Raw genomic sequence first — 54,514 nt, forward strand, 5'->3', positions numbered from 1 at the left:
TCACCGGCCGAGCACTTTGGATTTTATCCAAATGTTTTGCGACGACTGGGTTGAGTTGCATGGTGACCGTCGTGGTAGCGACGACCAGGCGTTGGTTGGTGGTGTGGGCCGTATTGGTAAACGCTCTGTGCTGCTGATCGGACATCAAAAGGGCAGGGATACAAAAGAAAATGTGGCTAGAAACTTTGGGATGGCTACGCCTGGTGGTTACCGCAAGGCTCTTCGTCTGATGGATCATGCCGATCGTTTTCGTTTACCCATCCTCACTTTCATCGATACGCCGGGTGCATATGCAGGCCTGCTTGCCGAGGAGCAGGGGCAAGGTGAAGCCATTGCAGTCAACTTGCGTGAAATGTTCCGTTTGCGCGTGCCTGTGATTGCCACGGTGATTGGTGAAGGAGGCTCGGGTGGCGCTCTTGGAATTGGCGTAGCTGATCGTTTGCTCATGTTTGAGCACAGCGTCTACACCGTGGCCAGTCCGGAAGCCTGTGCTTCGATTCTTTGGAGAGATGCCGCCAAAGCTCCTGAGGCAGCTGCTGCTTTGAAGATCACTGGTCCAGACCTCCTTAACTTAGGAGTGGTGGATGAAGTGCTGCCAGAACCAGCTGGAGGCAACAACTGGGCCCCTCTTCAGGCGGGAGAGGTGCTCAGAGAGGCTATCGAGCGGCACCTCGATGAGCTTCTTGGTTTAAAGGTTAATCAGCTTCGCGAAGCGCGGTATCGAAAATTCCGGGCTATGGGTCGTGTTCTCGATCTAAGCTCGTCGGAAACCGGCTTGCCTGCCTAGGGTTATTGGGGTTGCATTCGCTCCTTGCCTACTGCCCTGATCACTGGAGCGTCCCGCGGTATCGGAGAAGCAGCTGCGAGGTTGTTTGCCAATTCCGGTTGGGATTTGATGTTGGTAGCCCGCAGCCAAGATGCACTTCAGGCACTTTCCCAAGAGCTAAAAAGTACAGGCCAGAATGTTCTTTTTAAATCAATCGATTTGGCTGATCCAGAAGCCATCGCTCCTGGTATCGAGGATTTGCTTGGACGGGGACATTCCCCATCAGTGTTGATCAACAATGCTGGGGCGGCTTGGACAGGGGATCTTCTATCCATGCCTTTGAAGCGTTGGCAATGGTTGCTTCAGATGAATCTCACTAGTGTCTTCCAGTTGTGTTCTGTTGTGGTGCCTGCGATGCGTGCTAGCGGTGGATTGGTGATCAATGTGAGCAGTCATGCCTCTCGCAATGCTTTCCCACAGTGGGGTGCATACTGCACCACCAAGGCAGCATTGGCTACTTTTACTAGTTGCTTGGCGGCGGAGGAGCGCAATCATGGGATACGTGCTTGCACCCTTACGCTTGGTTCGGTCAATACCCCTCTTTGGGATACTGAAACCGTGCAAAGTAGCTTCGACCGTGACGCCATGCTTTCTGTTGAGCAGGCTGCCACTGCCCTTCTTCACTTGGCCCAACAGCCACCATCACAGGTGATTGAAGATCTAACTCTGATGCCAGCCACTGGCGCCTTTTGAACCAGCCTTTAATGACTTCTCTCATCCCAGCATCATCTAAAGACCTAGGTCAGCAACGCAATAGCTTGCCTGGGAATGGTCAGTCAAAAAATGAAAACAAGATCTCTGAACGTATACGTGCCCGCCTTGTTGCAGAAGATGTTTCCTTCCTCGCTAACGACAATATTGCAGAACATATTCAACCTGGAGAGTTGAAGGAACTTGAAGTAGAAGTTGCCGATCGCGTGCGAGAACTGCTCCAAAGCCTAGTGATTGATATTGATAATGACCACAACACACAAGAGACTGCCGAGCGGGTTGCTCGCATGTATTTAAATGAAGTATTTAAAGGCCGATTCTATAAGCAGCCAGATGTTACTAGCTTTCCAAATACAAAAGATTTAGATGAAATTTATACTGTTGGCCCCATAACTGTTCGTTCTGCTTGCTCTCATCATTTGGTTCCTATTCTTGGTAACTGTTGGATTGGCATTAAGCCAGGCAGTCGTGTAATTGGGCTCTCAAAATTTGCAAGAGTGGCTGACTGGGTCTTCTCGCGGCCACATATTCAAGAAGAGGCTGTGATGATTCTTGCTGATGAAATAGAGCGTTTATGTGAGCCTAAGGGTTTAGGAATAATAGTAAAAGCGCAGCACTATTGTATGAAATGGCGAGGAGTGAAAGAGCCAAGTACCAGCATGGTCAATTCTGTTGTTAGAGGCGTTTTTCGTCATGATCCTAGTCTTAAGCAGGAATTCTTCGAGCTTGTTCGTCAGCAGGAGTCCACGCTAGCAACTTAAAAGTTTTTCCTAGGTCTTTTAGAGGTATAAGGCTTAACGATGGCCATGTCTGATTAACATGTGTGTATCGACTTCGCTTGTTGCTAGCCAAGTCGATGAAGCTCTGCCAAGCTAATTCTTGTATTTACAATTTAGAGGTCAATGCCTTCACCTTTGCTTGCAATGGCTCTTAATCTGAGCCCATTAGCGATTGGAGTGATTGTAGTTGCAACTGTCTTGGTGTTAGGCGCGAATGTTTTTTTTGGAATTCAACAAAGACAGGAACAGCTTAACGATCAAGCTAAAAAATAATTAGCAGCAACCTTCAGTTGGGGTCTTGCTCGTCTCATTGGCCAAAGTTTTGGCTAGGCATACTTTATTGATTTGATTGAAATTCTTATTGTCTATTCGCTCTTTATTATTGAAATTCAATTTCAACCCATTGAAAAAATCTGCTGCAGCTCAAATTGTTTAAGAGCTTTGATTGCATCATTGAATCTATTTTTGCTGCTGACGTACCGCTTCAACCAGGGCCTCAACCAGTTTTAGATCCTTGATCCCTGGCGAAATCTCGAGACGGCTTGAGGCGTCCAAGCCCCATGGATTCACCTGGCTCAAAAGTTCTGGAATCCACTCTGCGGAGACACCACCCGCTAACCACCAGGGCAGTTCAAAAGAGGCTTGATGCAGCCAGTTCAGGGGAAGTCGATGGCCTGTGCCACCAAGTTGTCCAGGCCTCCATGCATCGAGAAGGAGTGCGTCGACCTGGCCTGTATAGGTATGAGCAAGGGAGAGATCCTCATGGCTACGGATGCGCAGGGCTTTCCACCACTGCGTGTTCGGGTGTTGGATGCGCAGGTTTGCGCAGTGTTCTGGAGTTTCTTGGCCGTGAAGCTGGATTGCCGAAGGTGCACCTTCTCCTTGCAGGGCTTCGGATAGGTCGGTGTCATCTGGATCAGCGACCACCCAGACTCGTTGGAGTTCTGGCTTGAAGCTGTTGAGTTGAGCGAAAAGGTCTCGTCGTGGCTGTTCTGCAACAAAGCGGGGTGAGTTTGCTACGCCGATTACGCCAATTGCTTCGACACCCAGCGCTGCAATCGATTTGGCTTGGTCAATGTTGGTAAGACCGCAGATCTTCACTGCGGTGGATGTGGGAGATCCCATAGGCAAGACCATTGGCTCGAGACTTTTCTAAGATTGATTTGCTACTGGCCGCTGATCCGGCTCGATGGAGATGAAAGGGTGGGCGAAGGCTGGGAGCTGATGAAGATTCGGGGAATCCCTTTAAGGGTTCATCCCAGCTGGTTTGTGATCCTGTTGCTTTTTACTTGGATTTCACAAAACCAGGTGTCCGCTGCAGCTGAATCTTCGCTTCCAGCTTGGATCAGCTGGGGTCTGGGGTTGATCACGGCCCTGCTGTTGTTTTTGTCTGTTCTCCTGCATGAGTTAGGCCACTCTTTGGTTGCACTGCGTGAGGGGGTCAAGGTTCGCAGCATCACCCTTTTTTTCCTGGGAGGTGTTGCCAGCGTTGAGAGGGAGTGCTCGACACCGATGGCCTCTTTAAGGGTTGCTGCAGCGGGACCATTGGTCAGCTTGGTCTTGGCTGTTGCCTTGCTGACGGGAGGGGTGTATGCAGCTGATCACGTCAATCCGCTGCTTGCCAATCTCGTTGGTCAGTTGGGTGGACTCAATTTGTTGCTAGCCCTTTTTAATTTGCTGCCTGGGTTGCCTCTTGATGGAGGCTTGATCCTTAAGGCTTTGGTCTGGCAGTGGACTGGCAGTCAGAGGAAGGGTGTCCAGGTCGCCACCGCAACTGGCCGTGCCCTTTCTCTCTCGGCAATGGTGTTGGGGGGTTGGTTGCTCTTCTTTAAAGGTGGTGGGATTGGTGGGCTTTGGCTGTTGATGCTCGGTTGGTTTGGTCTCGGTGCATCTCGCTCTCAAACCCAGCTACTTGCCTTGCAGAAGGTCTTGCGTGAGCTCAACGTAGGCCAGGCGGCTGGGCGCAACTTCCGTGTGCTTGAAGATGACCAGTCGCTGCGCAGGCTTAGTCAGTTGCGTTTGTCTGGCAGCGAGGAGCAGTCTCCTCAGGAGTGGGTTTTGGTTTGTCGCTCTGGTCGATGGGTTGGTTACATGACGGACCAACCCTTAAAAGAATTGCCTGTGCAGCAATGGGATAGGCAATGCCTGGCGGATCACATGAAGCCGATATCTGAGTTGCCTTCCATTGGCGAGAAAGCCCCGTTATGGCAGGCGGTGATGGCACTAGAACAGGCTGAGGAGGGCAGGCTTCTTGTTTTTAATGTTGCTGGTCTTCCTTGCGGAACATTAGATCGAATTGACCTCTCCGAAGCTGTGCTTAAGCGTCTTGGTGTAAGGCTTCCTGCTCAGTTTCTCGAAGCTGCTCGCCGTCAGAACACCTATCCCCTGGGAATGGCACTGCCTAAAGTTGTGGAGTCGATGGTCTCGGGCGGATTGGTTGAGCAGCCTGAGGCATCCAGCAGTACTTCATAGTTCGGTGCTTTGTTGGCAACTGAGCTCCATTCATCGTTAGTGATAGGGCTCTCTTGCCAGTTCACCTCTGGCCAACAGGAGCAAAACGTTATTTGCAGGAGATGGCTCAGCTCTTGCCTGGGGATTGATGCTGGTGCGTCGCTAGGTGGTTCGCAATCGAAGACATCTCGCCAGAGTCTTTGAGGGGGATTCAGGATGATTTCGCCATGTTGAAGGAGATGACCCTGACGCCAGAATTGTGCACTGCCGATGCGTTTGTGACCCTGAGAATCCACAAGATCAGCGGCTGTGGCTGTGGCGAAGCAGTTACTCTCGTTGGCCCCCCTGGCTGGGTGATCGCCAAATTGCAAAGGTAATCCGAGCTTTTTAAAGCCCCTTATGAGCCATTGACAAGCTTGTTTATAGGCTTGTTGTCTCTGGCGGGGAGGAGAGGGCCAGATCAGTGCATAAGTGAGCCCTCCTGCATGCAGGACTGCACTACCGCCACTGGGTCGCCGAACCAGCTGTAGATCTCCTCGTTTGGCCAGGGCATTCCAGTGCTCTGGCCAGTGGCGTTGGTTGCGACCAAGGGAAAGCCATGGACCGTTCCATTGATAGAAGCGCAGTGTTGGTAGTGGTTTCACATCTGCTTGGTAAGCCTCGAGCAGCACCTCATCGAGGGCCATCTGTTCTGGGCCAGACAATTGCAAAGGGGAGATCAAGCGGCCGCGACCTGGCGAGATGGGTAGGCAGGATGCGGCTGTCGGCATAGAGCAGTGATGGTGTTGTGGGACTGGGTGGTGTTTGTGCCTTTGGGGCTGTTGGCTGGTGGTCTGGCTGGTCTGCTGGGCATTGGCGGTGGTCTGATCTTTGCGCCCCTCCTGTTGTGGATGGGGCTTAGCCCTCACCAGGCTTTAGCAACCAGTACTTTCGCCATTGTTCCTACTGCGTTGAGTGGCTCGCTGACCCACCTTTTCGCTGGAGGATTTCAGCTTCAGGCTGGATTGAGCATCGCAGTGGCCGCATTTTTGTCTTCACTGCTGTTCAGCAAGATTGGTTTAGATGTTTCTGGCTGGCTTTTGCTGACCCTTCAGGTGGGGCTCTATCTCGTGGTGGCTGCCACGATTCGTTCAGAGCCTCAGCAAGCAGGTCAGCAGCTCAAATCCACTCTTTTTTTGCCGGGTCTTGCGCTCGTTGGCGGTGTCGCAGGGTTTTCAGCAGGCTTGCTTGGTTTGGGGGGTGGTTTGTTGATGGTGCCTTTGATGGTGAATGGTTTGGCTGTTCATATTCACTTGGCGATCCGTTTAAGCACCCTGGCTGTGACATGTTCAGCGACTGCGGCCTCTTTACAGTTTCTTAGCGAGGGTCGGGGCTCTGTAGGGATTGGGCTGTTGCTCGGTGGCGTGGCGGCTCTGGCCGCTTATTGGTCAGCGTCTCGACTTCAACGGGTTTCTGGCAATCGTCTGGCATGGATGTTGAGAACACTTGTGCTGTTGCTTGCTTTTGGCACTGGCCGTCAGGCCCTGACCCTTGCGATGGGGCATTAACTATTCCTCGTGCAAGTTTCAGTGCTAAGCCTCGAGTTTCAAGAGCTCATGTTTTTTGCTGCAAGGCGTTATTGATGAGTTGATCTCAGGAACACTTTTTCTCCGAGAAAGTCGCTGCGAGAGCTTGCTCTCAAGGGGCTTTGAGAGGCGTCTTTCTGGTCAGTGGATGGTGGGGAGATTGATCGATCAATGCCATTCGACGGAGGAGTTGCCATTGATAGGTGTGACAGGCCTTTGCGAAGACTGGTCTTAGGTGCCGTTTTGCGAGGAGAATATGGATGCTTCTAGCGTTCCCCTTTCATCATGGGCATCACTGATATTGCAAATGTCGACTTGGCCGGTTTGTGCCTCGTGGTTGTTTTTCATTGCGGTGTGCTAGCTCTTCGCCTTGGCGTAACCCTTCATGAGGCTTGATTGAGGCCCTAAAACTAATTGGGTCTAGCCCCTTGGCAGTTGAGGTTTGCTGCGCTACAAGAGCTCAACCGTTGAATAAACTTGGGCTCCTCCCTGGCTAGACCCAGGTCAAAACAGAACAGCACAGCTCGGCGACGCCGTAAGCAGATGCATCCTGAGGTGATGGATGCAGTCACTATGGCGTCTACTTTGCAGCTGCAAGAGCAGCGCAGAGAGATTAATTTCAGCCTTTTGGCATTGACAATGAAGCTGGGACTGGTTTCCCTTTGTGTTGTGACTCTGGTCAAGCTCTCAATCGCTTATCAGGAACGTCTTGATCGTCATGGTGAACTTGTCGCCGTGTTGAACCTTGAATCTGCTCAGCTGAATACCCTTCAGCAACGTTTTGATCGCTTGTTCACCCTTGGAGGCGGCATTCGTCTGATGGACGAGCATGATCAGTGGATCGCCCCGAATCGCTTGAGGGTCATCTGGCGCTGAGTTTTGTTTTGCTTGCGTCGAGAGTGAAGCTCAGCGCTTAGTTTTATATCTATACCAACCTGCTGCTCTCAAGGCTGCGTCGATGGCTTCTTCTCAAGCTTCTCCAGGCACCGTCTTAATCACGGGCACGACCTCTGGCGTCGGGTTGTATGCCTGCAAGGCACTCGTCTATCGAGGCTGGCAGGTGATCACTGCAAATCGACATCCATTGCGAGCTGTTGCCGCTGCCGAGAGGGTTGGTATTCCAGCCGCTCAACTTACTCATCTAAGGATGGATTTGAGTGATCTCCAGAGCGTTCGCGATGGAGTCGAGACCCTTCTCGGCTCGCTTGAGCAGCCGCTGGATGCGCTTGTTTGTAATGCCGCGGTCTATCAGCCCAGGCTGCGCAGGCCGAAACGCTCAGCTCAGGGCTATGAGCTTTCGATGGCAACCAATCATTTCGGCCATTTCTTGCTGATTCAACTTTTGCTTGAGAACCTCGGCAAAGCAAAAGTCTTTCAATCAGCGCGTGGCTCTTATTTGTCTGCTGCCCGAGTGGTCATTCTTGGCACAGTTACTGCAAATTATAAGGAGCTTGGCGGCAAGATCCCGATTCCTGCACCGGCTGATCTGGGTAATCTTTCAGGTTTTGAACAAGGCTTTCATGCGCCTATCAGTATGGCGAGTGGCAAAAGCTTCAAGCCTGGCAAGGCATATAAAGACAGCAAGCTCTGCAACATGATCACCACGCAGGAGCTTCACCGGCGTCTACATGAACAATCAGGGATTTTATTTACCTCTCTTTATCCTGGTTGTGTTGCTGATACACCGTTATTCCGCTACACACCAAAAATCTTCCGGTTTTTGTTTCCTATATTCCAGAGGCTGATTACTGGTGGATATGTCACCCAGGCCAAGGCTGGGCAGCGGGTTGCACAGGTTGTAACTAATCCAGAGTTTGGTGTATCAGGTGTGCATTGGAGTTGGGGCAATCGTCAGAAGAAGAACCGCGAAAGTTTCCGACAGGAACTATCGGAAAGGGCGACAGATCCCATCACCGCAAAACGGGTCTGGGAATTGTCGATGAAATTGGTTGGTTTGACTTAAATAATCAAGGGCTTTGCTCCTTTTAGAGGTTAGTCAAAGCCAAGTAGGTCAAAAATTTCACGATCTTTGAGAGGTTCCGCTTCAAGAGGCTCAACATTATCGAGCATTTTTTGTGCTAGTGAAAGATATTCATTTTGACATTCCATTACCCCCTCGTCTGATGAGTCCATCTCGAAAATTGTGCATTTCTTAAGTCTTGATCTTCGTATTGCATCAACGTTTTTAAAATGAGCCATAGTTTTTAGCCCTGTCTGTTGATTGAATTTTTCTATTTGATCTAATTCGGCAGAACGATTTGCAATGACTCCGCCAAGGCGAACTTTGTAGTTCTTAGCTTTGGCGTTAATTGCAGCGACAATGCGATTCATCGCAAAAATCGAATCAAAGTCGTTAGCGGTGACGATTAAGCAGTAGTTGGCATGTTGCAAGGGTGCAGCGAAGCCGCCACAGACCACGTCTCCAAGGACATCGAAGATCACCACATCGGTGTCTTCCAGCAGGTGATGCTCTTTAAGCAGCTTTACGGTCTGCCCAGTCACGTAACCACCGCAACCGGTGCCGGCTGGAGGTCCACCACTCTCGACACACTTGACTCCATTGAAGCCTTCAAACATGAAGTCATCTGGTCGCAACTCTTCGCTATGGAAATCAACCTCTTCAAGGATGTCGATCACCGTAGGCACCATGCGATGCGTAAGCGTGAAAGTACTGTCGTGCTTGGGATCACAACCAATTTGCAGCACTCGCTTGCCGAGTTTGGAGAATGCGGCTGAAAGATTGGAGGAGGTGGTGGATTTACCAATTCCGCCTTTCCCATAGACCGCGATTACCAGGGCTCCTTCCTGAATGCGAACAGAAGCATCCTGTTGAACTTGCACACTGCCTTCACCATCGGCTGGTCGTGTCAGGGTCGTGGTCATTGAGTGATCTTGCTCAAGTTCTTATTGTTATTCAAGGCCAATGGATCTATCTCTGCTGGTTCCTAACAAATTCGATACAACTGCTCCCATGGTTTGCTTGCTTTTCGAGACAAAGGTATTCACTATTGGGCAAAGGGAATGAGTGTTTGCACTCATTCCCTTTGCCCCTTGTAATGACTAGAAGATTCTTTATTTTTTCTGATAGTCAAGCCCGGAAGTGGACTTTTGCGTCGTAAACGGTTTCGCTGTCGATACATCTGCAACCAGCCTGGCGCGCATACTTTTCCGTATTGCGGCGAACCTTTCCGCGTACAAAGAAGGGGATCTTTGCGAGCTCTGCTTCTCCCTCTGGGGTCCAGAGAGGTGATTCCTCAGATGAGGAATCTGCATTTGATTGCGTTGATGGATTGGTTGCTGCTTGGCTTTGTTGCTGTTCCGTTTGGCTCTGATGTCCGCCTAGGTGCCCTAGGTGGCTTTGATGGCCATCCACAAATTCAAAGTCATGGCGGAACATACCGATTAGATGCTCCTCAAGGCCCATCATCAATGGATGCACCCAGCTATCGAAAATGACGTTTGCACCTTCCCATCCCATTTGTGGGCTGTATCTGGCAGGGACGTCTTGCACGTGCATCGGTGTGCTGATGACTGCACAGGGAATACCCAGTCGTTTGGCACTGTGCCGCTCCATCTGTGTGCCAAGCACAAGTTCGGGAGCTGCCTCTGCCATGGCAGCTTCCACGGCAAGGTAGTCATCGCTGATGAGTGCTTCAAGTCCTAGTTCTTTGGCTGCAGCTCGCACCGGTCTGGCCATTTCGCGGCTGTAGGTGCCAAGACCCACCACTTTGAAACCGAGCTCTTGATCAGCAATCCTTGCTGCGGCAAGGGCATGAGTGCCATCGCCAAAAATGAACACGCGCTTGCCGGTGAGGTAGTTGGAATCCACAGACTGTGAATACCAAGGCAGTCTCGATTGCTCTGCACCTTCGCCTGGATTGGGTGCAGGCATCTCTAACAATTGATGGAGTTCCTCTAAAAAGTCTTTGGTAGCACCCACTCCGATCGGCACTGTTTTGGAGAACGGCATGCCGTAATTGCGCTCAAGCCAGAGACAAGTTGCTTCTGCGATTTCAGGGTAAAGACAGACATTCAGATCAGCATTGGGCAGCCGCATTAGATCGGCTGGTCTTGCTTCAAGTGGAGCCACAACATGTACATCAATGCCGTGTTCGTTAAGAAGTTTTTCCAATTCGAGAATGTCGTCTCTACAGCGGAAGCCGAGCAGGGTTGGGCCCAAGAGATTCACTCTGGGCCGGCGTCCTTCGCTTTTCCATGCAGCAGGGCTATGACTGACGCCAGATTGCTCAGAAGGCTGCTTGCTGAGGATGCCTCGCACGAGTTGATAGAACGTTTCTGAGGCTCCCCAATTTTCTTTCTTGCTGTAGGCCGGTAGTTCTATACCCACAACAGGCATGTTGAAACCCATGCCTGAAGCAAGTGAGCCGGGTTGGTCTTGAATGAGTTCAGCGGTGCAACTTTCACCCACTAAGAGTGCTTCGGGGTTAAAGCGCTCCACGGCTTCACGCAGATGACCTTTGACCAATTCAGCCGTATCTCCTCCTAGATCCCTGGCTTGAAAGGTGGTGTAGGTCACGGGCGGCCTGCGCCCGCGCCGCTCGATCATCGTGAACAGCAGATCCGCGTAAGTGTCTCCTTGCGGGGCATGCAACACATAATGCACTCCTTCCATCGAGGAAGCGATACGCATGGCTCCTACGTGAGGAGGCCCTTCATAGGTCCAGAGAGTGAGTTCCATTGGTTTTTTAGACGCTTACGAGGAGTTGGTTGTTGAGAAGGTTGCGGCGATGCAGTGGCCTTGCAAACAGTTCGGCGAGGTCTGCGGCTTGATCAATGCCGTGGATGGGGCTAAAGATCAATTCGATTGACCATTTCGTAGCAATCTCTTCCGCTTCAAGGGGATTTGCCAAACCCATACCGCAGACAACTAGATCGGGCCGCTGCTCCCTAACCCTGTCGAGCTGCTTCTCGACATGTTGTCCTTCCATTACTGGAGTGTTGTGCGGCAGCAGTTCCAATTCAGACTGCATCATCTCTCGATTGAGATAAGGAACTCCAACTTCTACAAGTTCCATTCCACATTCTCTGTGAAGGAAACGCGCTAGTGGAATTTCCAACTGGGATTCAGGCATCAGGAAAATTCGCTTTCCAACCAGTTGCTCTTTGTAGGGCGATAAAGCCTTTTGGGCGCGCACCATCAAAGGTTCAAGGATGGTTGCAACGTGACTGCCATTGATACCAAAAGCGTGGGCTGCCGCTTCCATCCAGAGTCGGCTTCCCTCAGCTCCCAGAGGGAAAGGCGCTTGAAGGATCTCGGCGCCTCTGTCTTTGAGTTCCCTAGCCGTGTCAGTTAAGTAGGGCTGGGTTAGCAGAACACGGGTGCCAGGCCCTACGGATGGCAGATCAGTCGACTGCCTGGGCGGCAAGCTGGACACTGAGGGGATGCCGAGGCGCTCGAAGAGATGCTTGAGACGATCTTCAACTGCGTTGGCCATGGTGCCAACAAGCAGAAGCTGGGCTTCGTTGCTATTAGGCATCAACGGCACCATGGCTTTGAGCGCACCGTCCTCACCTTGGGTAAAGGTGGTTTCAATGCCGCTGCCTGAGTAATTCAGCACGCGAACGCCGCCTTGAAGCTGTCCATTGAGTCGCTCGGCAACTCTTGCTAGATCTAACTTGATCACTTCGCTGGGGCAGGAACCCACCAGAAAGAGGGTGCGAATTTCAGGACGTCTCGCCAACAAGTCGTTGATCACCCGATCAAGCTCTTCATGGGCGTCTGCGAGTCCAGCGAGGTCTCGCTCTTCCAGGATGGCAGTGCCAAAACGCGGCTCGGCAAAGATCATCACGCCTGCGGCGCTTTGGATCAGATGGGCGCAGGTGCGTGAGCCCACCACGAGGAAGAAGGCATCGGGCATCCGTCGATGCAGCCAAACAATTGACGTCAAGCCACAGAAAACCTCCCGAGGTCCGCTTTCCTTTAGCAGCGTCGTGCTGCCCATGGGCTGCTCCAAAATCGCTATAACAATTTGCTTGATGAATGAACAGATTTGCGGGAGTTAATAAACTCTTTGGGATCAGGAAAAGCTTTTTGTTGTAGAGGCCGGACAAATTGCTTCTCTTGCCATAGAGGAGGGGCCCACAGCCAGATATTGTTTTGTTCGAGTCAAGTGGGAAGGAGCACTACGTTTTGGCATTGATCCATGGATTTCATCTGCGCAATGTTCGCGGAGATCTATTAGGCGGATTGACCGCTGCGGTGGTGGCGCTGCCTTTAGCCCTCGCATTTGGCAATGCTGCCCTTGGCGATGGAGGCGCGATCTACGGCCTCTACGGAGCGGTGATTGTTGGCTTCTTCGCAGCGCTGTTTGGAGGCACTCCGTCTCAGGTCAGCGGCCCCACTGGTCCGATGAGCGTCACCGTGGCAGGAGTGGTCGCCGCTCTTGCTGCTGTTGGTATCTCCACAGCGTTGCCAACGGTTGATGGTCCAGGCGAGCTTTTGCCCCTGGTGATGGCCGCAGTTGTTGTGGGAGGTCTATTCCAAATTCTTTTTGGGGTCTTACGACTGGGGCGTTACATCACGCTTGTGCCCTATTCAGTGGTGTCTGGCTTCATGTCTGGGATTGGGGTGATCATCCTCATTCTTCAGATTGGACCTCTCTTTGGCATCTCAACCAAGGGCGGTGTGATTGCTTGCCTTACGCAGTTATCGGCAAACTTTCAACCCAACTGGGGCGCGGTAGCAGTGGCTGTGATGACCTTGGCCATTGTCTTTTTGGCACCTCGGCGACTCACCGAGGTGGTGCCTTCACCGCTGTTGGCTTTGTTGATCGTTACGCCTCTTTCGGTTGTGCTGTTCAATGACGCGAACCTTTCAGCGCGAGGCATCGATGAGCTGCCGCGTATCGGCACGATCCCTGAAGGTGGCCTGGGCTTTTCTTTGCCCAGCTGGGACCCAGCATTTCTTCCTTTGATTATCAAATCAGGCTTAGTGCTTGCGGTGTTGGGAGCAATCGATTCGCTGTTGACATCCCTTGTTGCAGACAACATTACCCAGACTCGTCATAACTCTGACCGAGAGCTGATTGGCCAAGGAATTGGCAACTCTCTTGCTGGGCTGTTTAACGGATTGCCTGGCGCCGGTGCAACGATGCGGACTGTGATCAATGTCAAATCTGGAGGCAGCACGCCACTCTCTGGAATGGTGCATTCCATCGTGCTGTTGATTGTTTTGTATGGAGCAGGTCAGTTCGCGGCTTTAATTCCAACTGCCTTGCTTGCAGGAATATTGGTCAAGGTAGGTCTCGACATCATTGATTGGAGCTTCTTACTTAGAGCTCATCGCCTCTCGATTAAGACAGCTGTTGTCATGTATGGCGTCTTGCTGATGACAGTTTTCTGGGATTTAATCTCAGCAGTTTTGGTTGGGGTGTTTGTTGCAAACCTATTAACAATTGATTCGTTGACACAAGCACAATTGGAAGGAATGGATGCCGATAATCGTTTGATGGATGGTGATTTTGACAACAAATCAACTGATGCTTCTGCTAATACTGAAGAGCCATCTTTGCCCCCTTCAGAACAAGCATTGCTTGATCGTTGTGGCGGGCAGGTGATGTTATTTCGCCTGCGCGGACCATTGAGCTTTGGAGCTGCTTCGGGGATCACAGAACGAATGGCTTTGGTACGTAATTACAAGGTTTTGATTCTTGACATTACTGAAGTTCCTCGCCTTGGCATTACTGCAACTTTGGCCATTGAACAGATGGTTCAAGAGGCAAAAAACCATTCAAGGAAAGCTTATGTTGTGGCTGCAAACGACAGGGTCCGCAACAGACTTGAGAAGTTTGATGTGCAAGGGTTGATGACTAATCGAACTCAAGCCCTTGAAGCCGCCCTGGCTGACTTATAAGAGCAAGTGAGAACTTATTAGAGATCCCAGCTTCATGAGACCACCTTCATGGGATTGGGATCTTTGATAAAAATAATGATACAATCTTCCTTGTAAAATCTTCAGATTTGAATGGTCTGAAAAATTTCTACTCTTCTTTTAGTCACATCTTGCCAAGTCATTATCTAAAACTGACCAGATTTCCCTGCAACTTCTTTATATGATCACAGCAACCGCAACAGCACTTGACGCAGGGCTCGTACTGGCCAATGTTTTATCACCAAAGGTTTTATTTTTTTTCTTGGGTGCGATTGCGGTTTTATTGAATGCTGACCTTGAGATTCCTGCGCCGCTGCCGAAATTATTTTCACTTTATCTGTTGATGGCCGTTGGCTTTAGGGGTGGCATGGCTTTGGCGAAAGATGGTCTCGGTGGCCAAGTCATCACAACTATTGCTGTTTCTGTGTTAATGGCGGCGGTCATCCCGCTGATTTGCTTCTGTATTTTGCGATTGAGGTTTGATGTCTTTAATGCAGCAGCAATATCAGCTACATACGGCTCAATTAGCGCAGTGACCTTTATCGCTGCTGAGAGTTTTCTTCAGGCTCAAAATATTTCTTATGACGGATTTATGGTGGCCCCACTGGCGTTAATGGAATCACCGGCAATCATCGTTGGCTTGGTCCTAGTTCGGCTTGGTTCCCGTCAGGCACGTCCTGGTTCTGATGGAATGAATTGGCGCAAGGTTCTGCATGAATCGATGCTGAATGGCTATGTCTATTTGATTGCAGGTAGCCTTGTAATTGGTTTCATTGCTTCTATCTATAGCCCTGCTGGTGTAGAGAAGATGGAACCATTCGTTTATAAGTTTTTCTATGGAGTCTTGTGCTTCTTCTTGCTGGACATGGGAATCGTTGCGGCGCAGCGTTTTAAAGACCTCAAAAAAGCAGGAGCGTTTCTTATCTTTTTTGCCATTCTGATGCCAATGTTCAATGCGTTAATCGGAGGCCTTGTTGCTAGGGCACTTGGTTTAGGCTATGGCAATGCACTCTTGTTTATTATTTTGTGCTCTAGTGCCTCATATATTGCCGTCCCTACGGCAATGCGAATGACAGTTCCAGAGGCCAACCCAAGGTATTACATTTCTAGCGCCTTGGGATTAACTTTCCCTTTTAATCATACGATTGGGATTCCACTATATATGGGTTTGGTTTACAAGTTAATCCCTGCATCAATTTAAAATCATGAAGCGACTAGATTTAATTGTAAGTGAGAGAGAGCTTGAGTCAGTGATTAAAGCTCTTGATCAAGCTGGGGCACCTGGCTATTCAGTCATTAGGCCTGTAACTGGTAGAGGGCCTGATACTTATGTGACAGAGGGCATGGATTTTAGTGGCCTTGGTGCAAATGCTCATGTGATTGTCTTTTGCGAGATAGAAGTTCTTGAGAAGTTGCGTGTATCGATAAACCCCATACTTAATTATTATGGTGGTGTAGCTTATGTCGCGGAGGCTTCTCCACTCTGACAATCTTTTGAAAATATAAATAATAACGATATGGGTTTTGTGCGGCTTAGTAGTAGCCGCAACTGATGCCGCCTTAAAGGTTTAAGTTTTTTCCCTCACGCTAGAGGGGTAACTTTTTCTTTGAAGTTAGCTTGATTGATGTGAGAGTACCTATTCTCTTTCTGGTAACCAAGTCATGGCTGAATGCAATGATTCCAACTGGCAAGGAAAGAAATAATTAAAATATCGCATGTGAATCTAAATATAAGCTTCTAAAATAAAGTGGTTTTTTCAATGACTTCTCCCCTCTCTACCATTAGAACAGTATTAGTGGTGTTATTTGGATGTTGTCAAGAGATACTCGCCTGCGTTTGCAAGAGATTCTTGCTCGAGTCGCAAGCGATCAGCCCGTTAGCTTAAGTGAACGGATTTATATTCATAAGTTTGCTGACCGAAACCAGACTGTTGCAACCTGGTTGCATAGAGCGAGGAGAGAACAACAGAAATTGCAACCTCGAGATGGTATTGATCAGTTGCTCGATGCTCTTCAACTTGGCTCGTCCGAACCAGATGATCACTACTGCTCGGAGGATGACGACCTTGGCGAATGGTTTGGTGGAGCTCCGTCCTGGTTAGGTAGGAGCTGAACTTCGATCGTAGGTTTTTCTATCACAATGCAATCTGTCTGCACTTAGATTTTTTTAATTGCAGACGAAACATGACTAAATTTACGAGAATCGATTTTTTGGATTGATGGCTGCAGTTCGCTTTTTACCGTCTGTTTTGGCTTGATCTCTCACTCTTGCTTCTTGCGAGTCATCTAGCCAGAAAGTAACCAATGATGAAATCCAATTGGCTGATTGTGCTGAGCTGGTGTTCTCTGCTCGAAATCAAGTTGATCAGGCTGTAGCGGTGGTCAATGTGCTGACTCCTTAACCCACGATTGCCCAGGCTGAATTCAGTGAGTATCGTGACCAGGTGAAGATCTTCTGCGACGCTGTCGAGGAGATACGTGAGTAGAAGGATCTGACTTTTGCTGAAGCTGCTGATCAGCAAAAGGGCAAAGTGACTACTGTGATTGCGGCCAGAGAACAATTGATGGCAACACGGTCTGCATCGATGTTGAACAGTCGGCTAAAAGAGAGTCAGACGATGAAGACGAGTCAGAAGATGAATGATTAAAGACAATCTCTTCTGGAGATTGATCAGTTTGATGATTAATTTTTAAGGGATTCAAAGGCGGCGACGGAATCCATCGCCGCTAAATCCATCAACATTGCGCTCTGGAGTTTTGTCGGAACTGCTGAGCTTCCAAACGTTTCTGCTGACTCGCCTTGCGATCAGCCCTCCTCGTCTGACTTCCTTTGAGCCGGGTCTAGCGCCAAGAAGTTTTGCCACCTCGGCTGTGCTCAGTGGAGCACCAGTTTGAATGGCCAAAGATGTGAGCTCGAGGCGTTGTCGCAGAGCTAAAAGATCGGCTTGTCCGCCAGTCTCAGCTTGAGACCATGTCCATTCACTTGCACCTTCCCGCATTTTTTGCATCAGGCCCAAACCAATTAAACCCAAGGCTTGCTCTGCTTTTAGGTCTGTTGGAAGGTTTGTAGATTCAGATTTTTTTTCTTGCATGGTGGCCATAGTCCATCCCAATCATTGATTTGGACGGTATCGGCTCTAAGGCCACTTGCAAGAGCAGTGCATTTGAAAGATATGTTCAATCACAAGGTATTATCCCCGCCATGCAGCGATTTGCGGGCTTAGAAATTCGGGAGCGGCGTCAAGGTGGAAGCTCGCTGGTGACAGGAACTGAGGTTTTGCCTCAGGCCTCAGGGGCAAGCTGCGTCATTACGACTGATTCGGAGACAGCAAGGGTTGGCCGTCAAAATAGTCATGTGCAGCAAATTGAATTGCGCACGTATGTTTTCCTCGATTCACTTCAGCCTCAGCTAGCTGCCTACATGGGCACGGTGAGTCAAGGCTTTTTACCGATTCCTGGTGATGCTTGCCTGTGGATGGAGGTCTCACCAGGCATGGCTGTCCATCGAGTGACTGATATTGCCCTTAAGGCCAGCAATGTGCGACTAGGCCAGATGGTCGTTGAAAGGGCTTTTGGTTCTTTGGCCCTATACCACCGTGATCAGAGCACTGTGCTCCATTCCGGTGATGTTGTTTTGGATGCCATTGGCAGCACTGTTAGCCAGAGAAGTTCTTGTGATGTGAGCTGGACCGAGGTGATCCGTGCGATAACCCCAGATCACGCTGTTTTGATTAATCGCCAAAATCGTCGTGGTTCGATGATTGAAGCTGGAATGAGCATGTTCATTCTTGAAACCGAACCGGCTGGTTATGTATTAATTGCTGCCAATGAAGCTGAGAAGGCATCCAATATCACCATCGTTGACGTGAAAGGCGTGGGAGCCTTTGGCAGGCTCACATTGGCGGGGAAAGAAGGTGATGTAGAGGAGGCTGCTGCTGCTGCAATGCGAGCCATCGATCAAATCAATCGCTAGCTAAACAATCTGATCAAGTCCTAGTTGTTCTCGCAGGCAAGGGGCTAGTGCTCTAGCCGCTTTTCCTCGACTACCAAGCCTTGAAAGCTGTTGATTATTGAGTTCTCCGTAGGTGCAGTTCGCTTCGCGAACCCAAAACAGCGATTCGAACTCGCCTCCTTCATAGGCAGGCGATCTAAGTAGTTCTCCCCAGCAAATCCCCTCTGCTGCTTTAAGAAGCTTCCCCTTGGAATTGCATAGAACCATCACACTGCGGAAGCGAGCACTCCGATATGGGTTGTTTTCAAGGGCCGCAAGGATTTTCTTGATTTTTTCTTGATTGCTGGCAGCAAAGCGGGCCGAATAAAGCCCCGGGGCTCCATCCAGGGCATCAACTTCTAATCCGGAGTCGTCAGCAATGGTCCAGTTTCCAACTCGTTTTGCGACTGCTCGAGCTTTGAGTAGGGCATTGTCTAGATAAGTGGAGCCCGTTTCCTCGACATCTAGATCTTGCGGTTGCCTCTGCACATCGATTGGGAGTGGACCAAGCATTGCTTCGATCTCGGCGACCTTGCGAGGGTTTCCACTCGCAATGGTTAGCAGTGGTTTAGCCAAAATCAAAAAAACTATCGCTCTTATTCTGCTTTAGGGGGTGGAAGTTCTCTCTTGGGAAGATCTGAGGCAGGATTTTTGATTGTTTCTGCTCCCCTTGGACAAGCGATAGAAGCTCCTGGAGTCGATCAATTGAGACTTTCGCGCGGCTTGGCAACCAAATGTGGCCAAGAGCTGACAGAAAAACGAACAGTCGTTTAAAACAGTCGTAGCAAGGGTGATTAGCCGAGCTTATGGAAAGGGCTACGGATGGTGATCTCCGTTTCGGCTGAATTTGCTTGACGGAAGTTGCCTGCGCAGAGCATTCTCCTTCCCGAACATTCAATCTCCTACTACAGGTAAGCAATGGCTAGCGAAACCATGGGCATCGCCCTAGGCATGATCGAAACCCGCGGCCTCGTGCCAGCAATTGAAGCTGCTGACGCCATGACCAAGGCAGCTGAAGTGCGCCTGATTGGTCGCGAGTTTGTCGGTGGTGGATATGTCACCGTGCTCGTGCGTGGTGAGACAGGTGCTGTGAACGCCGCCGTTCGTGCTGGCGCTGATGCTTGTGAGCGTGTTGGTGACGGCCTTGTCGCAGCGCACATCATTGCTCGCCCTCATCGTGAAGTTGAGCCTGCGCTAGGCAACGGCAATTTCTTAGGTCAGAAGGACTGAGGCCTTCTGCGATGGCTCTAAGAGCTTCGCCATCTCAACCTTCTATACCGACTTAAAAGGAGCTATTCCATGAGCAAGAAGTATGACGCAGGGGTTAAGGAGTACAGAGACACCTACTGGACTCCCGATTATGTACCCCTAGACACTGACTTACTGGCCTGTTTTAAATGCACTGGCCAGGAAGGAGTACCCAGAGAGGAAGTTGCTGCGGCTGTAGCGGCTGAATCTTCAACCGGTACTTGGTCCACAGTTTGGTCAGAGCTATTAACTGATCTTGAATTTTACAAGGGCCGTTGCTATCGCATCGAGGATGTCCCTGGAGACAAGGAGTCCTTTTACGCTTTTATTGCTTACCCTCTAGACCTTTTTGAAGAAGGTTCAATCACTAACGTTCTGACCTCTTTGGTCGGTAATGTTTTTGGCTTCAAAGCATTACGCCATCTGCGTTTAGAAGATATCCGCTTCCCGATGGCCTTCATCAAGACATGCGGTGGTCCTCCTAATGGCATTGTCGTAGAACGTGACCGTTTGAATAAGTACGGTCGCCCCTTACTTGGTTGCACCATTAAGCCAAAGCTTGGCCTTTCTGGTAAAAACTATGGACGGGTTGTTTATGAGTGTCTGCGTGGTGGTCTTGACTTAACCAAAGACGACGAAAACATCAACTCTCAGCCTTTCCAGCGTTGGCGCGAGCGCTTTGAGTTTGTTGCTGAGGCTGTCAAGCTTGCACAGCAAGAAACTGGAGAAGTCAAAGGTCATTATCTCAATTGCACTGCGACAACTCCTGAGGAGATGTATGAGCGTGCTGAGTTCGCTAAAGAACTCGACATGCCAATCATCATGCATGACTACATCACTGGTGGATTTACCGCCAACACAGGTTTGGCGAATTGGTGCCGTAAAAACGGCATGCTGTTGCATATCCACCGTGCCATGCATGCGGTGATTGACCGTCATCCCAAGCATGGAATTCACTTCCGTGTGCTTGCCAAGTGCCTGCGTCTTTCCGGTGGAGATCAACTCCATACAGGAACTGTGGTTGGCAAGCTGGAAGGTGATCGTCAGACCACCCTTGGTTATATCGACAACCTGCGTGAGTCTTTTGTTCCAGAAGATCGCAGTCGCGGTAACTTCTTTGACCAAGACTGGGGTTCCATGCCTGGTGTTTTTGCTGTGGCCTCTGGTGGTATCCACGTTTGGCATATGCCAGCATTGTTAGCAATTTTTGGAGACGACTCCTGTCTACAGTTTGGTGGTGGTACTCATGGTCATCCATGGGGGTCTGCTGCTGGTGCCGCGGCTAACCGAGTGGCACTTGAAGCTTGTGTGAAAGCACGCAATGCCGGTCGTGAGATCGAGAAGGAAAGTCGCGACATCCTTATGGAAGCGGCGAAGCATAGCCCTGAGCTGGCCATCGCACTTGAGACTTGGAAAGAAATCAAGTTCGAGTTCGATACTGTCGACAAGCTCGACGTTCAGTAGAAAGTTTCATCAGAGGAGGCATCTGTCTCCTCAAAATCTTTCTTCAGATTTATTAGGCCAACACTTAGTCGTATTGGCCCTTAAACATCCACAATCCAAGGTTCACCATGCCTTTCCAGAGCACAGTTGGTGACTATCAAACAGTCGCCACCCTGGAAACCTTCGGCTTCTTACCGCCGATGACCCAGGACGAAATTTACGATCAAATTGCTTACATCATTGCTCAGGGATGGAGCCCTGTCATTGAGCACGTCCATCCAAGTGGTTCCATGCAGACCTATTGGTCTTACTGGAAGTTACCTTTCTTTGGCGAGAAGGATCTGAACATGGTTGTAAGTGAGCTAGAAGCTTGCCATCGTGCATATCCAGACCACCATGTGCGCATGGTTGGTTATGACGCATACACCCAAAGTCAAGGAACCGCATTCGTGGTATTTGAAGGCCGTTGATTTAGTTTCGGTGTCTATCTCTTAATAGCCTCGATTTATTTTCGGGGCTATTAATCAACTCTCAGAGGCGACAAGCTTCTTCTTCCCTTACGACGTTTTTATTGGTTGGACATGGCAAAACAATCCAGTCGAGAGCTAGCGCTTGAACGCCGTAAGGCCCTGAGTAATTCAGGTAAGAAATCAACCACATTAAATGGATCAAGTCCTAATCGCATCCGTACTGCCTCTGATGCACGTCTAACCAGGACTGATCAATCTTTCGTTAAGGCTGGGAAAGAATCTTTGCAGCTAACCGCTCCTAAGAGAGAGCAACTAGATACGTCTTTTGTTGCTTCTAGAGAATCATCCGGAGCTTCGCGCCGTCAAGTCAAAACGATCCGAAATTCAAGCAGAGAATTGGTTTTGGCCCGTCGTGATGAGCTTTCTCGCCGCGGTCAGCCAGCGGCAAAAAGTAAAGATAGAACTCGTGCAGAAGTTGAGAAAATCTCTTCAAAGGTTAGCCAGCAGGATGCTGCAAAAAAGCAGGTTAAGGATTTAGCCTCTGATCAGAAAGGTGTTGATGAATCTTCTTCAAGGTCTTTGAAGAGTTTGGACACTGTCTCAAGATTAAGTTCAAGGAATTCAACTAGTCGTCCTTCTGCTAAACGTAGATCGATACAAAATCCAAGTCGTGCTTTGGTCCTTGCACGCCGTGAAGCACAATCGAAGCACGGTAAAACGGCAGCCAATCAACCGACCTCTGCAGCATCAGTCGCTCGCCAGGGAGACCCTGACCTTTCAAGTCGAGAGATTTCACAGAGAGTGCGTGAATTGCGTAGTAAAAGTGGTGCTACTGGCAAAAAACGTTCTGGTGCTTGTCGTCCCTGTGGTCCCAATCGCAATGGCTCCAAGCAGGCTGTCGCAGCAGATGCTCATTGGAAAGTTGGTTTAAGTGAAACCAGTACAGGTCAGGTTGTGACTGGTACTCAAGCAAACCGCTCATCTAAAACTACTGGCAACGAAGCGAGTACTTGTCGTTCAATTACAGGTACTCAATATTTAGGTTCAGAGGTGTTTGATGCCTTTTGTCAGTCGGCTCCTCAACCAGGTCAACCTTTAAAAGTTGCAGTTACAAATACAAGCCACGGAAATCGGGTGACCGGTAATGAAGTTGGTCGCTCAGAGAAAGTCACTGGTGATGAACCTGGGACTTGTAAGACTTTGACCGGCACTGAATATATTTCAGCTAATCAGGCCAATCAATATTGTGGAGTTAGCCAACCTTCTCCAAGAAAAGTTGGTCAGAGTGTTACAGAAGATGGTCGCAAGGTTAGTGGTGTAATGGTTGGACGCTCCGAGAAGGTTACAGGCGACGAGGCTGGTTCTAATCGTCAATTGACTGGTGATCAATACCTTGGAGTTGATCCACTTCCTGAAGGGAGGTCTGCAGAGAAAGTAGGTTCATTTAATACACTTCGTGGTGCAGGAGTTACTGGTACAAATGTTGCCCGCTCTGAGTACGTTACAGGCAATGAACCAGGTAGTTGTAAAAGAGTGACTGGTGACGAATATGTGGGCCCTCAGCAATACAAAACTTTTTGTGGCGGCAAGCCAAACCCTGAGGCTGCCAAGGTCGGTTTAAGTCTTACAAATAAGTCGCAAACTGTTAGTGGAACTCTTACAGGTCGCTCGGAGCTTGTAACAGGCGATGAACCTGGAACTTGTAAAGCGGTAACTGGAACTCCCTATAGCGGTGTTGAACAGGCTTCAGGTTGGTGTGATACAAATTCTGTAAGAGAAATTCAGGATCGAACTCCAAAATTGTTGGGTACACCTGGCGCTGTGATGACAGGTCTTCAGCCTGGAGTAGGTGGAGTGATGACAGGAGCAGAGAAAGGTGCTTGTGAACCTTTAACTGGCACCCCATATGTAGGTGGAGATCAACTTGTTCAAGCATGTGGAAGTGATGCTCCCGCTGGTAGTAATGATCACCAGGGTTCATCAGAATCATCTCCTTGGACTCACTTTAGTGTTCAGTCTCCTGCGAGAGCGATGCAGCTAAAGCGTGATCCTCGCTCTGGTGTAACAGGAACAAGTTATGAGCAGGGCTCTCAGATTACGGGTCCTTTTAATATGGCGATTGATAAAATTACTGGCACTGAGCAGTTCCGTTTTGACCGCAAACAACGTCATTTCAAGTCAGTTCGTGTTGAAGCAACCCCCAATGATGTAAGTCAAACACGCCCAGAATCTCGAGTTACAGGAGAAGGCCAATCTGCCGGCCTCAATATTACTGGTGATGATTGGGATCGCAGTGAAAGGGTAACTGGTACCGAAGGAGCTTCTGCTCGTCGCCGTAATCCAACTCGGCCAGGCCCGATGTCTGCGATGCCGGCTGCTGATTTAAAGCGTAATGAGGAACTTTCTCAACCAATGAGTCGAGTAACAGGGTCAAGTGGTAACACTGATCAAGGCTCCTTGATCACAGTCTCTGGCGGCGCAAGGGGTTGATTGATTGATGGCCTATCGCAATCGCAATTTGGCCTCTCAAACGCAAAGACCCTTGGCGCCGACTGCTCCAAGGAGGAGGCCTGTGGTAACACCTCAGATCTCTGATCGCTCAAGGCTAAGAGGGTTTGCCAATGTTGGTTCAGGACCTTGCCACCCTCTCACAGACAGAGCTGCAAATCAGCATCTGCAGACTTATGAAGCCAATGTCAAAGGCTCTTTTGAGCTGATTGTTCCTTTGCTTAAAAGGATCTCAGCACTTCAGCATGATCAGGATTTTGTCTCAAAGTCCCAAAGTCTTGCTCGCTCTGAACTTGGTTTTGATTTGCCTAGCCACCTTTTGGAACAGGCTTGGGTACGAGCATTAGATATGAGGGCCTTATTTGCTTGGTGTGTGTTTCAGTCTCATCAGCATGTGAGTGACCACTTTTTTCAAGAAGACCCTCTGCAAGGGGGAGAAGGCAGCATTCAAGCAAAGCATTTTCAATCATTCCTTGTTGATTGTGGTTTTCATCTCCTTGATGTCTCTCCCTGCGCTGATGGACGCTTGGCACATACGATTGCTTATGCATTACGGATTCCATTTAGTTCAGTAAGACGTCGCTCCCATGCAGGTGCTCTGTTTGATGTTGAGAAAACTGTCAACCGTTGGATTAAGACAGAACACAGACGTTATCGAGAAGGTGTTCCAAATTCAGCCGACTCTCCAACGCGTTATCTCAAGGTTGTTACCTATCATTTTAGTTCCCTTGATCCATCTCATCAAGGATGTGCGGCTCATGGGAGTGATGATGCCTTGGCAGCTTCTGCTGGTCAACAGCGCCTGCTTGATTTTCGTGAATCCGTCGAAAATAGTTTCTGTTGTGGTGCATCAGTAGACCTTCTTTTGATCGGGCTTGATACCGATACTGATGCTATTCGCGTCCATGTTCCTGCGGCAGATGGTTCAATTGTTTTAGATGAGTGGCTTTCCGCGGAAGATCTCTATCACGAGACGCTTTCTCTAACTTCAGATGAGGCGATGCAACATATTGCAGAACGTGTTGAAGCCATTGCGCCTAAGAAACCCGACGAGGGGATGGTGGCATTCATTGTGAAATTGATTGCAAACAACTTTTCTCAGATTGACTACGTGAAGCAATCACATGCTGGACCCTACCCAGATGCTGGGCATGCAGAGCGTTTTATTGGAGTTGGAATAGGTTTTAAGGAAGTGCATCTTCGCAACCTAACTTATTTCGCCCATTTGGATACTGTCGAAGTAGGTGCCCCAGATTTAGATGTAGGAGTGAAAATTTTTAAAGGGTTGAATGTTTCTCGAGATCTGCCAATTCCTGTTGTTGTTCGTTTTGATTATTCTGGCCGAGTCCCAGGGGCAAGGGATCGGGCTGTAACTGATTGCTATCGAGTAAATCAAGCCATTGCTGAGCGTTATTCTGAACTTTTCGATCAGGGTCTTCTTCATACATTCTTGACCATTCGTGATCGTGATAAAAAAGATACTTCAGAGGTAGTCGGTTCCTCCTTGGAGCCTGTTCATCAGGAGGCACACTGACATGTTGATCTGCAAGGTTCTTAAGCCGCTTGTTTCCACCAATCGAATCCCTGGATTCGAACACAAACACCTTCAAGTTGTTCTTGATGGAAGTTCCAAGAAGGTTGCAGTCGATGCTGTGGGTTGTAAGCCAGATGACTGGGTAATTTGTGTTGGCAGCTCAGCAGCGAGAGAGGCTGCAGGAAGTAAATCCTATCCTAGTGATCTTACGATTGTAGGCATTATTGACCATTGGGATCCAGGCGCCCCGAAGCCAGTTTCAGGGGGCTCAGCTTGATGGAAATCATGCAGGTGATGGGCCGTTTGGTTTGTACGCAAAGGGTTGACGGTCTTGGTCATATGCATCTGCGTATCCTGCGTAATAACGCTGGCAAGCAGTTGGTGGCTGTTGATCCTGTTGGAGCTCGAGAGGGCAATTGGGTGTTCACCTCCAGTGGATCAGCTGCACGTTTTGCATGTCCAGATCCCAACACTCAAACAGATCTGACAATTGGAGGAATTATTGATTACTGGCTGCCTGATGGATAGCTAATAAATGATTCGGATTCGATCCATTTATTCTCTTCTTCTTAAACCTTTTATCCATGCCAAAACCTTCTTCCTCTAGTTCTTCAGACAGCCCCTCGTTGACGACAGCGAAACCTGCTGGCTCTGAAGTTGCCAAAAAAGTTCTTCCTGCCAAGGCAACACAAACTGTTGATGTTTCTGCTTCAACATCGTCCTCATCAAGTTCAAAGTCGACTACGAGCAGAAGCGCTGCCACAGGGCGTAGATCCGCCAGCCGAGCAACGGCTTCGACGCCTGCATCAAGGGGCGGTAAGAGTGCTGCGGGTTCCAGTGGCAGTGGTTCTGCGTCTGGTGGTGCTATCAAGCCACCCGCCTCTTCCTCCGTGCCTTCTTTTGTTCAGGGGATTGCACTCGGAATGATTGAAACTCGTGGCATGGTTCCTGCCATTGAAGCGGCTGATGCAATGACAAAAGCTGCTGAGGTTAATCTCATCTCTAGGGAATATGTTGGTGGTGGTTATGTCACTGTGATGGTGCGTGGCGAAACAGGAGCTGTGAATGCAGCCGTTCGTGCTGGTGCAGATGCCTGTGAACGGGTTGGTGATGGCCTTGTTGCAGCCCATATTATTGCTCGTCCTCATCAGGAAGTTGAGCCAGCATTAAGACCCACTCATGCAAAGCGCCGCAGCTAAGTTGGGTACACCCTAATTTTTAGCTTTCTAATTTGCGGGTTTCTTCTGTGGCGAAGTTATTCGGAAATCTGGTTTGATCAACTTTGATGACAAGCATTAAGGTTATTCTTTAACTTCGAACAATCCATCTCCCAACTGTTGTGATGAATCAATGGCAGAAGCGCTCTCGTCCAATACGACTCGAACGGCGATTTGAATTCGAAACCTATGCTGAAACCAGGGATTTTTTAGACCGTCTTGGCGAGCACACTGAAGCCGCAAAGCGCTTCCCTGATATAAGTTTTGGACGTACCTATGTCAATATTACTTTGCGGCCGGAGGATGAAGAAGAAGAGGTTGAGTTAAATGATGATGATTATAAATTTGCAGCTGAGATAGATGGACTCCTCAATTGATCTCTCTTTGGCTTATGCCGATTCCGGAGTTGGAGAGGTACTAGATCAGTTGGATTGCGAGCTGATTGGCTTGAGGCCGGTGAAGACGAGGATTCGAGAAATTGCCGCTTTGTTGTTAGTTGATCGGGCCAGGAAAGATCTCGATCTTGCTAGCACGATGCCAAGCCTTCATATGTCTTTTACTGGACGACCTGGCACTGGAAAGACAACTGTTGCAATCAGAATTTCTCAGATTCTTCATCGCCTTGGATACCTCCGCAAAGGACATGTTGTAACTGTCACCCGTGACGACTTAGTTGGTCAGTACGTTGGCCACACGGCACCAAAAACTCGGGAGATGATTAAACGTGCGCAGGGAGGTGTGTTGTTTATAGATGAGGCATATTACCTTTATAAACCAGGTAATGAAAGAGATTATGGAGCAGAAGCAATCGAAATATTGCTACAGGATATGGAGAGCCGGCGAGGTGATTTTGTTGTTATTTTTGCTGGTTATAAAGATAAGATGGATGCTTTCTATCAATCTAATCCGGGCCTTTCTTCGAGGGTTGCTCACCATATTGATTTCCCGGATTACAGCAACCGGGAGTTGTTGGCTATCGCTCAGTTATTCCTGGTCCAGCAGAACTATTACTTTGGCGACGAAGCTGAGGGCATTTTCGAGGATTACATCGAACGTCGCCGTCAGCTTCCTTTCTTTGCTAATGCCCGCTCAATTCGCAATGCTCTGGACCGTACCCGTTTGAGGCAGGCGAACCGATTGTTTGCACGCATGGGAGAACCGCTCAGTCGTGATGAACTGATGACGATCGAACCTGCTGATATCTTGGCGAGTCGTGTATTCCAAGGCGAGGTGGAAGGCCGGCATCCGACTCAACCCCTGATGGAATCGTCTGAATGAGGATTGAAGATGGCTGTTTGGATGAAAACCTTTCTCTACTTTGGTTGTTCCAGATCCCGTCTGATCAGCACAAGCAAATAAGACGGTGCCTTGTAACGGCTGGGGAGGCAACGATTGAGGGTTTCAAGATGGCTCCAACAAACTGTGCGCTCTATCTCTTGGGTGCTACGACCTTCCTGCAGCAGTCGCCTTAGGGCCTTGCAGTAAAGGGGATAACCCGCCTCGAGTTCGCCAATGGTCAACTTGGCTTCGGCCATGGTTTCTCGCAGTACGCCTCTAAACCTATGCAATCTTCAGACTACTCAGCGGACTGTCCGTCATGGCGGATTCGGCTTTTGCTTTCTGGTTCGGCCAATCATTTTTGATCCTTTCAACGTTAGGGAAAGTCACAGGAGTTAGCAGTAACCCCTCTTCAGCCGTAAATCAAAATGATTAGGGATGATCGGATCTCAGAACTCCTGCTAGCTCAGGGACAAGATTTTTTTCTTGAGTCGCTACACGCTTTATCAAAGCGCTTCACGTTTCCACTGGTTGTTTTCAGCCGAGCCAAGCAACGCAATCGATTTCCACTCGCCCACCTTTTGGAAGGGCGGCTACTTGAACACATGCTCTTGCTGGGCTGATGCCATCCCCGAAGATCTCGCCATAGAGAGCGTTAACCCTTTGAAAGTCCGCCAGATCCGTGAGGTAAACCGTGGTACGAATCACTTGCCTTGGCTCAGCACCGGCTGCTGTGAGCACAGCCATCAGATTGCTAAGGACTTGGCGGGTTTCAGCTTCCACATCACCTTGCCCAACCATCACCCCGTTGGTTGGATCAAGGGCAATTTGACCAGAGCAGTACAGCCATCCTCCTGCTAGTACAGCCTGGTTATAGGGCCCGACTGGTGCTGGAGCTGATGCTGTGGTGATTGCTTGCACAGAAGGGGCGTTCATGGTCTGCTCTGAGCATGAATGTTGCATCATCGCTGTCAGCTTTTGTTTCTGTTGAAAATTCTCTGGGTGTGAGGCCGCTTCGTTCATGTTCCAGCGGCCTTGATCTCAATGGATTGCAATCTCACTAGCTGTTGGTCCTGTTCCATTGCAACAGGACTGCCTTGTTGCTGAGTCAGATATTTGTGCTTAGTTTCGCCATTGATCCTTGTGGTGGCGAAGTTCTGCTAGCTCTTTGCTGTTCTGAGCACGCACGAAGAGGTTGGTACGTTGTTCTTCTGAAATGTTGCTAGGCAGGCTCAGGGCACCCCTCTGGCGGCGACTTGAAACGTCTGCCAGTCGTTCGCTGATAGCAACATCTTCTGGATGCAGGGCGGAGGCCCAGCGCAGATTTGCTTCGGTGTATTCGTGAGCGCAATACACACGGGTCTTCGCTGGCAGGCAACTGAGACGTTGAAGAGCCTTGAACATGTCTTCGGCAGTTCCTTCAAACAGTCGGCCACATCCAGCTCCGAAAAGGGTGTCACCACAGAACACTGCTGGATCTTCAAGATCTTCCTTGTTTGTGGGCAGGTAATAAGCAATGTGTGCTCTGGTATGACCCGCAACAGCGAGCACTTCAACACTGCTGTTGAGAAGAGAAATCTTGTCTCTATCACGAACGGAGATCGTCTGGAAGGGAATGCGATCACGGTCTTCAGCGGCTGCTACCACGGCTGCGTTAGGCCAGTCGCTAAGCAGCTCAAGGGTGCCACCAATGTGATCAGCATGGTGATGGGTTTGAAGTACTGCTGCGAGTGAGAGCTTTCGATTTCGCAGCCATGTCTTGACTGGTTCTGCGATTGCTGGATCCACAACGACAGCCTGGTTGCCTTTAATCCAGATCCAGATGATGTTGTCCTGAAGAACAGGAAGGGCATGGATCGATGAACGTTGTTTATCGCTAGTCGCAGCTGTTGAGGTTGCCTCCATCGTTAAAGTCCAGTTCGACGCATCGCTCCATGATCACTGTCGCGCTTGCAAAAGGAGCTTTGCTGAATGATTCGGTTGCTCGTTTTCAATCTGCTGGGTTGGATTTTTCAGCTGTACTTGATCCAGGCAACCGTCAGTTAATGGTGCCTTCCCATTGTGGCCGGGCCCGGGCACTGTTGGTGCGCAACGGGGATGTGCCCGTCTATGTTGCCTATGGTCAGGCCCAGTTGGGAGTTGTTGGTTACGACGTGCTGCGGGAGCATCAGATGCCCGTTGCTCAGTTGGTTGATCTTGGCTTCGGGGGCTGCCGTATGGCTGTGGCAGTGAAGGCCAGCAGTGGCTATCAGCACGCAGCTGATCTGCCTCCCCATTGTCGAGTTGCTAGCAAGTTTACCCATTGTGCTCGAGAATTTTTCGATGCTCTCGATCTGCCTGTAGAGCTTGTTCACCTGACCGGTTCGGTGGAACTTGGCCCTTTAACAGGCATTGCTGAAGCAATTGTCGATTTGGTCGCGACAGGCCGTACCCTTCGCGACAATGGCTTAGTGGCCATTGAGGAGCTATTTCAGTCTTCGGCTCGCTTGATCGGTCATCCATTGGCCTTGAGGTTGGACCGTGGAGACCTTCAGTTGATTGTGGAGGCTATGCGCATTCAGGAATCATTACCTAAAAATCCAGCTTGATGTCTGTTACTGATTTTCAGCGGGTTCGGCGTCTGGGGCGCTATCTCCGTGAGGACCACCGGCGTCTATGGATGGTGCTTGTCCTCTTGGTGCCGGTAGCTCTTGCTGGTGCGATTCAACCCTTCTTGGTTGGCCAGGCAATCAGTGTTTTGAAGCAAGAGTCAACCTTCCCTTGGCTCAGTCATCTGCCAGTGAGCTCAGCAATAAGAGTTTTGGTGGGGATTCTGCTGATTTCTGTGCTTCTGCGCTTGGGTCTGCAGGGCTTTCAGTCTTTCAATATCGAGGCCTTAGGGCAACGGCTAACGGCGCGTATTCGTAACGATCTCTTTGGCCACGCCATGGCCCTTTCGCTGCGCTTTCACGATCGAATGCCTGTGGGCAAGTTGTTGACTCGGCTGACCAGTGATGTGAATGCACTATCGGAGGTTTTTGGCAGTGGGGCAGTAGGAGTTTTGGGGGATCTCGTCAGCCTTGTGGTGATTGCAGTCACCATGATTTTGATTGATTGGCGCCTGGGGGGGTTGCTGCTGGTGACGCAGGTACCAGTCACCTTGGTGATCCTTTGGTTGCAACGCCGATACCGGAAAGCCAATTACCGCGTGAGGGAGGAACTCTCTCAGCTCAATGCCGATTTTCAGGAAAACCTTCAGGGGCTTGAGGTTGTCCAGATGTTTCGTCGAGAAACGTTTAATGGGCAGCTATTTGATCGCACTGGCTCGGCCTACAGGCAAGCCGTGAATGGAACGATCTTTTATGACAGCAGCATTTCAGCTTTTATCGAATGGGTGGCCCTGGCAGCCGTGGCTGTGGTGTTGGCGCTTGGGGGATGGATGGTAACTGCCGAGACAATGGGCCTTGGCACCTTGACAACATTCATCCTTTATTCCCAGCGTTTGTTTGATCCCCTGCGTCAACTTGCTGATCGCTTCACTCAGATTCAGGGGGGCCTGACTGCTGTTGAAAGGATTGGCGAGTTGCTGGAGCAGCCACTGGACATTGTCGATGCAAAGCCTGTTAAAGACGAACCCAGCGTTGTTAGGCCCTCGGCTTCTGCTGCTTGCGGTGAGGTGGTGTTTGAGGGGGTGAGCTTCGCCTATCGGCCAGACGAGCCGATTCTCCAGGACCTTAGTTTTCGCATTTCTGCTGGTGAACATGTTGCCCTGGTAGGACCAACCGGTTCAGGCAAGACGACCCTGATCCGCTTGCTTTGTCGTCTTTACGAGCCTCAAGTCGGGCGGATCATGCTTGATGGTGTTGACATCAAAACAATCCCTCTTTGGCAGCTACGCAAACAACTGGGGGTTGTGCTTCAGGACACCTTTCTATTTAGCGGCAATGTTGCAGATAACCTCCGATTGGATTCCTCGATTGAGGATGACCGTTTGCGGGCGATCTGTAGAGATCTTGGCCTTGATCCTTTGCTCAATCGGCTACCCAACGGCTTGGAGACTGAGCTCAGGGAGCGTGGCGGCAATTTGTCATCGGGAGAGAGACAGCTCTTAGCAGTTGCAAGGGTGGCCATTCGCAACCCCACTGTGCTGGTTATGGATGAGGCGACCGCTTTCATGGACCCTTCTACGGAAGCGACATTGCAAAGGGATCTAGATCGCTTGCTTGAACGTCGCACCGCGGTTGTTATTGCCCATCGCTTGGCCACTGTGGAAGCAGCCGATCGAATCATGGTGCTTCGGCGGGGCAAGCTGATTGAGCAGGGAACCCACCTTGAGCTTCGTGCCAAGGGAGGCCTTTATTCTCAGTTAGCGGAACTACAGGAAAGGGGACTGGCGAAACTTTGAATTTAGTTTTTGCTTTCAGCGATTGGATCTTGATTTCAGCTTCACGCTTAATGGCTATGGGCCTTGGTGAAGCAGGATCAAGACAGTTGAGCACTGCCGTGTGATCAGCTCCTGTTCGCTAACGCCGGAGGTTCTTGAGCAGGCCTATGGGCATGGAGCAAGAGAGTGCCCGTCTTCGAATGAGCAGATCAAGCTTGTCTTCAGTCAAGACCGTTCATTCGATCTTGTTGAGCTTGAACAATTGCTGGAGGCTGTGGGTTGGAGTCGCCGGCCGATGCGTCGAGTGCGTCTTGCACTTGATCACACTCTCTTGAAAGTGGGCCTTTGGCGCCATGATCCCCTGTTGCCCCGTTTGGTTGGTTTTGCTCGCTGTACAGGTGATGGAGTTCTTGAAGCCACAGTGTGGGATGTGGCGATTCACCCCATTTATCAGGGGGTGGGATTGGGTAAGCATCTAATGGATTACACCCTTGAATCTCTTAAGGAGATGGGTGTTAAACGAGTCACGCTCTTTGCTGATCCAGGTGTTGTCGATTTCTATGAGCGACAGGGTTGGACGCTGGAGCCTGATGGCCACAAATGTGCTTTTTGGTATGCCTAAGGATTATCGGTAATAGTCTTTTGACAGCTGCTTGGCTGCCTCTCCTCTGCGCCAGCGTCTACGCAATTGGGCGTTTTGCCAGGCTTGATTCAGTAGACCTAGCCGTTGCAAACGGCGGCCATCGGTGTAAAGGGGTAATCCCAGGCTTAGCAACCTGACTTGGCAAGAGAGTCGCTGCACCAAATCGAGATCTTCCATCAAAGGGATGGGTTTGTATCCCCCGATGTGTTGGTAGAGCCTTTTGCTGATGAGCAAGCCTTGATCGCCATAGGGCCTTTGCAGCCAATGACTGCGAAGGGCCACAGCTAGTTCCAATAGACGCAGTTTTGTTCCCTTCCCTTGGATTTTGTAGTCGAAGAACCAAGCCTTCAGCTCTCCTGCTGACTGAGTAATCACTGCTTCAACGACAGCGGGCCAATGGGGGGGGAGTCGGCTGTCGGCATGCAGGAACATCAACCAAGTTCCTTTTGCATAGCAGGCCCCATGACTGAGCTGAGCACCCCGATTGGGATTGGCTACTCGCAGTACTTGAGCTCCTGAGAGTTGGGCAGCGAGTTCTGTGTCATCACAGCTGCCAGCATCAACGATCCAAATATCCAGGGGTGTAGGCCAGCGTTGGAGATCGGCCAACAGCAGTGGTAGACGGCTGGCTTCATTGAGGCTCGGTACGATGACGCTGAGGCTGGGCACTTCGCTGATGTTTGATGTGATAGAAACTTGCCTGCTTTGATTACATAGACCCCTGTAAACAGGGTTGAGTTGCTGGTTGGTTAAGCAACTGTATGGCAAGATCTCACAAGCTGTATTGGTGGAACTCTTCTTAAGGAAATTGCTTTTGCACTACTTACAGAGTACATCTGCTTGAGCTAAAGAGTGGCTAGGGTGCTTAAATCAATGGATTAGCCAGCAGGCTTCGGCTCATTAAATACTGAAGAGGATAAACAGTTTTATCTTGGCCATTATCATGGAATGCCATGAAACTTTGTTACGCAGAAATTGACACAGAGGGAGCCTTCTTCGCTTAGGCTTTGGAGCTGTATTATTGTGAAATTTCAGTAAAATGTAGATTGGTCTTTTGCCTGCATGTGTTGCCATTGGGATTCGGCTTGACAGTCTTTGATTTTCACCTAATAAAAGAGATTCGATCTGTAACCTGTGGGTTAAGTAAGCCTATAAAGTGCTATCTGTGTCTAGAAGGATTTTGGATTTTGAGCATGTTCTAATGATCGTTCCATTCATACTTTTACCCTAGTAATCGACTCTCTCATTTAAGGGGAAGGCTCACTTTCTGTATCTCCTGCAGGTGATGCGTTTTGAAGCTCATTGTTCTGGGATGCTTTTAAGATGTTCCCCATGGATCAACACGCTCTTTCCCAATTGTTCGACCGAAGTGATGATTTACCGCATTTTGTCTTTTGATGTAGGGCGAAGATGATAAGTCTTGAGTGGCAATGCTTCCCTTTTGAAAGGGCCATCTTGTTGTTTCTCGACGCGTTTCTCTAGCTTTAAACGAGTTATTCCCTGGCTCATACCCTTGTCATATCAATCATTTTTTGCATGCTAGCCATGGCGCAAGATCTTCAAGGCAATCGAGATCGTTTTGATGCCTGAGTAAGCAAGGCATCACGCCTGCATCCGCTGCTTTCTGCAGTGTGACTTGCTTCACTTGATTGCTCCCCCAAGGAATGCCGCAGAAGGGCCAGCGTGTCACGGGCTGTACCAATCGCCCTGAGAGTCCAAGTAACCAGTAGCCCCCATCAGTAGCGGGTCCAAGTACGAACTCATGCTCTTGCAAAGCCTCTAGGGCCTGAAGCAGATCCCGATCACAGAGATTTGGCAGGTCCGTGCCGATCAGCAGTGTGGTGCGGCCCATTGTGATTTGTGGATGGTGTCGTTGCTGCACTCGCAAAACCTGTCGACGCATCCGTTCACCCAGGCTTCCCTTGCCTTGAAGCTCCACTGTGCTAACACCATGATCGTGTGCCCAGCGCTTGGCTGCCTTGGGAGCGAGGCCAGTGATCGCGAATTGCAGCTCGACCAGGCCTCTATTGGCCAGATGATTGGCCACGCTCAGAGTGTGTTTGGTAAGCCTGGCCTGGATTGATGCTGCACGCACTATTCCAAGAGTGTCGGCCAGTCTTCGTTTGCATCTGCCTGCTGCCGGCCAGCGGGCCATCACCACCAGTGCAGGTTTTGCCATTTCAATTCACCCCTGCCGGGGTAGCTCTGCTGGTTTCACGATTAATTCGATCGTCTTGTTGTTTCGTTCAAGGGTGAGCGGCATGGGCTTGCCAACCTCCCCACGATCAACGGCAAGTTGTACTTGTGAAGGGTCGCGGACGACCTCACCATTGACTTCACGAATTAAGTCGCATTGGCGCACGCCGGCTTTGTCTGCAGGGCTGCGAGACATCACTTCAACAACGAGAACAGCATTAACTTCAGGCACTTGACATGCCCCTCCTGTTGCGTTGATTTCTTTAGCTAGCTGGGGGGTAAGGCTCTGCAGCCTTACCCCGATATAGGGATGAGAAGCTTGCCCTCTCCCCACGATTTGTTGGGCAATTCGTTTGGCCAGGTTGATCGGTACTGCAAAACTCAGCCCGCCTCCCGGCGCAACTTTGATGGCAGTATTAATTCCGATCACCTGTCCTGAGGCATTGATGAGTGGTCCTCCGCTATTGCCAGGGTTTACGGCGGCGTCCGTTTGGATGTAAGGAACTCGTTGCCCCCCCCCTAAGGCGTTGGTGCGGTCGACGGAGCTGATGATGCCTGCAGTAACGGTGTTGTTGAGTCCAAGAGGATTGCCGATCGCGATTGCCCATTGCCCAGGCTTGATGTTGTTGGAATTGCCGAGGGGGGCTACGGGAAGTTTCTTCGCTACGACTTTGACCACGGCTACATCTGTAAGGGGATCACCACCAAGCACTTTGCCGCTGTAATTGCGTCCATCTGGAAGGGTTACTGATACCTGTTCTGCCCCATCAACCACATGAGCATTGGTGAAGATCAGCCCGTCAGAGCGTGTGATGAAACCTGACCCTTGGCCGGCTTGCCGTTGGATGGGAGGTCCGCCGCCGAAAAAGTTGCCAAGGGGGTTTGCGATCCGTTTCACCGTGTCGATGCGCACCACTGCCGGACCAACTTGTTCCACCGCAATCACGATCACATTGGTGCCAGGTTGCAGAGGCGCTGACTTGGGTGGATCACTGACGACAGGGGTCTTGTCTGGGCTTGTCTTAGAACCAATGCCGATGCGTTGACGTAACCCTTCGTTGCAGCCACTTAGGTTGATGCTGATGAGGATCAAGCCAAGCCATCTGAGCGGATGCAGCCTGTGGGCAGATAGGGCAAGGGTCATGACAAACGCAGGTGCCAGGGAACGAGAACATCAGGGTCTTATTAAAGACGGCTTGCTCGATAGAAGTTGCGTAGATTCAGCCATCGCAGAGGAAAGGATGTGGTGCTAACGGGCAATGAGCTGTGGTCCAAGGTGCAGCAGGCCCTTCAGCACAATCTCAGCAAACCTACTTTTGAGACATGGATTCGTCCTGCCATTTGTAGTGGTTTTCGGGACGGGGAGTTGACTCTGATTGCTCCAAATAGCTTTGCAAGTAACTGGCTTCGCAAGAATTACGTTCAGACAATCGAGGCGGCTGCGGCCAAGATTTACGGCCAGTCAGTGAGGGTGTCCGTTCAGGCTCAGGAGGAAGACTCTGCTGAGAGGGTGTTGCCACCAATGACATCGGCGCCCATCCCTTCACCTTTGCCTACTGCAGAAACAACCACTGCCTCTGTAGCCCCTTCTAGTGGCCCTCGGCGGATTCTTCCAGGCCTGAACCTGCGCTATGTCTTCAATCGGTTCGTCGTGGGGCCAAACAGTCGCATGGCCCATGCTGCTGCGCTAGCCGTTGCAGAAGCTCCTGGGCGAGAGTTCAATCCTTTATTCATTTGCGGCGGTGTTGGCCTGGGCAAGACTCATCTGATGCAGGCTATTGGTCACTACAGGCTTGAGATCAATCCTGAAGCAAAGGTGGCTTATGTTTCTACAGAGACCTTCACGAATGACTTAATTCAAGCTATTCGGAAGGATGGTATGCAAGCTTTCCGAGATCGATATCGGGCCACTGATTTGATTTTGGTTGACGATATTCAGTTTATTGAAGGCAAGGAATACACCCAGGAAGAGTTCTTTCATACCTTTAATGCTCTCCATGAAGCAGGTAGGCAGATTGTGATCGCTAGTGATAGACCTCCAAGTCAGATTCCAAAGCTTCAAGAACGCCTAATCTCTCGATTCTCTATGGGCTTGATCGCTGATATTCAGTCGCCTGACCTTGAGACTCGCATGGCAATTTTGCAGAAGAAGGCGGAACAGGAACGCATGATGCTGCCTCGCGATTTAATTCAGTACATCGCTGGGCGCTTTACCTCCAATATCCGTGAACTTGAGGGGGCTTTGACCAGGGCAGTTGCCTTTGCTTCGATCACGGGGCTGCCGATGACAGTTGAATCGGTAGCGCCAATGCTTGACCCTAATGGTCAAGGTGTGGACGTTACCCCACAACAAGTGATTGATAAGGTCTCTGAGGTTTTTGACGTGACTCCTCAAGACATGCGTAGCAGCAGTCGAAGGCGGGCCGTTAGCCATGCTCGGCAGGTGGGCATGTACCTGATGCGTCAGGGCACGGATTTGAGCTTGCCTCGGATCGGTGAGACTTTTGGGGGAAAGGACCACACCACAGTGATGTATGCCATCGAGCAAGTGGAGAAAAGGTTGTCCAGTGATCCTCAGTTGGCTAGTCAGGTTCGGCGTGTGAGAGATCTGCTGCAGATCGATTCACGCCGTCGGCGATAGGTTTCAACAATTTGATTATTTGACAAGATTAGATGAGGTGTATGAGATTTTGTTTGCATCAACATCAGCCTTGCAATGCCTTTCCCTCAAAGCGTTCCAGATGTCACCTTCAAGACTCGCGTGCGCGATGAATCTGTGCCCGGGTCTAATCCATTCCGCTGGCAAGACCTGACTAGTGCTGAAATCTTTAAGGGGCGCAAGGTGGTGGTGTTAGCCCTGCCAGGAGCTTTTACACCTACGTGCTCATCCAATCATTTGCCACGTTATGAGGAGTTGCATGCAGAACTTGTTGCCCAAGGTGTTGATCAGATTGTCTGTCTTTCAGTGAATGATGCTTTTGTAATGTTCCAGTGGAGCAAACATTTGGGTACCAAGAATATCTTTATGCTCCCTGATGGGAATGGAGAGTTCACTCGTAAAATGGGCATGCTTGTTGAGAAATCCAACCTAGGTTTTGGTTTGCGTTCCTGGCGCTATTCGATGCTAGTGAATGATTGTAATATTGAAAAGATGTTTGTTGAGCCTGGCTTTAGTGATAATGCTGATGGTGACCCGTTTGAGGTCTCGGATGCTGATACGATGCTCGCTTACATGAAGGGTGTGCAATCAGCTGGTGTTAGTTCCCCGCGCCGTGAGTTTGAGGGTTAAACCCTTCACTTCTCACACTCTTGCCTGTTTATTACATATAAAACTGATTATCTGTTTTCCTGCTTCACTCTATATCTTACGTAACAAGTAGCAATCCTCTTCTAGGACTGAGTCTTTGTCGACAAGCTCTTTGACTTCGTCAAGTTGCTTTGAGAGGCTGATGTAATTTGCTTGACCGATCAATTTGTAGCCTAAGAGATTCTCGTGGAATGTTTCGCTGAGTGTATTGGGGGAAAGTTTCCTATCCCGTAGCCTTTCTCGCTGAATTTCCTTAGCCTTTGAAACATTGCCTTGTAAGTTTCGCTTGGTTTGAATGCATTCAGTGCGAGAAGGCTTCCGGCTATTTGTGTTTGCTGTAGATGTTTAAAAAGTGAATTGACTGAGTCTTGCGAAAGCCAGTATAAAAGCCCTTCCATGAGGATAAATGATTGGCGTGATCCTATCCATTGGCTTAATGAGTCGAATAGTTTTTTGTTTTCGCTGCTGTTATTGAGGTCTGTTGTACAGAGGAATAGAATGTCTCTTTCTGGGAGCTGCTGAGAGGATTGAAGCTTCTGTATTCTTTGCTGCTTTGACTTGATCAGGTTGGGCTTGTCTACTTCGCAGGATGCTATGGGAGTGTTGATTAGATAGGGGTAATTGGTGAACCCGGCGCCAATATTGATAAACACTCCATTTGTTGCTTGAATGTGGAACTCTCGAAGCCTTTCTAGAAAAAATCGATGTCTGAGGCAGTGGGCAATATCTTCGGATTCACCTACCTCCTTAAGGTATCGATTCGCAAGCTTCTCAGCTGGTTTGCTGACCCATAAATGTGCAAAGTTGTCGAGGCTAATGTTGGTATATTTTGCCCTAAAGCAATTAACCACATGCGCTGAGGCGTCTACTCCAGGGAGCACGTTCTTTTGTTTGTTGCAATCACTTTAGCGAGCTGTTGATCTTTCATGGCATCAGAGTCATCAAGAGATGCTTGAGGAAGGAGAAGCTATGGACAGCGCAGCTTGCTGATTAACAGGCTCAAAAGTAGAGCGGCTGCTCGATGACCTTGTAAAAGTGTTTGCCAAGGATTCAATCCGACAAGAGGTGGCTTAAGCAGGCTTGAGGGGCTGCCTCCTACAACGTCGCCATGCCAGCAAGTTTGGATGCCTAGACATGGCAGGAGTCGATGTAGGCAATGCCGATGTCACAACTAGAGAGAATTGCTTTCAACGTGGCCACCAATCCAGGCTGTCTCTAGGAAAAAACCCATGAGTAGGAATGGGCTTGCATCAGAAATAATCAGTAGAGCAGGCATTAATTGCTGCTTGCTGACTATTAGTCGCTGCATTTATTTCTCTCGGTAGAAAGTCATCAGTGCTAACCCCCCGTTGCTTCCTGCAAAAGCTGTAAGGCAAATGCTGTTTAAAAAGGATTGATAGCTCTGCGATAGATCACCAGAAAGGATCATCGGCGAACTCCACCTTGAGTTGGCATGACTTCGTTCTGGGAACGATGGCGATGCAGGCTCTCACCACTTCTCCATTCACTTCAATCTCACAAGCACCACAGCTCCCTTGTAAGCAACCTGTGGGAATGATGATTCCTGCGTCTCGAGCAACCTGGAGCCAATCAATCCCTGGTTCTGTAAGGGAGCTTGTGCCATTGGGCCATTGAATCTCAATCTTAGAGATCGTCATGTTCCCAGCAGTGGGTTGATGTTGACATGTTCTTCGAAAACATCGGTGAGACGATTGAGTAGTTGTTCTCTTTGTTGCTCATGGTTGGATATATCGGTCGGCAAGTCTGCTAAGCCCTTTTGCTTCCGTATCAGATTGAGCCACAGCCTTCGCCAGCGACCATTCTCGAAAATCCCGTGCAGGTAAGTTCCCGCGACTTGGCCGCAGCTCTGATTTTTACTGACCCAACCCATTGAGGGATCGTCAGCCATAGGGAGGACAGACTCATGGCTCCCTTGAATGAGTTGGCTATTTCCATGGTGTAATTCAAACCCCTTCACCTTGGCATTGTCTGGCCACTGGGTAATCCTTTGGCATTGTCTTAGAGCCTTGCTGCGTTTGAAAACGGTATCTAGAGGCAGCAGATTGAGTCCTGCCATGCTGCTTGATGGTTCTGTTGTTGTGACGCCTTCCAGACCTAGTGGATCTGCCAGAGTTCGCCCAAGCATTTGCATGCCGCCACAGATGCCAAACACATGCCCACCGCTTTGGGCGTAGGTTTGCAACTGACGTCCTAAACCACTGCGGTTTAGCGAATTTAGATCGCGCAGTGTCTGCTTGCTGCCGGGAATGATGACAGCATCTGGTATCCCGAGGAATGTGCCGGGTTCAACCCATCGCAGCTGAACTGTGGGTTCTGCTTCTAATGGATCGAGATCGGAAAAATTACTTAGGGATGGCAATTTCAAGACAGCGATTTCGATCTCGGCATCATTTTTTTTGCCTCTTCTCTCCAGTAGATCAAGGGAGTCTTCGGGCGGGAAGAGCTCTTCCAGCCATGGCATTACACCGATGACGGGAATTCCGGTTTCGGCTTCTAGCCAATCGCGCCCTTTATCAAAAAGTTCGCGTCGGCCACGGAAACGATTGATGAGTAGCCCGCGTATCAACTGCTTTTCTACCGGCTTCAGTAAAGACAGGGTTCCCATGATCTGGGCAAAAACACCACCGCGTTCGATATCGGCAACGAGCAAACAGCGGGCACGCAGGAACTGAGCCAATCGCAGGTTGGTGAGGTCTCGCCGTTGCAGGTTGACTTCCACTGGGCTGCCTGCACCTTCCAAGACAAGCCGGCCATGGGTGTAAGAGCATTGAAGGTCTTTTAGCGCCTCACGGATGACGCTCCATCCAGGACGGAACCATTGCTCGTAGTAGGTCTCGGCACGTGCCGTGCCAACGCTTTGACCCAGATGGATGACTTCACTGGTGCTGTCTCCCTGGGGTTTGAGCAGCACAGGGTTCATGGCGCATTGTGGCTTGAGTCCTGCCGCCCAAGCTTGCAGGGCTTGTGAATAGGCCATCTCTCCGCCGCTCTCATCAACCCAGGCGTTGTTGCTCATGTTTTGCCCTTTGAAGGGTATGGGAGTTTCGCCTCGCCGAAGCAGCAGCCTGCAGAGAGCGGCAGACATTAATGATTTACCAGCTCCACTGGATGTGCCTAACACCATCAGGGGAGTCGACATCCCATCGGGGCTCATTGTCTGGGCCAAAGTCGACGCAGATTGTGTTGTAGTCGTTCGAAAATCCCAGCTCGTTGTGTTGGTAACCCTGGTGTCTGTTCAAGTAGCTGGCGGCCCAAGGGGGTGAGACGTATTTTCGCTGTCAACCCCTGCCCATCGACTTCACGGCGCAACACACCAACGGTAATTAACCAGCGAAAATCGGCTTCAACAGCATCAGCACGCTGAAACCAGCTGCATCCAGGCAAGCAGTATTGCCGGGATTGTTGCCAAACGCTCTCAGCATTGAGCCCTGTTGCTTGGGCATCGGTATAAAACCTGGTGTCAAACCGAAGACATCGCATGGCTTGGGCAGCACGTTTTTTGCTGCGCATGTCAAGCAATTCCATCTCGCTTGTCATGGCAACGGAGGCAAGGTCGACCATTAATGGCAGCCTAAGAACTTGTTCTCGCTGCTGTAATTATGTTGATGCTTGCCTCGGCTTCTCCAGCCCGCCGTCGACTGCTTCAACAGGCCGCGATTCCCCATCAGGTGATGGTGAGTGGTGTTGATGAAGAGACTATCCACCATCTTGATCCAGTGCGACTTGTCCAGCATTTAGCGGAGGCGAAGGCTGGGGTGGTGCATCAACAAATTAAGGCGGCTTTGCCGGTGCTTGGCTGCGATTCAGTGTTGGAGTTTGATGGCACAGTGTTTGGCAAGCCAGGCACGGCGGTGGAAGCCAGTAGCCGTTGGCAGCGAATGGCTGGGGCGTGGGGGCTTTTGCATACCGGTCACTGTTTGCTCAGTGTTAATGGTGAGCGCCTCAGCGAAACAGTAACGACACGTGTGCTGTTTGCTGCCTTGAGTGATTCTGAGATCGAGGCTTATGTGGCTACTGGTGAACCATTGTTATGCGCGGGTGGCTTTGCTCTTGAGGGTCAGGGTGGCTTGATGGTGGAGCGCCTTGAGGGTTGTTTTAGCAATGTGATTGGCTTGAGTTTGCCTCTGTTGCGTCGCTGGTTGCTAGTTATTAATGAATAAGTTGGATTAACTGATAGTGAGTTATTGAAAGCTTGGCGTTGATTTTTCCATTGTTAAGGTTGACCATTGCTGTGGTTTTTTGAGGCAAGTTGTTGTTCTTCAGGTTCTATTGAGCATGTGATTGTTGCGCTGTGTTTTTTTTGATGTCCTTTGGCTTCATGAAAAAAAACCCTCGCCGCAATGGCGAGGGTTGAAGGTTTTCCCGATTAACAAGATCGATGCTTGATGTTGAGAATCAGTCCAGATCAGGCATTGACAAGGCTGGTTCGGTCTTACGATCGATGCCTTTTTCAAACCCGGCTGCAACAGCCCTGGCGCGACCAGCATGGAACCAGTGCCCCACGATGGTGAACCAAGCTAGGAAGAACGCATGACCAGCTAACCACTGGCGAAGGTTCACGAAGTTAACCGAGTTGGGCTCGGTGATGATTCCACCTACTGAATTGATGGAGGCGTTGGGGGCGTGGGTCATGTATTCAGCTGCACGGCGCACTTGCCATGGCTGAACATCGTTCTGAAGCTTTTCAAGGCTCAGGCCGTTAGGGCCACGCAGTGGTTCTAACCAAGGACCACGGAAGTCCCAGAAGCGCATCGTTTCTCCACCAAAGATGATTTCACCAGTGGGAGAACGCATCAGGTACTTACCAAGGCCAGTTGGCCCCATGGCAGTACCAATATTTGCTCCAAGGCGTTGGTCACGAACAAGGAAGGTGAAGCTCTGGGCTTGAGAGGCTTCGGCGTTCGATGGACCGTAGAACTCTGATGGATAGGCGGTGACGTTGAACCATATGTAGGCCGTGGCAATGAAACCACAACAGCTCAGGCCAGCAAGGGCGTAGCTGAGGTAGGCCTCTCCGTTCCAGATGAAGGCTCTACGAACCCATCCCCATGGCTTGGTGGCAATGTGGAAATGGCCGCCAACGAATAGAAGAGCAGCAACGTAAATGTGGCCGCCAATCAGGTCTTCCATTGAGTTGACACCAGTGATCCAACCGGTACCTCCCCAAGGAGAACTGAACACGTATCCAAAGATCACGCCGGGATCAAGTGTGGGGCTGGTGATTAATCTCACGTCGCCACCACCTGGAGCCCAGGTGTCATAGATGCCGCCAAAGAAGCAGGCCTTGAGAACCAGAGCAAGAGCTCCCCAGCCTAGAAAAATCAGGTTGTAACCAAGAATGTTGGTCATCTGATTCTTGTCTTTCCAATCAAGCCTGAAAAATGGAGAGCTGTAATCCTGCAGTTTTTCAGGGCCGACCAAGGCGTGATAGACCCCACCTAAGCCGAACACAGCAGAGATGATTAAGTGCATCACCCCGCAATGGAAGAACGGGTAGATGTCTACGATTTCGCCACCTGTACCAACGCCATAACCAAGCGCTGCCACATGTGGCATGCAGATCAGGCCTTGTTCGAAAATTGGCTTGTCGAAGGTGAAGTGACTGACTTCGAACAGGATCATGGCTCCTGCCCAGAAAGTCATCAGACCTGCATGGGCAACGTGGGCGCCAAGGAGGCGTCCAGAAAGGTTGATAAACCGGGCATTACCTGCCCACCATGCATAACCGGTGGATTCAAGGCTGTATCCCCCGGCATTCTGCAGTATGGAACCAGATTTAAAGGGCGTTTCCACGTGGCATTACCTCTTCAGGGAATACAAAGTTTTCGTGAGGTTGGTCCGCAACGGACATCCAGGCTCGGATACCTTCGTTAAGAAGAACGTTCTTGGTGTAGAAGGTCTCGAATTCGGGGTCTTCAGCGGCGCGTACTTCCTGCGACACGAAGTCGTAGGCACGCAGGTTGACTGCTAAGCCAACGATGCCAACCGAAGGCGTCCACATGCCCATGACAGGCACGAAGAGCATGAAGAAGTGCAGCCAGCGTTTGTTGGAGAAGGCGATTCCGAAAATCTGGCTCCAGAAACGGTTGGCGGTGACCATTGAATAGGTCTCTTCTTCCTGGGTGGGATCAAACCCTTTAAAGGTGTTTGACATAGCGCCATCCTCGAACAAGGTGTTCTGCACCGTTGCGCCATGGATGCCACAAAGCAAGGCTCCACCGAGGATTCCTGCTACTCCCATCATGTGGAAGGGATTCAGAGTCCAGTTATGGAAGCCCTGCAAGAAGAGAATGAAGCGGAAGATTGCTGCAACCCCAAACGAGGGAGCAAAGAACCAGCTGTGTTGTCCTAGGGGGTAAATGAGGAAACACGCCAGGAAGACAACGACTGGGCCTGAGAAGGCAAGTGCGTTGTAGGGGCGGATGCCAACCAAACGGGCAATCTCGAACTGTCTCAGCATGAAGCCGATCAGAGCGAAGGAGCCGTGAAGGGCTACGAAGGTCCAGAGGCCACCAAGCTGACACCAGCGCACGAAATCACCCTGAGCTTCAGGGCCCCATAGCAGCAGCAAGCTATGACCCATCGCATCTGCGGGGGTGCTTACAGCGGCGCTAAGGAAATTGCAGCCTTCCAGATAGGAACTTGCAATGCCGTGGGTGTACCAGGAGGTAACGAAGGTGGTGCCGGTAAACCAGCCTCCTAGGGCCAAATAGGCCGTAGGGAACAAGAGAAGGCCAGACCAGCCAACAAAAACGAAGCGGTCGCGCTTGAGCCAATCATCGAGGACGTCAAACCATCCCCGCTGAGGCGCGCGTCCTACAGCGATCGTCATGGGAAAAAAAAACGGTGCGGTTCTGCCGCAAGCTGTGGGATACCCAAAGACTTTAACAATCCCCAAGGGGCCTTTGGGAGTGAGTTGCCTTGAGCTGAAACCCCTTGTAGTGGTGTTGCACCTTTGGCTTGCTTCAAATCTGCCCGTTGTGGGCTGTAGCAGTCCAGAATGGAGATTCATATTGGGTAGTCATGTCAGCTGATCTCCAGGAAACCCCTAAGGCCGGAGATGCTTCTCTAGAGCGGCTTGAGCAATCGGTTCTCGGTTTTCGACGTCTCTCCAATCAGCTCTTGGCCGTCATCGTCACAATCGGCGGCCTTGGCTTCACACTGACTTGTCTGTCTAGTTATTTGGGGCGAGATCTTCTTCCCATCGGCAGTCCTTCGACTCTCCTATTCGTGCCTCAGGGCTTGGTGATGGGTCTCTATGGCATCGCAGGTTTGCTGCTTGCGAGTTACCTCTGGGTGATGATCAACATCAATTTGGGTGCAGGTAGCAACAACTTTGACAAGGCTTCCGGGATGGTGAAAATTTGCCGTCGCGGATATTTCAAGCTGATCAGCGCTGAGTTCCCCCTCAAGGATGTCAAAGCCGTCAAGGTTGAGGTACGTGATGGTTTCAATCCCCTTCGCCGCTTGTCCTTGCGGGTTCAAGGTCGGCGAGACATCACTCTTACCCGCGTCGGTCAGCCTCTCCCCCTCGCACAGTTAGAACAGGATGGTGCTGAGCTAGCGCGTTTTCTTGACGTGAATCTTGAAGGGCTCTGAATTGTGCTGCTCTCATCCCTTGCGCGTTTGATTCGGCGTCAAGAAATCAGGGGAATTCTGCTTTGTGTGCCCTTATTGGTTGGCTGCAGCAAGTCCACAACGGCATCGATCAAGGCGGTTTGTTCCTCGCTGACTAGCCCCTGCTTGCAAGGCAAGGCCAATGTGCTGATGAGTACGAATCGAGGCGCAATCACCCTTGAGGTGGATGGTGATGCTGCTCCTGTTACCGCAGGTAATTTTGTCGATCTTGTTAAACGTGGTGTCTATAACGGCACTGTTTTTCATCGGGTCGTGAAAGAGCCCGTTTCCTTTGTTATTCAGGGCGGTGATCCTGCTTCAAAGGACCCTAAAACGCTCAAGACCAATTACGGGAAGGGTAGTTTCATCGATCCCGCCAGTGCTCAGGCCCGCTTCATTCCTTTTGAAGTGAAGTTGAAAACAGATGACCAGCCTCGCTATGGAAAGTTGATCACCAACCCCAGAGAGTTGCTGCAATTGCAATTGACTCATAAGAAAGGGGCCCTGGCGATGGCTCGTTCTCCGGCGCCGGATTCAGCCAGTGCTCAGTTTTACATTGCTTTGCGCCCTTTACCCGAACTTGATGGCCGTTATGCCGTTTTCGGCAGGGTGATCAAGGGGTTGGAGGTGGTGGATGCGATTCAGCAGGGTGATCGTATTTTTAAAGCCAGCCTGGTAATTGCGAAATAAAAACCCTGAATGCATTGCCAATCACTTAGGCCGGTATTCGGCTGCCGCTCGGAGAGACCTTTAAGAGTTCGGTGTTGACCCCTGAGGCCCTTACCAGAGCGACCTTGCCGGTACGGGCGATTTCGATGATCCCGTAAGGGGTTAGCAAGCTTTCGAGCGCTACCAGCTTGCCTGGGTCACCCACCACCTCAAGGGTAAGCGCGCCATCGGCCACATCAACCACTTTCGCTCGGAAGACCTGAACGAGATCGAAAATGGAGCTGCGCTGGTGAGCGGGTGCGGAAACTTTGAGCAGCATGAGTTCTCGTTCGACTGCAGGTTGCCTGGTTAGATCAAGCACCTGAAGGACGTTGACGAGTTTGTCGAGCTGTTTGCTCATCTGTTGAAGGGCATGATCGTCTCCCTCTACAACCATCGTCAGTCGGGATTGTCCAGGCGTTTCGGCTGGGCCCACCGCAAGGCTGTCGATGTTGAAACCACGGCGTGCAAAAAGTCCTGCGATCCGGCTTAGAGCTCCGGATTCGTCTTCGACTAGCACTGAAAGGGTGTGCTTCATGCCCTTTATTGTTCATTACCTAAATTAAGGTTCAGCCAGCTGAACACGGCTTGATCAAAAGCCTGGGTGGATTCGTCATGGGGGCAATGGCCAGTTTCATCAAGCACTGAAAGCGTTATCCATGGGTATTGATGCTGCAGTCGATGGCCAATTTTTAATGGCACAAAACGGTCTTCTCGTCCCCAGAGAAGCAATATGGGGGGGCGACCGGGCTTGCTAGCCAGGCGCTTTAGTAAGCGAGGAGCTGTGCAGCCAACTGGTCGCAGTGTCATGCCAACGCACATCGCTCGTAGGGCGCGAGCTGCCGAGGGTCGCCTTGCAGGTTGGGCGATCAGGTCTAGTAGCTCATGGTCTAGCTGGATGGAGTGGTGGTAGCCCATTTGAAGAGCTGCTTTAAGGAGTGGCGTTCGTGCGATGAGAGGAACAATCAGTTCCAGGGGCAAGAGGCGGAAGATGATTGCGATCAACTTGTGCTTCAACCTGCGCCACCAGCGGGTGGGGCGGAAGCTCAATGGTTCAACCAATGCAGGATCCGGTAATGGAGCTGCTACCACAGCTCCAACAAGGTCTGGGCGGAATGCGGCTGTGGTGAGAGCCGTTAGTGCTCCTAGAGAATTGCCTATTAGTAATGCTTGTTGAGAGGGGCTGGCCTGGACAATTTGCTCAAGAAAGGCTGCTAATTGTTTGCCCCACAGTCGATTGTCGAGGCGTCGAAATTGCTTTAGTCCTGGCTGGGCTGAAGCTCCAAAACCGATCAGATCAAGGCTGAAGACGCGGAATCCTGCCGCTTTTAGGGGTTCAGCATTGTGTCGCCAATGAGCGCTGCTGGCACCGAATCCGTGGATGAGCACGAGTGGCCGTGCATCCTCTGCTCCCAGTACACGCCAGTGACAACGTAGGCCTTGCCAATACCAATCATGGGATTCGCCCCAGTCCGCACCTGTCTCTTGAATGGCTCGCTCGGCAGTCTGGAAGTCAGTTGCAAACAAAGCGGCTTGAACCAACCCACCACCCACTATCGCGAAGGCTCAGTCGTTTTGGAGCCAGGAGGTGGTTTCTTCCGCCCAGAGTCTCGTCCTTCCCGTGATCTTTCGGTTTTATTGGCTGCTTTTCAGCAGCAGAGGAGAGAGACGTTTTCGCCTGCTTTGCGCTGGTTGGACCTTATGGCTGGTTGCGGTATTCGTGCTTTGCGCTGGGGGTTGGAGGCTGTTAAACCCTCATTGTTGGCGTCAGGAGTAGAGCAGCTGCCAGAGCTGTGGGTGAATGATGCCGATCTTGAGCGCGCTTCTCTTTTGGAGAGGAATTTGGCCCCTCTGCGCCAAGAGCAAATTTCGCTAAAGCTTTTTCATCAGCCCGCTGAGGTCCTGCTGAGCCGAGCCTATCTCGATCAGTGTCGTTTTGATCTGATTGATCTCGATTGTTTTGGTTGTCCGAATGCGTTTCTGCAACCTGTGTTGCAGGTTCTCGCTTCTGAGGGGTTGTTGCTGCTTGCAAGTAGTGATGGTCGCTCTCCCACAGGTCATGACCGGCCAGGAGCAATTCGCAGTTTGGCTGCTGCGGCTCGGGTGCATCCAGCCAGCTGGGAGATCGCTTTGAGGCTGCAGCTTGGGGTTCTTGCACGACATGCCTGGCTGCTAGGGCTTGGATTGGAGCCCCTGGTGAGCTTTAGTGAAGGTCGTACTTTTCGTGTTGCGGTAAGGATCAAGCGTCGAATTGCTGCTGGTGAGGAGAGTCAGCTTGGACTTTTAGCTCGCTGTGATGCTTGTGGTGCTCAGCTTGCTCAACCACTGCTCTCCCTGCAGGGATGGTCAGGGTGTATTTGTTCTCAAGGAGGTGGCCGCTGGGCGGTGAGCGGTCCCCTTTGGTTGGGCCCCCTTCAGTCGCCAGTTGTGTTGGCCGATTTGTTGGTGTTAGCAGAACAGTCGATCGTTCCGATCGCATCCGCCACACTTCGGCTGTTGCATCGCTTGCAGTCTGATATCGGCTTGCCGGTCTATTGCTGGTCCACAGCTGAACTGGCCAAGCGTCTGGTTTTGTCTGGCCCGCCGTCTGTTTTGGCATTGGTCAGGGCTTTGCGTTTTGCTGGCCATGAGGCTTGCGGCAGTGCCGTGATGGCAGGACAACTACGAACCGATGCGACAGTGACCGAGCTTTTGCGGATTTGCCACGAGATGTGTCAGGAAGGGCGTTAAATGGTGTGCGTGATTCAAATGCCCATTCATGGCTTCGGAGATTTTCGGGATTGCTGCCGTCTTCTGGGTGTTGATCCCAGTTGGTCTTGCAGGTGGTGCTCTCTTGTTGAAGCTTCAGGGGGACTGAAGTTCGCAGACTGGAGTCGCTCGATATAGGCTCCTTGCTTGTATTGAAGGGCCCTATGCAGGTTCTGGTGGTTGGTGGAACTGGCACCCTTGGTCGGCAGATAGCTCGTCGTGCCATTGATGCTGGCCATCAGGTCCGCTGCATGGTCCGTAAACCTCGTAAAGCGGCTTTCCTGCAGGAGTGGGGTTGCGAGCTCACCTGCGGCGATCTGCTTGATCCGGAGACTATTGATTACGCTCTTGATGGCATCGATGCGGTCATTGATGCGGCCACGAGCCGTCCAGATGATTCTGAGAGTGTCTACACAACCGATTGGGATGGAAAGCTCAATCTGCTGAGGGCTTGTGAGACAGCAGGAGTGAAGCGCTACGTCTTTCTTTCTTTGTTGGCAGCTGAGAAGCATCTCAACGTGCCACTGATGGACATCAAATTCTGCACTGAGAGGCTGTTGGCAGATTCGTCATTCGATTACACGATTTTGCAGGGTGTGGCCTTTATGCAGGGGTTGATCGGTCAAATCGCCATACCTGTTCTTGAAAACCAGACGGTTTGGGTGAGTGAAACGCCTACAGCAGTTGCATACATGAATACCCAAGACGTCGCCCGTTTTGCTGTGGCTGCTTTGGAGCGTCCTGAAACGATCCGCCGCAGCTTTCCTGTCGTGGGTCCGAAGGCTTGGACCTCCGAAGAAATTGTGCAATTTTGCGAAAAGTCCAGCAGTAAAACAGCCAAGGTGATTCGTGTGTCACCTTTTCTGATCGGATTGAGCCAGAGGGTGGTCTCATTCTTTGAACAGTCAGTGAATATGGCTGAAAGGCTTGCTTTTGCAGAGGTCACTGGAGGAGGAATTGCTTTGGATGCACCGATGGATGACACCTATTCCTGCTTTGGCTTGGATCCTTCGGAAACCACCCCTCTTGAAAGTTATATCTCCGAGTACTACGACACGATCCTCAAGCGTCTGCGTGAGATGGAGGCAGATCTCGACGAGGAAAGCAGGAAAAAGCTGCCTTTCTAAGGAATCTTCCATCCAGCACTGGCACGAGGATGGTTTATTTGTACTATTTGCGTATCTGTTTTGCTCCTGCTGGCATGTCTGTTGTTCAAGTTAAAAACCTGCAGCGCCGACTAGACAATTTGTCTTGTGAGGCTATTCAGGAGCTCGATCGGGCTTGTGGGCATGAGCTTTGGCGCAACCTTGGATTCGATGCCTTTGACGGCCTCGAGGATGCTGAGCGCCGGGCTAGGGCCAATTACTACTACGGCCAGTTGCAGACAGTGAATGAGCTGCTGGAGGCCTTGGGCTAATGCCCTTGGGTCATGCAGGTTTAGCCACCGATTCTTTCCCTGTCGACAACAATGGATTGATCTTTCTTGAAGGGCTTGATTCATGAGCAGTAGTTGCTGTAGTCCCTCTGCTTCAGGCCCTGGAGCTGATGCGTTAGATCAGACGCAGGCTGTAGAGGAGCGCTATGGAGCTGCAGCGCATGCCCAGGAAGCTTGTTTGTGTACCCCGGTAGCTTTCGACCTCAGCCTGCTTAAGGCCATCCCTCGTGAAGTTGTGGAGCGCGATTACGGCTGCGGTGACCCAACTCGCTGGGTTAAGCCTGGTGACACTGTGCTTGATCTTGGCAGTGGCAGTGGCAAGAACGCCTTCATTTGTGCCCAGTTGATCGGTTCGGCGGGTGCCGTGATTGGGGTGGATCGCAATGTTGAGATGCTCAACCTGGCTCGACAGGCCGCACCAGTTGTGGCTGAGCGGATTGGCTTTGCCAATGTGCGCTTTGTGGAGGGCGCTATCGAAGCGCTTGAAGCCCCTCAGGTTGATGGGGCTCCGCTTATTGCAGATCGGTCGATTGATGTGGTGTTGAGCAACTGTGTGCTCAATTTGGTGAATCCTGCAGATCGTGAGAATCTGCTGGCCAACATTCGCAGGGTTTTGCGGCCAGGTGGACGGCTTGCTGTTAGCGATATCGTCTGTGATAAGCCAGTACCCCTTGCTCTTCAGCAGGATCCGGAACTCTGGAGTGGCTGCATTAGTGGTGCCTGGCAGGAAGAGGCCTTCCTGCAGGATTTTCGTGCTTTGGGCTTTGAGAAGGTGAGCTATGCCGATCGTTCTGATCAACCCTGGCAGGTGGTTGAAGACATTGAATTTCGCGCTGTCACGCTTGTGGGTCAGCTGCCGGATGATTGAGGAGGGACAGCAGGAGGTTGGTCTCTCTTGATGAGACCTGCCTCCATTGGCCAGGATCCATCCCTTCAATGCTGAGGGGTGGCTCACCATCCACAAGCTCGATGCGATGACGGATCAAGCGAAGGGTTGGCAGCCCTACGGCTGCTGTCATCCGTCGAACCTGTCTGTTTCTCCCTTCTTTTAACTTCAATTCAAGCCAGCTAGTGGGGATGCTTTGCCGCACACGGATGGGTGGTTCACGCTCTCTCACGATCGGAGCAACGTTTCCCTTCAGCCAGCTCGCTAGGGCAGGACGGGTTCTCTTTCCCTTGATGATCACTCCTGAGGCAAGTTTTTGTAGTTGACTTTCACTAGGTGAACCCTCTACTTGCACCCAATAAACCCGCCAGTGGCTCAAATGGGGATTGGTGAGTCGATGCTGCAGGCGCCCATGGGAAGTGAGAACCAAGAGGCCTTCGCTGTCAGCATCTATGCGGCCTGCCGCATACACCCTGGGTATGGGGATCAAGTCTGCTAAGCACCTCCACTGGCTGCCTGGTTCTGGGGTGAGCTGGCTTAGGAAGCCGTAGGGCTTGTTCAACAGAAGGGTCGTGAAGTCGTCTGCTTGGGTGGTCAGCTGATCAGTCAGTAGACGCGAGCAGTATCAGCATAGATAAATCGTTGTAGGGATCGTCAGCGCTTGATTGCTTCAATAGAAATGAGTCATCGTTTAAGCCTGAGTCTTAACGGTTGACCATCATGGAGCGTGGCGAAATGACAATCGGCCCTAGAGACTTTTTGACTCTGCCGTGTTTGCAGAGGCCGCAACCTAAACTCCGATTGAACCAATGAGCCACGGCACAACCGCATGATCGAAACCTCGGGTGTGATTGAGAAGGAACAAGGCAACGGGTTCTATCTGGTCACCCTTGAGCAGCCCGCCGGTCATCAGTGTTTATGTCGTGCCGCCGGCAAGCTCACCAAGTTCCGCATCAAATTGCTCGCTGGTGACAAGGTGCTGGTGGAGATCAGTCCCTATGACCTCACTCGAGGCAGAATCACTTATCGAGAGCGAAATGCTGGAGCCCCAGGGGGGCGCCCGGGTGGAAATCGCCCTGGTGGCCCACGACGACGTTAATCAGCTTCATAAGAATATATGGGCTGGGCTTGAATCCTTATAAGGATTGACAGTGCTGCTTGTTAGGTTTTGCCACTTCAACTTTCATGTGATAATGATACAAGCTGTTTTTTACTGGTAGACACATCTTTGTTGCTTGATCCCAATTTTGTTCTAAGGAATTGCTTGTTGTCTTGATCAATTAAATAGCCTAGATGATGATATTGTTGGTGACAACAACTCTGGTAATAATCTCTGAGAAGTGATAATTTTGCTCTCATGAGTTGAGGCTTTCATTGCTTCTCTGATGGCTTGACTTCAGCGTGTAAAATATTTCAAGTCAGCAGAAATCACTGGTTAAATTTGCCTAGATCTCTAGGGCCTCGTCTGCGTCGCTTGTTTTGTCGTAGGAATGGCTTTTGCTGGAAAGGTTCGGCACCGCAAGAACTGAGGCCTCAAGTAGTTCGTGATGTCCACCTGGACATGTGATCCACTCGCGGAATTCTTGGGTGATGGCGTAACTGTCTTCGTAGCTCTCTTTGCTGTCTAGTAAGGCGATTCTGGCGGATGCCCAACACGTTGAAACGCTTATACGTCGTCGAATAGCTGTGTTCATGATTGGTCCCCATTGGCCAGAGAATTGCATGTAAGTGGTCTGTATTTGGTTTGATTTTATAGAACGTCGCATTTTTCTTTTGGAAAAGTTGTCGTCAACGCTGCAAAAAACTGGGCAGATTTGGTGTGCGTAGTCGGATGACAGCACCTGCTCCATCGTTGACTGCTTCGAGTGGCAGGCTTGGGCCTCGCCAGTGAACCATCGTTGTGTTTTCCTCTGCTTTCGCTTCGCTGTCTCTGATGAGATATGGCTCTGTCTTCGACCAGCTTCGGGCATGGCCCATCAGTAAGGGATCTGCAGGTGCAAAGACATAGGAAGGGTGACGAGGTACCGGCTCTAACGATGCTCTTGCTGTGGAGATCCTTACCGCGCGAGTGATTCCCTGTATGAATCGGCTGCGCGTTACCACCGTTGTGAGATAAGCAACCACGCGAAGTCTTGGGGCATCGAATCCCTCGGCACACATGTCGATGCTGACTAACCAGTCGGCTTTGCTTGTTTGGAAGGCTGCCAGGCGAGCACTGGCATCACGGTCTTGGGAGTGCACCAGCTCGACACGATCGCCTTCCTCTTGCAGGAGCTGGGCGATGCCACCAGCGTGTTCGATATCTCTAGCGATCACAAGGCCTGCTGCATCGTGATGGTGACAACGTACCTTCTTAAGTTGACGTCGTGCACGTAGTAACAGTTGCAAGGCAATACTGCTTGAGTCTGAGATCCGAATAGCCCTACGTAGATTGCGGGCTCGCCAGCTTTCACGCACTTCAGCAGAGAGGGGTGAGACATCTCGATCGGGCTGTCCAGGACGGCTGTGTTCCACCCAGCCATCCTGGAAGCGGAATTCGAGGGGGCGCACATCTCCAGCATGAATCAGCTCACTGGGTTCCACGCAGAGGTCTGGGCTGATCTGCTCCACCAGAGCCCCCTCGGCTTCTACGCGCACTCTTCGGGCTGCACAGAAGGCCAGATTGTCGGCGCGGAAGG

Annotated in this window: 62 protein-coding genes (2 of these 62 cut by a window edge); 37 read left to right on the forward strand and 25 right to left on the reverse strand. The window is 50.7% G+C overall.

Features of this window, described 5'->3' with window-relative positions:
• The 3 genes in view from SIB41_RS02445 to folE are tightly spaced (at most 24 nt apart) and all read left to right on the forward strand, a layout consistent with a single transcriptional unit that may run on beyond the window.
• A protein-coding gene (locus SIB41_RS02445) for an acetyl-CoA carboxylase carboxyltransferase subunit alpha (RefSeq protein ID WP_413360175.1) crosses the window boundary here: on the forward strand, positions 1-787 show its 3' portion. It extends 203 nt beyond the left edge of the window; the window shows 787 of its 990 coding nt (coding positions 204-990); its start codon lies beyond the left edge, outside the window; it ends in the stop codon at positions 785-787.
• A gap of 24 nt (positions 788-811) precedes the next feature.
• Complete coding sequence (locus tag SIB41_RS02450) at positions 812-1,519, forward strand: SDR family oxidoreductase (protein ID WP_413360177.1); 708 nt, start codon at positions 812-814, stop codon at positions 1,517-1,519.
• 11 nt (positions 1,520-1,530) lie between these two features.
• Complete coding sequence (gene folE, locus SIB41_RS02455; protein ID WP_413360179.1) at positions 1,531-2,298, forward strand: GTP cyclohydrolase I; 768 nt, start codon at positions 1,531-1,533, stop codon at positions 2,296-2,298.
• 477 nt (positions 2,299-2,775) lie between these two features.
• Here folE and SIB41_RS02460 read toward each other — a convergent pair whose 3' ends face one another.
• Positions 2,776-3,453, reverse strand: a complete 678-nt coding sequence (locus SIB41_RS02460; protein ID WP_413360181.1) for a phosphoribosylanthranilate isomerase — start codon at positions 3,451-3,453, stop codon at positions 2,776-2,778.
• A 66-nt stretch (positions 3,454-3,519) separates the two neighbouring features.
• Between SIB41_RS02460 and SIB41_RS02465 the strand changes: the two genes are divergently transcribed.
• Complete coding sequence (locus SIB41_RS02465; protein WP_063403825.1) at positions 3,520-4,788, forward strand: site-2 protease family protein; 1,269 nt, start codon at positions 3,520-3,522, stop codon at positions 4,786-4,788.
• Here the strand turns inward: SIB41_RS02465 and SIB41_RS02470 are convergent.
• Positions 4,695-5,537: a lipoate--protein ligase family protein gene (locus SIB41_RS02470; protein ID WP_413360183.1), complete on the reverse strand. Its 843-nt coding sequence runs from the start codon at positions 5,535-5,537 to the stop codon at positions 4,695-4,697. The genes SIB41_RS02465 and SIB41_RS02470 overlap by 94 nt on opposite strands.
• Positions 5,538-5,546: 9 nt before the next feature.
• On the opposite strand from SIB41_RS02470, the gene SIB41_RS02475 reads away from it, so the two are divergent.
• The 4 genes from SIB41_RS02475 to SIB41_RS02490 all read left to right on the forward strand — a co-directional run bounded on the left by SIB41_RS02475 (position 5,547) and on the right by SIB41_RS02490 (position 8,295).
• Entirely contained in the window at positions 5,547-6,314 is a 768-nt protein-coding gene (locus SIB41_RS02475; RefSeq protein ID WP_413360186.1) for a sulfite exporter TauE/SafE family protein, read from the forward strand.
• Positions 6,315-6,617: 303 nt separating this feature from the next.
• On the forward strand, positions 6,618-6,728 hold the full coding sequence (psaM, locus tag SIB41_RS02480) for a photosystem I reaction center subunit XII (RefSeq protein ID WP_011130590.1): 111 nt from the start codon (positions 6,618-6,620) through the stop codon (positions 6,726-6,728).
• Between the two features lie 147 nt (positions 6,729-6,875).
• Positions 6,876-7,208 carry a hypothetical protein gene (locus tag SIB41_RS02485; protein ID WP_011130589.1) on the forward strand — a complete coding sequence of 111 codons (333 nt, stop codon included), beginning with the start codon at positions 6,876-6,878 and terminating at the stop codon, positions 7,206-7,208.
• Positions 7,209-7,290: 82 nt separating this feature from the next.
• Positions 7,291-8,295 carry a protochlorophyllide reductase gene (locus SIB41_RS02490; RefSeq protein WP_413360189.1) on the forward strand — a complete coding sequence of 335 codons (1,005 nt, stop codon included), beginning with the start codon at positions 7,291-7,293 and terminating at the stop codon, positions 8,293-8,295.
• 29 nt (positions 8,296-8,324) lie between these two features.
• Here the strand turns inward: SIB41_RS02490 and bchL are convergent, their stop codons facing one another.
• The 3 genes from bchL to SIB41_RS02505 all read right to left on the reverse strand — a co-directional run bounded on the left by bchL (position 8,325) and on the right by SIB41_RS02505 (position 12,295).
• A complete protein-coding gene (gene bchL / locus SIB41_RS02495) occupies positions 8,325-9,215 on the reverse strand; it encodes a ferredoxin:protochlorophyllide reductase (ATP-dependent) iron-sulfur ATP-binding protein (RefSeq protein WP_011130587.1) in 891 nt (296 codons plus the stop codon).
• Between the two features lie 205 nt (positions 9,216-9,420).
• The gene (locus tag SIB41_RS02500; protein WP_413360191.1) at positions 9,421-11,031 is read right to left on the reverse strand and encodes a ferredoxin:protochlorophyllide reductase (ATP-dependent) subunit B; all 1,611 of its coding nucleotides are present in this window, start codon (positions 11,029-11,031) and stop codon (positions 9,421-9,423) included.
• Positions 11,032-11,038: 7 nt separating this feature from the next.
• Positions 11,039-12,295 (reverse strand): ferredoxin:protochlorophyllide reductase (ATP-dependent) subunit N, encoded by a 1,257-nt coding sequence (locus SIB41_RS02505; protein ID WP_413360193.1) that lies wholly within the window; start codon positions 12,293-12,295, stop codon positions 11,039-11,041.
• A 188-nt stretch (positions 12,296-12,483) separates the two neighbouring features.
• Between SIB41_RS02505 and SIB41_RS02510 the strand changes: the two genes are divergently transcribed.
• The 4 genes from SIB41_RS02510 to SIB41_RS02525 all read left to right on the forward strand — a co-directional run bounded on the left by SIB41_RS02510 (position 12,484) and on the right by SIB41_RS02525 (position 16,336).
• Positions 12,484-14,205 carry a SulP family inorganic anion transporter gene (locus SIB41_RS02510; RefSeq protein WP_413361336.1) on the forward strand — a complete coding sequence of 574 codons (1,722 nt, stop codon included), beginning with the start codon at positions 12,484-12,486 and terminating at the stop codon, positions 14,203-14,205.
• 199 nt (positions 14,206-14,404) lie between these two features.
• A complete protein-coding gene (locus SIB41_RS02515) occupies positions 14,405-15,424 on the forward strand; it encodes a sodium-dependent bicarbonate transport family permease (protein ID WP_413360196.1) in 1,020 nt (339 codons plus the stop codon).
• Positions 15,425-15,428: 4 nt separating this feature from the next.
• Complete coding sequence (locus SIB41_RS02520; protein ID WP_413360198.1) at positions 15,429-15,710, forward strand: P-II family nitrogen regulator; 282 nt, start codon at positions 15,429-15,431, stop codon at positions 15,708-15,710.
• Positions 15,711-16,033: 323 nt separating this feature from the next.
• Positions 16,034-16,336: a hypothetical protein gene (locus tag SIB41_RS02525; RefSeq protein WP_413360201.1), complete on the forward strand. Its 303-nt coding sequence runs from the start codon at positions 16,034-16,036 to the stop codon at positions 16,334-16,336.
• Positions 16,337-16,505: 169 nt separating this feature from the next.
• Here SIB41_RS02525 and SIB41_RS02530 read toward each other — a convergent pair whose 3' ends face one another.
• Together SIB41_RS02530 and SIB41_RS02535 are read right to left on the reverse strand one after the other, a co-directional pair.
• Positions 16,506-16,784 (reverse strand): hypothetical protein, encoded by a 279-nt coding sequence (locus tag SIB41_RS02530; RefSeq protein ID WP_413360203.1) that lies wholly within the window; start codon positions 16,782-16,784, stop codon positions 16,506-16,508.
• A 138-nt stretch (positions 16,785-16,922) separates the two neighbouring features.
• Positions 16,923-17,324 carry a hypothetical protein gene (locus SIB41_RS02535; protein WP_413360205.1) on the reverse strand — a complete coding sequence of 134 codons (402 nt, stop codon included), beginning with the start codon at positions 17,322-17,324 and terminating at the stop codon, positions 16,923-16,925.
• Positions 17,325-17,425: 101 nt separating this feature from the next.
• On the opposite strand from SIB41_RS02535, the gene SIB41_RS02540 reads away from it, so the two are divergent.
• Positions 17,426-18,196, forward strand: coding sequence for a hypothetical protein (locus tag SIB41_RS02540; protein WP_011130579.1), 771 nt, complete (start codon positions 17,426-17,428; stop codon positions 18,194-18,196).
• Here the strand turns inward: SIB41_RS02540 and SIB41_RS02545 are convergent, their stop codons facing one another.
• Positions 18,197-18,790: a non-canonical purine NTP pyrophosphatase gene (locus SIB41_RS02545; protein ID WP_041385109.1), complete on the reverse strand. Its 594-nt coding sequence runs from the start codon at positions 18,788-18,790 to the stop codon at positions 18,197-18,199.
• Positions 18,791-19,132: 342 nt separating this feature from the next.
• Here SIB41_RS02545 and SIB41_RS02550 point away from each other — a divergent pair, with 342 nt between their 5' ends.
• The 10 genes from SIB41_RS02550 (at position 19,133) to cbbX (ending at position 27,912) form a co-directional block, all read left to right on the forward strand.
• Entirely contained in the window at positions 19,133-19,444 is a 312-nt protein-coding gene (locus SIB41_RS02550) for a BMC domain-containing protein (RefSeq protein WP_011130577.1), read from the forward strand.
• A 69-nt stretch (positions 19,445-19,513) separates the two neighbouring features.
• Positions 19,514-20,926, forward strand: coding sequence for a form I ribulose bisphosphate carboxylase large subunit (locus SIB41_RS02555; protein WP_011130576.1), 1,413 nt, complete (start codon positions 19,514-19,516; stop codon positions 20,924-20,926).
• A 107-nt stretch (positions 20,927-21,033) separates the two neighbouring features.
• Positions 21,034-21,375, forward strand: coding sequence for a ribulose bisphosphate carboxylase small subunit (locus SIB41_RS02560; RefSeq protein WP_011130575.1), 342 nt, complete (start codon positions 21,034-21,036; stop codon positions 21,373-21,375).
• 111 nt (positions 21,376-21,486) lie between these two features.
• The gene (locus tag SIB41_RS02565; RefSeq protein WP_413360210.1) at positions 21,487-23,865 is read left to right on the forward strand and encodes a CsoS2 family carboxysome shell protein; all 2,379 of its coding nucleotides are present in this window, start codon (positions 21,487-21,489) and stop codon (positions 23,863-23,865) included.
• Positions 23,866-23,872: 7 nt separating this feature from the next.
• A complete protein-coding gene (locus SIB41_RS02570; protein WP_413360212.1) occupies positions 23,873-25,417 on the forward strand; it encodes a carboxysome shell carbonic anhydrase in 1,545 nt (514 codons plus the stop codon).
• Position 25,418: 1 nt separating this feature from the next.
• Complete coding sequence (locus SIB41_RS02575; RefSeq protein ID WP_011130572.1) at positions 25,419-25,694, forward strand: carboxysome peptide A; 276 nt, start codon at positions 25,419-25,421, stop codon at positions 25,692-25,694.
• Positions 25,694-25,945, forward strand: a complete 252-nt coding sequence (locus SIB41_RS02580) for a carboxysome peptide B (protein ID WP_011825478.1) — start codon at positions 25,694-25,696, stop codon at positions 25,943-25,945. Before SIB41_RS02575 ends, SIB41_RS02580 begins: the two co-directional genes overlap by 1 nt.
• Positions 25,946-26,001: 56 nt before the next feature.
• Entirely contained in the window at positions 26,002-26,616 is a 615-nt protein-coding gene (locus SIB41_RS02585) for a BMC domain-containing protein (RefSeq protein WP_413360214.1), read from the forward strand.
• Between the two features lie 143 nt (positions 26,617-26,759).
• A complete protein-coding gene (locus SIB41_RS02590) occupies positions 26,760-27,011 on the forward strand; it encodes a 4a-hydroxytetrahydrobiopterin dehydratase (RefSeq protein WP_063397380.1) in 252 nt (83 codons plus the stop codon).
• Positions 26,995-27,912 (forward strand): CbbX protein, encoded by a 918-nt coding sequence (gene cbbX / locus SIB41_RS02595; RefSeq protein WP_413360217.1) that lies wholly within the window; start codon positions 26,995-26,997, stop codon positions 27,910-27,912. Before SIB41_RS02590 ends, cbbX begins: the two co-directional genes overlap by 17 nt.
• 35 nt (positions 27,913-27,947) lie before the next feature.
• Here the strand turns inward: cbbX and SIB41_RS02600 are convergent, their stop codons facing one another.
• The 3 genes from SIB41_RS02600 to gloB all read right to left on the reverse strand — a co-directional run bounded on the left by SIB41_RS02600 (position 27,948) and on the right by gloB (position 29,817).
• Complete coding sequence (locus SIB41_RS02600; protein ID WP_011130567.1) at positions 27,948-28,169, reverse strand: DUF3136 domain-containing protein; 222 nt, start codon at positions 28,167-28,169, stop codon at positions 27,948-27,950.
• Positions 28,170-28,449: 280 nt separating this feature from the next.
• Positions 28,450-28,848 carry a Rid family detoxifying hydrolase gene (locus tag SIB41_RS02605; RefSeq protein WP_011825483.1) on the reverse strand — a complete coding sequence of 133 codons (399 nt, stop codon included), beginning with the start codon at positions 28,846-28,848 and terminating at the stop codon, positions 28,450-28,452.
• Between the two features lie 186 nt (positions 28,849-29,034).
• Positions 29,035-29,817, reverse strand: a complete 783-nt coding sequence (gene gloB, locus SIB41_RS02610; protein WP_413360219.1) for a hydroxyacylglutathione hydrolase — start codon at positions 29,815-29,817, stop codon at positions 29,035-29,037.
• 29 nt (positions 29,818-29,846) lie between these two features.
• Here gloB and hisG point away from each other — a divergent pair, with 29 nt between their 5' ends.
• From hisG to SIB41_RS02625, 3 genes are all read left to right on the forward strand, one after another.
• Positions 29,847-30,500, forward strand: coding sequence for an ATP phosphoribosyltransferase (gene hisG, locus SIB41_RS02615; protein WP_011130564.1), 654 nt, complete (start codon positions 29,847-29,849; stop codon positions 30,498-30,500).
• Positions 30,500-32,296 (forward strand): ABC transporter ATP-binding protein, encoded by a 1,797-nt coding sequence (locus SIB41_RS02620; RefSeq protein ID WP_413360222.1) that lies wholly within the window; start codon positions 30,500-30,502, stop codon positions 32,294-32,296. The genes hisG and SIB41_RS02620 overlap by 1 nt, the downstream gene beginning before the upstream one ends.
• 100 nt (positions 32,297-32,396) lie before the next feature.
• On the forward strand, positions 32,397-32,897 hold the full coding sequence (locus SIB41_RS02625; RefSeq protein ID WP_063396120.1) for a GNAT family N-acetyltransferase: 501 nt from the start codon (positions 32,397-32,399) through the stop codon (positions 32,895-32,897).
• Positions 32,898-32,900: 3 nt separating this feature from the next.
• On the opposite strand, the gene SIB41_RS02630 is transcribed toward SIB41_RS02625, so the two are convergent.
• The 3 genes from SIB41_RS02630 to SIB41_RS02640 all read right to left on the reverse strand — a co-directional run bounded on the left by SIB41_RS02630 (position 32,901) and on the right by SIB41_RS02640 (position 36,258).
• Positions 32,901-33,587, reverse strand: coding sequence for a TIGR04283 family arsenosugar biosynthesis glycosyltransferase (locus SIB41_RS02630; protein ID WP_413360225.1), 687 nt, complete (start codon positions 33,585-33,587; stop codon positions 32,901-32,903).
• Between the two features lie 856 nt (positions 33,588-34,443).
• On the reverse strand, positions 34,444-35,097 hold the full coding sequence (locus SIB41_RS02635) for a TIGR04282 family arsenosugar biosynthesis glycosyltransferase (protein WP_413360227.1): 654 nt from the start codon (positions 35,095-35,097) through the stop codon (positions 34,444-34,446).
• Between the two features lie 6 nt (positions 35,098-35,103).
• The gene (locus SIB41_RS02640; RefSeq protein ID WP_413360229.1) at positions 35,104-36,258 is read right to left on the reverse strand and encodes a trypsin-like peptidase domain-containing protein; all 1,155 of its coding nucleotides are present in this window, start codon (positions 36,256-36,258) and stop codon (positions 35,104-35,106) included.
• Positions 36,259-36,357: 99 nt separating this feature from the next.
• Here SIB41_RS02640 and dnaA point away from each other — a divergent pair, with 99 nt between their 5' ends.
• Together dnaA and SIB41_RS02650 are read left to right on the forward strand one after the other, a co-directional pair.
• Positions 36,358-37,755, forward strand: coding sequence for a chromosomal replication initiator protein DnaA (gene dnaA / locus SIB41_RS02645; RefSeq protein WP_063396389.1), 1,398 nt, complete (start codon positions 36,358-36,360; stop codon positions 37,753-37,755).
• A gap of 75 nt (positions 37,756-37,830) precedes the next feature.
• Positions 37,831-38,403 carry a peroxiredoxin gene (locus SIB41_RS02650; protein WP_063403761.1) on the forward strand — a complete coding sequence of 191 codons (573 nt, stop codon included), beginning with the start codon at positions 37,831-37,833 and terminating at the stop codon, positions 38,401-38,403.
• A 191-nt stretch (positions 38,404-38,594) separates the two neighbouring features.
• On the opposite strand, the gene SIB41_RS02655 is transcribed toward SIB41_RS02650, so the two are convergent.
• The 4 genes from SIB41_RS02655 to SIB41_RS02670 form a co-directional block, all read right to left on the reverse strand.
• Positions 38,595-39,302, reverse strand: a complete 708-nt coding sequence (locus SIB41_RS02655) for a class I SAM-dependent methyltransferase (RefSeq protein ID WP_413360231.1) — start codon at positions 39,300-39,302, stop codon at positions 38,595-38,597.
• A 531-nt stretch (positions 39,303-39,833) separates the two neighbouring features.
• A complete protein-coding gene (locus tag SIB41_RS02660) occupies positions 39,834-40,079 on the reverse strand; it encodes a 2Fe-2S iron-sulfur cluster-binding protein (protein ID WP_063403762.1) in 246 nt (81 codons plus the stop codon).
• On the reverse strand, positions 40,076-41,581 hold the full coding sequence (locus SIB41_RS02665; protein ID WP_413360233.1) for a cobyric acid synthase: 1,506 nt from the start codon (positions 41,579-41,581) through the stop codon (positions 40,076-40,078). Before SIB41_RS02665 ends, SIB41_RS02660 begins: the two co-directional genes overlap by 4 nt.
• A gap of 11 nt (positions 41,582-41,592) precedes the next feature.
• Positions 41,593-41,979: an Npun_F0494 family protein gene (locus SIB41_RS02670; RefSeq protein WP_413360235.1), complete on the reverse strand. Its 387-nt coding sequence runs from the start codon at positions 41,977-41,979 to the stop codon at positions 41,593-41,595.
• A 62-nt stretch (positions 41,980-42,041) separates the two neighbouring features.
• Between SIB41_RS02670 and SIB41_RS02675 the strand changes: the two genes are divergently transcribed.
• Entirely contained in the window at positions 42,042-42,602 is a 561-nt protein-coding gene (locus tag SIB41_RS02675; protein ID WP_413360237.1) for a nucleoside triphosphate pyrophosphatase, read from the forward strand.
• 235 nt (positions 42,603-42,837) lie between these two features.
• Here SIB41_RS02675 and psbC read toward each other — a convergent pair whose 3' ends face one another.
• Positions 42,838-44,235, reverse strand: a complete 1,398-nt coding sequence (psbC, locus tag SIB41_RS02680) for a photosystem II reaction center protein CP43 (RefSeq protein ID WP_413360239.1) — start codon at positions 44,233-44,235, stop codon at positions 42,838-42,840.
• Positions 44,219-45,274, reverse strand: coding sequence for a photosystem II D2 protein (photosystem q(a) protein) (gene psbD, locus SIB41_RS02685; protein ID WP_041374731.1), 1,056 nt, complete (start codon positions 45,272-45,274; stop codon positions 44,219-44,221). The genes psbC and psbD overlap by 17 nt, the downstream gene beginning before the upstream one ends.
• Before the next feature lie 191 nt (positions 45,275-45,465).
• On the opposite strand from psbD, the gene SIB41_RS02690 reads away from it, so the two are divergent.
• Positions 45,466-46,041: a photosystem I assembly protein Ycf4 gene (locus SIB41_RS02690; RefSeq protein WP_063419864.1), complete on the forward strand. Its 576-nt coding sequence runs from the start codon at positions 45,466-45,468 to the stop codon at positions 46,039-46,041.
• A 3-nt stretch (positions 46,042-46,044) separates the two neighbouring features.
• Complete coding sequence (locus SIB41_RS02695) at positions 46,045-46,749, forward strand: peptidylprolyl isomerase (RefSeq protein WP_413360242.1); 705 nt, start codon at positions 46,045-46,047, stop codon at positions 46,747-46,749.
• Between the two features lie 25 nt (positions 46,750-46,774).
• Here the strand turns inward: SIB41_RS02695 and ilvN are convergent, their stop codons facing one another.
• Both ilvN and SIB41_RS02705 read right to left on the reverse strand, forming a co-directional pair.
• Positions 46,775-47,305 carry an acetolactate synthase small subunit gene (gene ilvN, locus SIB41_RS02700; RefSeq protein ID WP_011130547.1) on the reverse strand — a complete coding sequence of 177 codons (531 nt, stop codon included), beginning with the start codon at positions 47,303-47,305 and terminating at the stop codon, positions 46,775-46,777.
• 5 nt (positions 47,306-47,310) lie between these two features.
• Positions 47,311-48,309, reverse strand: coding sequence for an alpha/beta fold hydrolase (locus tag SIB41_RS02705; protein ID WP_413360246.1), 999 nt, complete (start codon positions 48,307-48,309; stop codon positions 47,311-47,313).
• Here SIB41_RS02705 and SIB41_RS02710 point away from each other — a divergent pair.
• From SIB41_RS02710 to SIB41_RS02730, 5 genes are all read left to right on the forward strand, one after another.
• Positions 48,223-49,497: a N2,N2-dimethylguanosine tRNA methyltransferase gene (locus tag SIB41_RS02710; RefSeq protein WP_413360248.1), complete on the forward strand. Its 1,275-nt coding sequence runs from the start codon at positions 48,223-48,225 to the stop codon at positions 49,495-49,497. The genes SIB41_RS02705 and SIB41_RS02710 overlap by 87 nt on opposite strands.
• Before the next feature lie 28 nt (positions 49,498-49,525).
• Positions 49,526-49,624 carry a cytochrome b6-f complex subunit PetM gene (gene petM, locus SIB41_RS02715; RefSeq protein ID WP_011130544.1) on the forward strand — a complete coding sequence of 33 codons (99 nt, stop codon included), beginning with the start codon at positions 49,526-49,528 and terminating at the stop codon, positions 49,622-49,624.
• Positions 49,625-49,679: 55 nt separating this feature from the next.
• On the forward strand, positions 49,680-50,642 hold the full coding sequence (locus tag SIB41_RS02720) for an NmrA family NAD(P)-binding protein (RefSeq protein ID WP_413360250.1): 963 nt from the start codon (positions 49,680-49,682) through the stop codon (positions 50,640-50,642).
• Between the two features lie 74 nt (positions 50,643-50,716).
• Entirely contained in the window at positions 50,717-50,932 is a 216-nt protein-coding gene (locus tag SIB41_RS02725; protein WP_011130542.1) for a hypothetical protein, read from the forward strand.
• 82 nt (positions 50,933-51,014) lie between these two features.
• Positions 51,015-51,818, forward strand: a complete 804-nt coding sequence (locus SIB41_RS02730; RefSeq protein ID WP_063415489.1) for a methyltransferase domain-containing protein — start codon at positions 51,015-51,017, stop codon at positions 51,816-51,818.
• On the opposite strand, the gene SIB41_RS02735 is transcribed toward SIB41_RS02730, so the two are convergent.
• Positions 51,787-52,398 carry a pseudouridine synthase gene (locus tag SIB41_RS02735; protein ID WP_413360253.1) on the reverse strand — a complete coding sequence of 204 codons (612 nt, stop codon included), beginning with the start codon at positions 52,396-52,398 and terminating at the stop codon, positions 51,787-51,789. The two genes, SIB41_RS02730 and SIB41_RS02735, sit on opposite strands and share 32 nt — an antisense overlap.
• A gap of 267 nt (positions 52,399-52,665) precedes the next feature.
• Here SIB41_RS02735 and infA point away from each other — a divergent pair, with 267 nt between their 5' ends.
• Entirely contained in the window at positions 52,666-52,935 is a 270-nt protein-coding gene (gene infA / locus SIB41_RS02740; RefSeq protein WP_006041809.1) for a translation initiation factor IF-1, read from the forward strand.
• Positions 52,936-53,281: 346 nt separating this feature from the next.
• On the opposite strand, the gene SIB41_RS02745 is transcribed toward infA, so the two are convergent.
• A complete protein-coding gene (locus tag SIB41_RS02745) occupies positions 53,282-53,530 on the reverse strand; it encodes a hypothetical protein (RefSeq protein WP_041385095.1) in 249 nt (82 codons plus the stop codon).
• Between the two features lie 94 nt (positions 53,531-53,624).
• Positions 53,625-54,514, reverse strand: the 3' portion of a protein-coding gene (locus SIB41_RS02750; RefSeq protein WP_413361339.1) for a DEAD/DEAH box helicase. It continues 532 nt past the right edge of the window; 890 of the gene's 1,422 nt are visible here — the last part of the coding sequence; its start codon lies beyond the right edge, outside the window; its stop codon occupies positions 53,625-53,627.

The sequence above is a fragment of the Prochlorococcus sp. MIT 1201 genome (assembly GCF_047303415.1).
GTDB classification, from domain to species: Bacteria; Cyanobacteriota; Cyanobacteriia; order PCC-6307; family Cyanobiaceae; genus Prochlorococcus; species Prochlorococcus marinus_D.

Coding starts and splice junctions, on each gene's coding strand:
- SIB41_RS02710 (WP_413360248.1), top strand. CDS start 48,223: ATGGGATTCGCCCCAGTCCGCACCTGTCTCTTGAATGGCTCGCTCGGC.
- psbD (WP_041374731.1), bottom strand. CDS start 45,274: ATGACGATCGCTGTAGGACGCGCGCCTCAGCGGGGATGGTTTGACGTC.
- SIB41_RS02460 (WP_413360181.1), bottom strand. CDS start 3,453: ATGGTCTTGCCTATGGGATCTCCCACATCCACCGCAGTGAAGATCTGC.
- SIB41_RS02730 (WP_063415489.1), top strand. CDS start 51,015: ATGAGCAGTAGTTGCTGTAGTCCCTCTGCTTCAGGCCCTGGAGCTGAT.
- infA (WP_006041809.1), top strand. CDS start 52,666: ATGATCGAAACCTCGGGTGTGATTGAGAAGGAACAAGGCAACGGGTTC.
- SIB41_RS02720 (WP_413360250.1), top strand. CDS start 49,680: ATGCAGGTTCTGGTGGTTGGTGGAACTGGCACCCTTGGTCGGCAGATA.
- SIB41_RS02555 (WP_011130576.1), top strand. CDS start 19,514: ATGAGCAAGAAGTATGACGCAGGGGTTAAGGAGTACAGAGACACCTAC.
- SIB41_RS02675 (WP_413360237.1), top strand. CDS start 42,042: ATGTTGATGCTTGCCTCGGCTTCTCCAGCCCGCCGTCGACTGCTTCAA.
- SIB41_RS02620 (WP_413360222.1), top strand. CDS start 30,500: ATGTCTGTTACTGATTTTCAGCGGGTTCGGCGTCTGGGGCGCTATCTC.
- SIB41_RS02585 (WP_413360214.1), top strand. CDS start 26,002: ATGCCAAAACCTTCTTCCTCTAGTTCTTCAGACAGCCCCTCGTTGACG.
- gloB (WP_413360219.1), bottom strand. CDS start 29,817: ATGGAGGCAACCTCAACAGCTGCGACTAGCGATAAACAACGTTCATCG.
- SIB41_RS02640 (WP_413360229.1), bottom strand. CDS start 36,258: ATGACCCTTGCCCTATCTGCCCACAGGCTGCATCCGCTCAGATGGCTT.
- SIB41_RS02635 (WP_413360227.1), bottom strand. CDS start 35,097: ATGGCAAAACCTGCACTGGTGGTGATGGCCCGCTGGCCGGCAGCAGGC.
- SIB41_RS02690 (WP_063419864.1), top strand. CDS start 45,466: ATGTCAGCTGATCTCCAGGAAACCCCTAAGGCCGGAGATGCTTCTCTA.
- cbbX (WP_413360217.1), top strand. CDS start 26,995: ATGGACTCCTCAATTGATCTCTCTTTGGCTTATGCCGATTCCGGAGTT.
- SIB41_RS02600 (WP_011130567.1), bottom strand. CDS start 28,169: ATGGCCGAAGCCAAGTTGACCATTGGCGAACTCGAGGCGGGTTATCCC.
- SIB41_RS02670 (WP_413360235.1), bottom strand. CDS start 41,979: ATGACAAGCGAGATGGAATTGCTTGACATGCGCAGCAAAAAACGTGCT.
- SIB41_RS02520 (WP_413360198.1), top strand. CDS start 15,429: ATGAAGCGACTAGATTTAATTGTAAGTGAGAGAGAGCTTGAGTCAGTG.
- SIB41_RS02745 (WP_041385095.1), bottom strand. CDS start 53,530: ATGAACACAGCTATTCGACGACGTATAAGCGTTTCAACGTGTTGGGCA.
- SIB41_RS02540 (WP_011130579.1), top strand. CDS start 17,426: ATGCAGCGATTTGCGGGCTTAGAAATTCGGGAGCGGCGTCAAGGTGGA.
- SIB41_RS02485 (WP_011130589.1), top strand. CDS start 6,876: ATGCATCCTGAGGTGATGGATGCAGTCACTATGGCGTCTACTTTGCAG.
- SIB41_RS02660 (WP_063403762.1), bottom strand. CDS start 40,079: ATGACGATCTCTAAGATTGAGATTCAATGGCCCAATGGCACAAGCTCC.
- ilvN (WP_011130547.1), bottom strand. CDS start 47,305: ATGAAGCACACCCTTTCAGTGCTAGTCGAAGACGAATCCGGAGCTCTA.
- SIB41_RS02565 (WP_413360210.1), top strand. CDS start 21,487: ATGGCAAAACAATCCAGTCGAGAGCTAGCGCTTGAACGCCGTAAGGCC.
- folE (WP_413360179.1), top strand. CDS start 1,531: ATGACTTCTCTCATCCCAGCATCATCTAAAGACCTAGGTCAGCAACGC.
- SIB41_RS02550 (WP_011130577.1), top strand. CDS start 19,133: ATGGCTAGCGAAACCATGGGCATCGCCCTAGGCATGATCGAAACCCGC.
- SIB41_RS02725 (WP_011130542.1), top strand. CDS start 50,717: ATGTCTGTTGTTCAAGTTAAAAACCTGCAGCGCCGACTAGACAATTTG.
- SIB41_RS02605 (WP_011825483.1), bottom strand. CDS start 28,848: ATGAACGCCCCTTCTGTGCAAGCAATCACCACAGCATCAGCTCCAGCA.
- SIB41_RS02665 (WP_413360233.1), bottom strand. CDS start 41,581: ATGTCGACTCCCCTGATGGTGTTAGGCACATCCAGTGGAGCTGGTAAA.
- hisG (WP_011130564.1), top strand. CDS start 29,847: ATGATCACTGTCGCGCTTGCAAAAGGAGCTTTGCTGAATGATTCGGTT.
- SIB41_RS02505 (WP_413360193.1), bottom strand. CDS start 12,295: ATGGGCAGCACGACGCTGCTAAAGGAAAGCGGACCTCGGGAGGTTTTC.
- SIB41_RS02590 (WP_063397380.1), top strand. CDS start 26,760: ATGAATCAATGGCAGAAGCGCTCTCGTCCAATACGACTCGAACGGCGA.
- SIB41_RS02575 (WP_011130572.1), top strand. CDS start 25,419: ATGTTGATCTGCAAGGTTCTTAAGCCGCTTGTTTCCACCAATCGAATC.
- SIB41_RS02515 (WP_413360196.1), top strand. CDS start 14,405: ATGATCACAGCAACCGCAACAGCACTTGACGCAGGGCTCGTACTGGCC.
- petM (WP_011130544.1), top strand. CDS start 49,526: ATGGCTTCGGAGATTTTCGGGATTGCTGCCGTCTTCTGGGTGTTGATC.
- SIB41_RS02470 (WP_413360183.1), bottom strand. CDS start 5,537: ATGCCGACAGCCGCATCCTGCCTACCCATCTCGCCAGGTCGCGGCCGC.
- SIB41_RS02535 (WP_413360205.1), bottom strand. CDS start 17,324: ATGGCCACCATGCAAGAAAAAAAATCTGAATCTACAAACCTTCCAACA.
- SIB41_RS02580 (WP_011825478.1), top strand. CDS start 25,694: ATGGAAATCATGCAGGTGATGGGCCGTTTGGTTTGTACGCAAAGGGTT.
- psaM (WP_011130590.1), top strand. CDS start 6,618: ATGGGCATCACTGATATTGCAAATGTCGACTTGGCCGGTTTGTGCCTC.
- SIB41_RS02475 (WP_413360186.1), top strand. CDS start 5,547: ATGGTGTTGTGGGACTGGGTGGTGTTTGTGCCTTTGGGGCTGTTGGCT.
- SIB41_RS02525 (WP_413360201.1), top strand. CDS start 16,034: ATGTTGTCAAGAGATACTCGCCTGCGTTTGCAAGAGATTCTTGCTCGA.
- bchL (WP_011130587.1), bottom strand. CDS start 9,215: ATGACCACGACCCTGACACGACCAGCCGATGGTGAAGGCAGTGTGCAA.
- SIB41_RS02650 (WP_063403761.1), top strand. CDS start 37,831: ATGCCTTTCCCTCAAAGCGTTCCAGATGTCACCTTCAAGACTCGCGTG.
- SIB41_RS02500 (WP_413360191.1), bottom strand. CDS start 11,031: ATGGAACTCACTCTCTGGACCTATGAAGGGCCTCCTCACGTAGGAGCC.
- SIB41_RS02560 (WP_011130575.1), top strand. CDS start 21,034: ATGCCTTTCCAGAGCACAGTTGGTGACTATCAAACAGTCGCCACCCTG.
- SIB41_RS02490 (WP_413360189.1), top strand. CDS start 7,291: ATGGCTTCTTCTCAAGCTTCTCCAGGCACCGTCTTAATCACGGGCACG.
- SIB41_RS02570 (WP_413360212.1), top strand. CDS start 23,873: ATGGCCTATCGCAATCGCAATTTGGCCTCTCAAACGCAAAGACCCTTG.